This is a genomic window from Pseudoxanthomonas sacheonensis, assembly GCF_010093305.1.
In the GTDB taxonomy this organism is placed as follows: Bacteria; Pseudomonadota; Gammaproteobacteria; order Xanthomonadales; family Xanthomonadaceae; genus Pseudoxanthomonas_A; species Pseudoxanthomonas_A sacheonensis.
In genome coordinates this window covers 114,442-172,112 of record NZ_PDWS01000007.1, presented here as the reverse complement: position 1 = coordinate 172,112, position 57,671 = coordinate 114,442, and the positions used below count along the sequence as shown (strand labels likewise).

Here is a 57,671-nt window from a genome sequence, read left to right as displayed (position 1 = left end):
ACGCCGCGGCCACGGGTCAGGTAGCCGGCGATGGGTTCGCCCGGCACCGGCTGGCAGCAACGCGCAAGCTGCACCAGCAGATTGCCCACGCCCTGGACGGTGAACTTGGACTTGGAAGGCGCGGGCGCGCGCTTGGGCAGGCGTCGAAGCGCGGGCGCGGACGGCGCTTCGCTGGCGGCGCGTTGTTCCTCGTGCAGCGCGCGGCCGATCTGGCTGGGGCCGACGTCGCCCAAGGCGATCTGGATATACAGGTCATCGATGCTTTCGGCATGGAACTTCTTCGCCATCGGCGCAAGATCGGCGTGATGCAGTCCCAGCCGCTTGAGCTCGCGCTCCAGCACTTCGCGACCGGCCTGGATGTTCCGCGCGCGGTCCAATTTGTGGAACCAGGCGCGGACTTTGTCGCGCGCCCGGCCGCTGGCCAGGAATGCGTTGGCGGCCAGCAGCCAGTCGCGGCGCGGTTCGCCGGTTTTGGCGGTCATGATCTCCACGCGGTCGCCGCTGCGCAGCTGGTGGTTGAGCGGCACGATGCGGCCGTTGACCTTGGCCCCGCGCGTGCGGTGGCCGACCATGGTGTGCACGTGGTACGCGAAATCGAGCACAGTGCCGCCGCTAGGCAGATCGATGACCTCGCCCTTGGGGGTGAGCGTGTAGATGCGCTCCTCGGCGAGCTGGGCATCGAGTTCGCCGGCCAGGCCGTCGGCTTCGTCGCGGCCGCCTTCGCCGCTCTGCTCCAGCAGCTGCCGCATCCAGGCGATCTTGCGGTCGAAGGCCTTGTCGCCGCCCTTGCCTTCCTTGTAGCGCCAATGCGCGGCCACGCCCAGTTCGGCCTGCGCATGCATTTCGTGGGTGCGGATCTGCACTTCCAGCGTGCGCCCTTCCGGACCGATCACCGCGGTGTGCAGCGAGCGGTAGTCGTTGGGCTTGGGGCGGGCGATGTAGTCGTCGAACTCGCTGGGCACCGGCAGCCACAATGCATGCACCACGCCCAGGGCGGCGTAGCAGTCTGCGACATCCTCCACCGCCACCCTGACCGCACGCAGGTCGTAGAGTTCGTCCATCGACACCTGCTTCTTCTGCATCTTCCGCCAGATGCTGTAGATGTGTTTCGGCCGTCCGCTGATCTCGGCGGCGATGCCCTGTTCGGCCAGCGCCGCGCGCAGCGTGGTCTTCACGCCCTCTATGTAGCGTTCGCGGCCGGCGCGCTTTTCGTCCAACTGCTGGACGAGCTGGCGGTAGGTTTCCGGCTCCAGGTAGCGGAAGGCCAGATCTTCCAGCTCCCACTTCAACTGCCAGATGCCAAGGCGGTTGGCCAGGGGCGCATGGATGTCGCGGGTCAGCTGCGCCAGCAGTCGCTTGTCGGCGGCGGGCAGCTTTCCGGCGGCGCGCATCCGCGCCAGTTGCCGGGCCAGCAGGATCGGCACCACCCGCAGATCGTGGACGATGGAAAGCAGCAGCCGGCGCAAGCCTTCGCTGTTGCCGACGACCGTACGCTCGGCATGCAGCGCCCAGACCTGCGCCGCCGCATTCTGTCCGTCCAGCAGGCCGGCGATACCGGGCTGTTTGGCCAGCTGCGTTTTCAGGCCCGCCTGCAAGCCGGGGATGCCGAACAGCAAAGCCGCGGCCAGTACGTCGCCTTCCGCCGACAGGCCGGCCAATGCCTCGAGCGTGTCGGCCAGCACGGGCCAGGCATCGGGCATGCCCGCTTCCAGGCCGGGCAGCTGCGCGGCATCGGCGAGAGCGGCCCGCATTTCCGGGGCCAAGCCGTCGGCTGAACGGGACTGCAGCCAGGTTTGCAGCGGTGCGAAGGTCACGGCGGTCGGAGCGATGGTTTTGCGGAAGATACGACTACACTAGCCGCCTTGCGTCCGGAGGAGAACACCCGCGTGAAAGCCCACATGAAATCGCTTCGCATTCCTTTCGTACTGATGGCGCTCGCTTTTGCGGGCGTGGCGTGGGGCCAGCAGACGCCATTGCAGACCGCCGACGTCGAACAGCAGATGAGCGCCGATGAGTTCAAGGCCGCCGGCCTGGACAAGCTGAGCGCGCAGGAACTGGCCGCGTTGAATGCCTGGCTGCAACGCAAGGTAGTGCAGGAGACGGCGAAAGCGACCGAGTCCGCGAAGGAAGAAGGCCGCAAGGAAGTGGTGGAGAAGAACCGCGGCTTCTTCGATTTCGGGTCCAAGGAAGCCATCGAGAGTTCCATCGTCGGCAACTTCGACGGCTTCGCCAAGGGCCGCCAGTACACGCTCGAGAACGGCCAGGTCTGGGAACAGATCGAACCGGCCTCGCTGGCCGGCGTGCGTAAGACCAATCCCAAGGTCAAGATCAAGCCGGGCATCATGAACAACTGGTTCCTGCAGATCGAGGGCTACAACACCGCCGCAAAGGTCCGCCGAATCAAGTAACGTGCCCAGCCGTAGGTCGGGGCTACGCCCCCGACCCAAGCGGTATCCGGGCGCGCGGGCATCGCATGCGTCGGGGACGTAGCCCCGACCTACTCAGCTCAGCGCTGCCAATCGTTGGGCGAGCTTCTTCGGCGAAATGCCCGCGCGTGCGCCCAGTTCCTGCGCGAACAGCGAAACGCGCAGCTCTTCCAGATCCCAGCGCAGCGACTGCCAGGCCGGATCCGATTGGCGGCCGAGTGCGGCTGCTTGGTCGAGCGCTTCCAGGAACGGCCGCAGCTCCAGCATCCGCGCCTGGTCGCGGCTGGGATCGCGCAAAGCGCGCTCGGCGCGCAGCCGCATGGCCTTCAGATAGCGCGGAAATTGCGCCAGCGCGTCGGCGGGGGTGTCGCGCAGGAAACCGGGATGCACCAACGACGCCAGTTGGCTGCGCAGGTCGTCCAGATTGCCGCTGGCCCAGCCCATCAGTTTGGATTCGAGCTGCGGCTTGAGTTCGGCGACGGCCGAAAGGATGGCCTCGGCCAGCTTCAGGCGTTCCATGGCTTCGGCGAACAGCTTGCGCGCCGCTTCCTCGCTGCGGCGCTCGAAGGCCCCGCGGTCGCGGATGTCGCCTAGTCCGTCGGCCAGCACCGCGTTGAGCGCCGCTTCCACCAGATCGCCGCGCAGGCGTTCCTGCGATTCGATCGCCGCATACAGCAGCCCGGTCTTGGGCGACACCGGCAATTGCTTGCGGGCTTGCTTGGCCTTGTCGGCCAAGGCGATGTCCAGCAACCGGCGCACGCCTTGCGGGTGCGCGGTCGCCGCCTCGGACCGGTCGGCGAAGACGCGCAGCGCCACGCTCTCGCCCTCGTCCACCAGCGCCGGATAGGCGGGCACGCCCGCTTCGCCCGGCACCTGCAGCGGAATCGGCGCGGAGGGGAATTCGCGCAGGCCCTGCGCCGCCATCTGCCTGCCGGCGCGCGCGGCGAACGCATGCCCGGCACGTTCTCCGAAACGCGTGCGCAGATCGTCCAGGTCGCGCGACTCGGCCAGCACCTTGCCGTCTTCCGCGCGCAAGCGCAGGTTCATCCGCAAATGCGGTTCCAGCGCAGCGTCGTCGAAATCCAGCGCAGCCACGGCAGCGCCCGTGGCGCGCGTGAGGAAGCGCGCCAGTTCGCCACGGATGTCGTCGGCGCCTGGTTTCGGAAACGCCTCGGAGAAGGCCCGGCCGAAATCGGGCGCGGGCACGTAATTCCGCCGCATCGCCTTGGGCAGGCTGCGGATCAGTCCGGCGGCCTTGTCGGCGATGAAGCCCGGAGCCAACCACGACAGGCGCGAGGCATCCAGTGCGTTGAGCAGATGCACGGGCACTTCCAGGGTCACTCCATCGTCCACGGCGCCCGGCTCGAACTTGTAATGCAGCGGCAGACGCGCATCGCCGAGCGGGAAATATTTCGGGAAACGGTCTTCTTCGCTGCCTTCGCCCGGCAACAGGTCGGCCAACGACCAGTGCAACGCACGGCGCGCTTCCGGCGCCAGCGTCTTGTACCAGGCATCCAGTCCAGCGGCGGAATGCAGGTCGGCGGGAATCCGGTCCAGGTACCAGCGCGCTTGCCAGTCCTCGTCGGCGACGATGCCGGCGCGGCGCAATTTGGCTTCTTCCTCGCGCGCCTGTTCCAGCGTCTTCAGATTGTCGGCGACGAAACCGGCGCGGGTATTGATCTCGCCGGTGACCAGACCCTGGCGCACGAAGATGTCGTGCGCTTCGGCCGGCGCGATGCGGCCGTAGTGCACCGGCTTCTTCGGCGCCAGCACCAGCCCGAACAGACTGATCTGCTCGGATGCGAGCACGTGGCCCTGCGCGCGCGACCAGTGCGGGTCGAAATGCTTGCGCGCCAGCAGATGCGGCAGCTCGGCGATCACCCAGTCCGGTTCGATGGCGGCATTGGTCATGCCCCAGATGCGCGCGGTGTCCAGCAAGGTCGCGCTCAACACCCATGCCGGCGGTTTCTTCGCCAGCGTGGAGCCCGGGAACAAGTGATAGCGGCGCTGACGGGGAGCGAGGAAATCGCCTTTCTCGGTCTTGTGGCCGACCTGGGTGGGAAGGCCGGCGAGCAACGCGCGATGCAGCGACACGTAGGCGGCGGGGCTCATGCCTTCGGCCAGGGAATTTCGATCGCCTGACTGTGTGCCATCTTTGGAAAAGGGGGTGCCCGCTTGTCTTCCCCCTTTGAAAAAGGGGGATTGAGGGGGATTTGCTTTTCGCGCCAAGAGCAAATCCCCCCTGCCCCCCTTTTTCAAAGGGGGAGTTCCTTCGCTGGTCTTTTCCTGGGCGGTAGGCTCGTTGAGTTCCCATCCCAGTTCGGAACACAGCAACAGCAGCTGCCGATGCAGTTCGCGCCACTCGCGCATGCGCAGGAAGCCCAGGAAGTGGCGCTCGCACCAGTCGCGCAGCTTCGATTGGGTCAGCTCTTCGTGCGCATCGCGATAGGCCTGCCACAACTTGAGGATGCCGACGAATTCGGACTTGGGATCGGCGAATTTCGCGTGTGCGTTGTCGGCGGCCTCGCGCGCTTCGGGCGGACGCTCGCGCGGATCCTGGATGCCCAGGAACGAAGCGATGACCGTCATCTCCCGCAACGACGCATTGCCGTGCGCGGCCACCAGCATGCGCGCCAGCTTCACGTCGACCGGCAGGCGCGCCATCTGCTTGCCGATGGCGGTGAGTTTCCTGTCCCCGCCTTTGTCGGAGACGCTGACCGCGCCGAGTTCTGCGAGCTGCTGCCAGCCGTCGGCGATGGCGCGCTCATCCGGCGGTTCCAGGAACGGGAAATCCTCGATGCGCCCCAACCCCAGCGACAGCATGCGCAGGATCACCCCGGCCAGGCTGGAGCGGCGGATCTCGGGATCGGTGAATTCGGGTCGCGACTGGAAATCCGCTTCGGCGTACAAGCGATAGCAGATGCCGTCTGAAATGCGCCCGCAACGCCCTTTGCGCTGGTTGGCGCTGGCTTGCGACACCGGCTCGATATGCAGGCGATCGAGTTTCTGCCGCGGGCTGTAGCGCTTGACCCGCGCGTAACCCGGATCGACCACGTACTTGATGCGCGGCACGGTGAGCGAGGTTTCCGCGACGTTGGTCGCCAGTACCAGGCGGCGTTTGGTTCCAGGATTGAACACCTTGTCCTGGTCGCGCGCCGACAGCCGCGCGTACAGCGGCGTCACTTCGGTCTCGCGGTACTTGCGTCGCTCCAGCGCCTGGTGCGCGTCGCGGATCTCGCGTTCGCCGGGCAGGAACATCAGCACGTCGCCGCGTGGGTCCTGGCGGGTGATCTCGTCGATGGCGGCGACGATGGCGTCGTTGACGGTGGGGGTGGGATTGGGGATCCGGGATTCGGGATTCGCAACAGCAGCGGGTCGCGATACCGATGGTGTCCGACGATCCGCTTCTACGAATCCCGAATCCCGAATCCCCAATCCCATCTCTTCCAAAGGCCGGTAACGCACTTCCACCGGAAACGTACGGCCTTCCACGTCGATCACCGGCGCGCCGTCGAAGTGGCGCGCGAAGCGTTCGGTGTCGATGGTGGCCGAGGTCACGATGACCTTGAGGTCGCGGCGCTTGCGCAGCAGCTGCTTGAGGAAACCGAGCAGAAAATCGATGTTGAGGCTGCGCTCGTGCGCCTCGTCGACGATGATGGTGTCGTAGGCCGAGAGCCAGCGGTCCGAGGCGATTTCGGCCAGCAGGATGCCGTCGGTCATGAACTTGATGCGGGTGTCGTCGCCCACCTGGTCGTTGAAACGCACCTGGAAACCGACCGCGCCGCCGACCGGGGTCTTGAGCTCCTCGGCCACGCGCCGCGCTACCGCGCGCGCCGCGATCCGGCGCGGCTGGGTGCAGCCGATCATGCCGGCCACGCCGCGCCCGGCGGCCAGGCACAGCTTGGGCAGCTGGGTGGTCTTGCCGGAACCGGTTTCGCCCGCGATCACCACCACCGGATGGGCGCGGATCAGTTCGACGATCTTTTCGGCTTCGCGCGCGATCGGCAGCGCTTCGTCCAGCGTCACCGCAGGCGCGGACGCGGCACGGGCGGCGATCTTGGCGCTGGAAAGCGCCAATGCCTGTTCGAACGCGGCGCGGGCGGCCGGGTCGGCGGGTTTGGCCTGCCAGCGCGACCACAGGCCATGCAATCGCCCACGGTCGCGGGTCAGCGCTCCGTCTATGGCACGGCGCGCGGCAGGCAGGTCCTTGTTTTCGGCTTCGGAAGCACCCATCGATCAGTGGCAGTGAATCTTTTGATTACACAACATGCGTTACCTTGTTTATTGTCGCCTATCCCACCCTTAAGGAGCGCCCCGCATGGCCAAGACCAAGAGCAGCAAGCCCAAGAGCAGCAAATCGGACAAGAGCAAGGCGTCGGCGACCTCGCCCGCCGCGGCCCGATTGGCCGCCGCCGCGCCCACTGCGCCCAACATCGATATCGGGATCGGCAGCGGGGATCGCAAGAAGATCGCCGACGGCCTTTCCGGCTTCCTCGCCGACAGCTACACGCTGTACCTGAAGACCCACAACTTCCACTGGAACGTCACCGGTCCGATGTTCAACTCGCTGCACACGATGTTCGAGATCCAGTACACCGAGCAGTGGACGGCCTTGGACGAAGTGGCCGAACGCATCCGCGCGCTCGGCTACAACGCGCCGGGCTCGTACCGTGAATTCGTCGCCCTGTCCTCCATTCCCGAAGAACCCGGCCTGACCCACAGCGCCGACTGGCAGGAAATGGTGCGCCAGCTGGTGGTCGGCAACGAAGCCGTATGCCGCACCGCGCGCAAGGTGCTCAAGACCGCCGACAGCGCCGGCGACGACCCGTCCGTGGACCTGCTGACCCAGCGCCTGCAGACCCACGAGAAATACGCCTGGATGCTGCGCTCGCTGCTGCAGTAACTCCTTCCCGCGCCTTTTCTTGGCGGGCGTGGGATCCCCCTCTCCCTTGATGGGAGAGGGTGGCCGAAGGCCGGGAGAGGGTGCGCCGGAGCCGATTAAGGTGGCCACCGCATTTCATCGAGTGTCGGACGCCAAAAGCGCGCATCGCTGCGCTCGCGTACCCCTCTCCTGCCCTCCGGGCATCCTCTCCCGCAAGGGGAGAGGAGAAAAGCAGGCGCAGCCTTCTCTGCGAATGCGACCGCATTACTTCAAAATATTGCCCCGAATACGGAAAACCCTTACCCGAACAAGCGGCCAGTCCTTAACGACGTCTCCGGCATACCCGGAATGCAGGGCTTGACCCCGCTGTTAACCTAGACCCATGCAGGAATCCCCACAGCAACTGTTGCAGCGCATCTTCGGCCACGCCGATTTCCGTGGCCCGCAGCAAGCCATCATCGAGCACATCACCGCCGGCGGCGACGCCCTGGTGCTGATGCCCACCGGCGGCGGCAAGTCGCTGTGCTACCAGGTGCCGGCTCTGCTGCGTGCGGGCGTGGGCGTGGTGATCTCTCCGTTGATCGCGCTGATGCAGGATCAGGTGGAGGCGCTGCGCCAGGTCGGCGTGCGCGCCGAGTTCCTCAACTCCACTCTGGACGGCGAATCAGCCGCACGCGTCGAGCGTGCACTGCTGGCCGGCGAGCTGGATCTGCTGTACGTCGCCCCGGAACGCCTGCTGACGCCGCGTTTCCTGTCACTGCTGGACCGCTCCCCCATCGCCCTGTTCGCCATCGACGAAGCGCACTGCGTCTCGCAATGGGGTCACGATTTCCGCCGCGAATACCGCGAGCTCACCGTCCTGCACGAACGCTGGCCGCAAGTGCCGCGGATCGCGCTGACCGCCACCGCCGACCCGCCGACCCAGCGCGAGATCGCCGAGCGCCTGCAGCTGGATGAGGCGCAGTGGTTCGTCAGCTCCTTCGACCGCCCCAACATCCGCTACAACGTGGTGCAGAAGGAGAACGGCAAGCGCCAGCTGCTGGAGTTCCTGGATGCGCATCGCGGCGAGGCCGGCATCGTCTATTGCCTGTCGCGGCGCAAGGTCGACCAGACCGCGGAGGCCCTGGCCGAGCTGGGCTTCAAGGCCCTCCCCTATCACGCCGGCCTGGATGCGGAAATACGCGCCGCCAACCAGCGGCGCTTCCTGCGCGAGGAAGGCGTGGTGATGGTGGCCACCATCGCTTTCGGCATGGGCATCGACAAACCGGATGTGCGCTTCGTCGCGCACATGGACCTGCCCAAATCGCTGGAAGGCTATTACCAGGAAACCGGCCGCGCCGGCCGCGACGGCGAACCCGCCGAAGCCTGGCTCTGTTACGGGCTCGGCGACATGGTGCTGCTGAAGCAGATGATCGAGCAGTCCGAGGCCGGCGAGGAACGCAAGCAACTCGAACGCCGCAAGCTGGACCAGCTGCTGGGTTATTGCGAATCCATGCAGTGCCGGCGCCAGGTGCTGCTGGCTGGATTCGGCGAAACCTATCCGAACCCCTGCGGCAATTGCGACAACTGCCTGCAGCCTGCCGCCAGCTGGGATGCGACGCTGGCCGCGCAAAAGGCATTGAGCTGCGTCTACCGTACCGGCCAGCGCTTCGGCGTGGTGCATCTGATCGAAGTGCTGCGCGGCGGCGAGGGCGAACGCATCCAGCAGTTCGGCCACGACAAGCTCAGCACCTACGGCATCGGCAAGGACCTGGATGCGAAATCGTGGCGCGGCGTGTTCCGGCAACTGGTCGCTGCGGGACTGCTGGAAGTCGACACCGAAGCCTTCGGCGGCCTGCGCCTGACCGACTCGAGCCGTGCGGTCCTCACCGGCAAGCAGGCCGTGGTACTGCGCAAGGAACTTCCGGGAAAGAAGCCCCGCGAACGCGATCGCGGCCCGCGCACCGGCGTGTCCGTGCAGCCGCAGGACCTGCCCTTGTTCGGCGCCTTGCGCGAACTGCGCGCGCAACTGGCGCGCGAACAGAACGTGCCTGCCTACGTCATCTTCCACGACAGCACGCTGCGCAACATCGCCGAACAGCGCCCGGGCAGCCTGGGCGAACTGGCGCAAGTCGGCGGCATCGGTGGGACCAAACTCGAACGTTACGGCCCGCAAGTGCTGGAAACCATCCGCGCGCAGGGATGAGGAAGCAGCGCGTCAGCGCATGGTCGGAATGACGAAACTCTGGTCGGAAACCGGCCCGCCTTTCGGCCAGCGCTGGGTGATGGTCTTGGTGCGCGTGTAGAAGCGCACGCCGTCCATGCCGTACTGGTTGAGGTCGCCGAAACCCGAGCGCTTCCAACCGCCGAAGCTGTGGTAGGCCACCGGCACCGGAATGGGCACGTTGATGCCGACCATGCCCACTTCCACGCGGTCGGCGAACTCGCGCGCGGCATCTCCGTTGCGGGTGAAGATGGCCACGCCGTTGCCGTACTGATGCCTGGACGGCAGCTCCAGCGCCTCCTCGAAAGTATCGGCGCGCACGATCTGCAGTACGGGCCCGAAGATCTCTTCGCGATAGGTTCTCATGTCCGCTTTGACATGATCGAACAGACTCGGCCCCAGGAAAAATCCGTCCTCGTGGCCAGGCAACGAAAAACCCCGGCCATCGAGCACCAGCTCGGCGCCCTCCTCGACACCGATCTGCAGGTAGGACTCCACCTTGGCCCGGTGCGCGGCATTGATCAGCGGGCCGTAATGCGCCTGCGGGTCGGTGGAAACGCCGATGCGCAGGCCCTTCACCGCAGCGACGAGTTTCCCGCGTAGCGCTTCGGCGGTTTCCTCGCCCACCGGCACCACTACCGGCAGCGCCATGCAGCGCTCGCCCGCCGAACCGTAGGCCGCGCCGAGCAGATCGGCCACGGTCTGGTCCAGATCGGCGTCCGCCAGCACGATGCCGTGGTTCTTGGCGCCGCCCATCGCCTGCACGCGCTTGCCGTGCTGCGCGCCCAACGCATACACCGATTGCGCGATATCGGAGGAACCGACGAAGCTGACCGCCTTGATCGCCGGATGCTTCAGGATCGCTTCCACCGTGTCCTTGTCGCCGTGCACCACATTGAGCACGCCCGGCGGCAAGCCGGCTTCGATCATCAGCTCGGCCAAACGCACCGACACCGAAGGATCGCGCTCGGACGGCTTGAGGATGAAGGCATTGCCGCAGGCGATGGCCGGGCCGAACATCCACATGGGGATCATCGCCGGGAAATTGAAGGGAGTGATGCCGGCGACCACGCCCAGCGCCTGGCGTGCGGAATACACATCGATGCCGGGGCCGGCGCCCTGCGTGTATTCGCCTTTCAACAGGTGCGGTATGCCGCAGGCGAACTCGATGACTTCCAGGCCGCGCTGGATATCGCCCTTGGCATCGGCGATCACCTTGCCGTGCTCGCTGGAAAGCAGATGGGCCAGCTCGTCCATGTGCGCTTCCAGCAGGCGCTTGAACTCGAACATCACCCGTGCGCGGCGCTGCGGATTGGCCTGGGCCCAGCCTTTCTGCGCCTCGGCGGCATCGGCCACCGCGCGGTCGAGCTCGGCTACCGAAGCCAGCGGCACGCGCGCCTGCACCACCCCTTGGTTGGGATCGAAAACCTCGCCGTACTTGCCGGAGGTTCCCGCGACCGACCGGCCGCCGATGAAATGTTCGATGTCGCGCATGTGCTTGTTCCTGAAAGTATTCGGACTACCCGACCGATGCCTGCGCACGATCCGCTCGTCCACGAGGACCGCTGCGGGGAGCCGCCGTCGGCCAATCCGGCCGCTGCAGTTCCGATAGTAGAGATCGTAGCGGTGCCGTGCACCCTGCGCATCATTCGGACATATTGCAGTAACAGGCCTAATTCAGCATTAAGGGTTGGGTCGGCGATCTTGGGGGCCTAGCCGCTGCAGGATAGCGGCGTCGGCAAGACAGGCTTAACTACAATCATCAACGGGAAATCATCGCCCATGGGGAAGCAATGAAACCTTCGCTCTTTTCCGCTCTTGCGACCGCCACCGCACTGGTCCTCTGCTGCAGCGTAGCCCCGGCGCAGGAGGCGAGCAGCACGGACGTTCCGCTGGTCGCAGCGAAACTGCAGACCCAGGCAACCGCCAGCAAGGAAGCCAACGCAGCTATCCTGGTCCGCGATTCGCGTAATCCCGGCCGCAGCCATATCGTCGCCACCGCCGCACTCGGTGGACTCGAGGTTTACGACCTGGCCGGCAAACGCGTTGGCACCACGCCTTCTGGCGAAGTGGCGGCGGTGGATGTCGCCTACGACGTCCGCTTTGGAAATGGCAAGGCGACCGTACTGGCTGCAATCGATACCACGACCAACAGCCTGCGCCTGTTCTCGATGAAAGGCTCCCGGCTGCAGGAAATCGGCGCGCGTCCATTGCCGCTCGGATTCGCCGCTGAAGGCATCTGCCTGTTCCGCAATCCTCTGGACAATGCCCTGTACACCTTCGTCGTTGGCGATGGCGGCGAAATCGACCAGCAGATCCTGTTCCCCACTGCTGGCGGCAAGCTGGACGCGCGCCAGGTGCGGCGCATCAACGTGCCTTCCACGCTCAAGCAATGCGCTGCCGACAACAAGGGCCATGTGTTCGCCAGCGAAGAAGGCGTGGGCATCTGGCGCTTCAACGCCGACCCGGAAGCCGATGTCTCGGCCAGGATCGTCGACGCGCCGCGTTTGGGGCATATCGAAGAGGAAAGCGGCGGCGTCGCGGTCTACGAGGGAGGCGACAGGCGCTGGCTGATCGCTTCGGATATTTCGGCAGGCCAGGTGAACGTGTACGACCGCGACAAGAAGGGCGCGTTCCTGGGCGCGTTCAAGGTAGCGGCGCCCGGCAGCAGCGAAGCCATCGGCGAACCGGGTCCGCTGTTCGCGACCGGCGCCACCTACCCCTCGTTCCCGCATGGCCTGCTGCTGGTCACCGACGAAGACGGTTCCAACTACAAGGCACTGGCCATCGAGGACATCGCGCAGGCGCTGAAGCTACCGCTCAGTGCGCCCAAGACGGCAGGTGCGTCCACCAAGTCCAAGGTAGCGGCCGTCGTCGCAACGGTGGAAACCACGCCGGCCGGCAGTTACGGCGACGCAGCGGACGATCCGGCGATCTGGGCCGATCCGGCCGATCCGTCGAAAAGCCTGATCGTGGCCACCGACAAGAAGGCCGGACTGTATCTGTACGATATGCAGGGCAAGGTGTTGCAGTTCCTGCCGGACGGCAAGATGAACAACGTGGACTTGCGCGAAGGCTTCGAGCTGGGCGGCGAGAAGATTGTGCTGGTCGCGGCCAGCAACCGCACCGACAAGTCCATTGGGCTCTACCGGCTGGATACGCAGAAGCGTGAACTGGTCAATGTGGCCGATGGCGTGCAGCCTACCGGGCTGGACGACCCCTACGGCGTGTGCATGTACCGCAGCCCCAAGGACCAGCGCTTTTATGTGTTCGTCAACGGCGACGATACGCGCAAGCGGCAGTGGGAACTGGTGGCGACCCCGCGGGGCGTGACCACCAGACTGGTCCGCGACATGAATTTCGATACGCAGACCGAAGGCTGCGTCGCCGACGATCGCGACGGCACTCTTTACGTGGATGAGGAAGACGTCGCCTTGTGGCGCATGTCCGCCGAAGCCGACGGCGGCGACGCCAAGACCGCGGTGCAGAAGATCGCCGACAACCCGGCGGTCAAGAACGACTTCGAGGGACTTGGAATCTACGACCTGGGCGATGGCCGCGGCTATATCGTCGTGTCCAGCCAGGGCAACGATACCTACGCGGTGTATCGCCGCGAGGGCAAGCAGGAATACCTGGGATCGTTCGCGGTGGTCGCCGATCCGTTGCGCGGCATCGACGGCATTTCCGAAACCGATGGGCTGGAAGTCACCAGCCGTAACCTGGGCCCGGGCTTCGAGCACGGCGCCATGATCGCCCAGGACGGCCGCAACGTGATGCCGGTGGAAAACCAGAACTACAAGTACGTGCCGTGGGAATCGATCGCGCGCGCGCTGAAGCTGGAAATGCGCGGCGAGTAAAGTCGTAACCACGAAGAAACCCGTCACGGAAGGCCCGAACAACCCTATTCCTGTCATCCCGAGCGTAGCGAGGGATCTGCTGTTTGCAGGGAAAACAGATCCCTCGCTACGCTCGGGATGACATCCGGATTGTTCAGAGGTTCTTTCGTGCCACGGCAGATGCCGCCGTCACCGCAGGCTTAGCTCAATCGTGGCAAACTCCGGCCAGTCGCAACGGCGCTGACCGGCATTGAATTCCATGGCTGAACGCAAGGTTCCTGGCGTAGAAAATTTCGAAGGCCCCGCCGGGGGATGGGGCGCGCTGGGTGCGGTGGCGCGGGCGTTGAAGAGCCAGATGGCGGTAGGACGCGAAGCCGCCGCGCTGCGGCGCGTCAACCAGCCCGCCGGTTTCGATTGTCCCGGCTGCGCATGGCCCGATCCCAAGCACACTTCTTCCTTCGAGTTCTGCGAGAACGGCGCCAAAGCCGTTGCATGGGAAGCCACCGGCAAGCGCGCCACGCCCGAACTGTTCGCCGCCCACACCGTCGCGGAACTGTGGGAGTGGTCCGACCATGCGCTGGAAGACGCCGGCCGGCTGACCCGACCGCTGGTCTACGACGCGGCCAGCGACCGCTACCTGCCAATCGCCTGGGAGGAAGCCTTCGAACGCATCGGCGCCGCCTTGCGCGCGCTGCCGCATGCGGACATGGCCGAGTTCTACACCTCCGGCCGCACGTCCAACGAAGCGGCTTTTCTGTACCAGTTGATGGTGCGTGAATTCGGCACCAACAACTTTCCCGACTGTTCCAACATGTGCCACGAGGCCACCAGCGTCGGCCTGCCGGAATCCATCGGCGTCGGCAAGGGCACGGTGACGCTGGAAGACTTCGAGCATTGCGACGCGCTTTTCAGCTTCGGCCACAACCCGGGCACCAATCATCCGCGCATGCTTTCGACCTTGCGTGCGATTTCCAAACGCGGCGCGCCGATCATCGCGGTGAACCCGCTGCGCGAACGTGGGCTGGAACGCTTCGCTTCGCCGCAGGATCCCGGCGAGATGCTCACCAACAGCTCCACGCCCATCGCCCAGACCTACTACCAGGTGAAGATCGGCGGCGACGCCGCATTGCTGAAGGGAATGATGAAGTGGCTGTTCGAAGCCGACGCAGCCGATCTTGCCGCCGGCGGCAAAGGCGTGCTCGACCATGCCTTCATCGCCGAACACACGCAGGGCCTGGAAGCGTTGCGCGATGATATCGCCGGCACGCGTTGGGAAGGCATCGTGGAGGCCTCCGGCCTGTCGCGTGCCGATATCGAAGCCGCCGCGCAGGTCTACGCCAAGGCCGAACGCGTGATCCTCTGCTACGGCATGGGCATGACCCAGCACCGCTTCGGCACGCAGAACGTGCAGCAGATGGCCAACCTGATGCTGCTGCGCGGAAACATCGGCCGCACCGGTGCGGGCATCGCGCCGATCCGCGGCCATTCCAATGTGCAGGGCGACCGCACCGTCGGCATCACCGAGAAACCCACGCAAGCGTTGGTGGACGCGATCAAGCGCACCTACGGTTTCGAATTCCCGCTCACCCACGGCCACGATGCGGTGGAAGCGGTGCGCGCGATCCGCGACGGCCGCTCCAAGGCGCTGGTGTGCCTGGGCGGAAATCTTGCGGTGGCGATCTCCGATCCGGAAACCACCTTCCCGGCGATGCGCAAACTGGATCTGGTGGTGCATGTGGCGACCAAGCTCAACCGTTCGCACCTGATTCCCGCCAAACAGGCGTTCTTGCTGCCGTGCCTGGGCCGCACCGAATTGGATATACAAGCCGGCAGCGCGCAGTCGGTGACAGTGGAGGATTCCATGTCGATGGTGCATGCCTCGCAAGGCGGCTTGGAACCGGCATCGGAACACCTGCTTTCGGAACCGGCCATCGTCGCTGGCATCGCCAAAGCGACTCTGCCCGAGAGCAAAGTGGATTGGCAGTCGCTGGTGGACGACTACGACCGCATCCGCGACGGCATCGAGGCGGTGTTTCCCATCTTCAGCGACTACAACCGCAGGGTGCGCGAACCGGGCGGCTTCCGCCTGTACGTGGGCGCCTCGGTACGCGACTGGGGCGGCCCTGGCCGCAAAGCCAATTTCCTGGTCGCGCCCGGACTCAACGAAGATCCGCGCGACGGCCGCGCCGATACGCTGACCATGACCACCATCCGTTCGCACGACCAGTACAACACCAGCATCTACGGTTTCAACGACCGCTATCGCGGCATCAACGGGCGTCGCGACGTGGTGTTCATGAATGCGGCGGATCTGCAGGCGCGCGGCTTGAAGCACGGCGACCGTATCGATATCGAATCGCGGATGGGAGCTGCGGCTGGTGCGGAGGCGCGCGGCGTGCGCGGCTACACTGCGGTGGAGTACGACATCCCTCGCGGCTCGGCAGCCATGTACTACCCGGAAGGCAATTGCCTGGTGCCGCTGGACAGCCACGACCCCAAGTCCGGCACGCCCGCGTACAAATCCATTCCGGTGTCCATCCGCGCTTCGCAAGATACGCCGGACCGTGGTTGATCCTGACGAACCAGGCAACGGCTATGCGCGCCGGCCGGTTACGCAACTGCATGCCGGCATTGCGCGGACCGACTCGGATCTGCTCGCAGAGGAAGTGCCGGTAGCGGTGAGCTATGACGGCGCACCGTTCGCGGTGATGATGGCGTCGCCGGGAGACCTGCAGGATTTCGCCTACGGCTTCTCGTTGACCGAAGGGCATGCGGTTCCCGCCGATATCGCGGATATCGAGGTGCGTACGGTTCTGGAAGGAATTCTGCTGGACATCCGCACGCGCAACCCCGCATCCGGCGATGCGGTTGCCGAACGCCTGCTGCCGGGGCGCAGCGGCTGCGGTATCTGCGGCACGCGCTTGCTCGAGGAAGTGGTGAAACGTCCTGTTCCCGTGCCTGATGGCGTCGCCATCGATATTACCTCGCTGGAACTTGCCCTCGCCGCGTTGCAGGAGCATCAGCCCTTGAACAAGGCGACCGGCGCGACCCACGCCGCCGCGTGGGCTTCTGCGGACGGCACGCTGATGCTGCTGCGCGAAGACGTAGGCCGGCATAACGCGTTGGACAAACTGATCGGCGCGATGATGCGCGGCGGGATCGATCCGACGCAGGGTTTCGCGCTGGTGACCAGTCGCGCCAGTTACGAAATGGTGACCAAGGCGGCCATCGCCGGAATCGGATTGCTTGCCGCGATCTCCGCACCGACCGCATTGGCGGTGGATCTGGCGCGTGATTGCGGCCTCACCCTCGCCGGCTTCGCGCGGCCGGGACGCCAAGTGATCTACAGCCATCCGCACAGGTTGCGAGGACAAACCCCTCTCCCGCTAGCGGGAGAGGGTGCCGAAGGCGGGTGAGGGCCGCCGGAGCTGTTATGGGTTCAGCGCTCAGCATTGCGTCGAGCGGCGACACACTCGGCGAAGCAACTCGCGCCGGACATTTGCGACGCCTCCCCCTCATCCGGCCTGTCGGCCACCCCGGATCAAGTACGGGGCAGGCTCTTCTCCCGCAAGAGGCGCCCGCAGGGTGCACAAGGCTGAGAAGGACGCGTCAAGCGCTCAATCGAGAAACCAACCACCGCCCGCATCGCGCGGCAACGCATCGACCAGCGCTCCCGCCGGCCATTCGTCGGCATCCTCGGGCAACGCCACCCACGCATTGGCCTGCAGCAGCGAACCCATGCGGTAAGACTGCTGGCCTTCCAGCAACTCGGCGACCAGGCCCGAATCGCTGCTTTGGCGCAGCCGCGCCTTGAGGAAATGCCGCAATCCCTTGGCCACGCGGATCGGCGCCGCCAACGAAGCGCGCAAGGGAGTTTCCGCAGGCATGCCCAACATGGCGCGCAACAACGGCACCACGAAGTAGCGCAACCCGACCGCAGTGGCGATCGGATTGCCGGGCAATCCCACGAACAAGGCCCCTTCCTGCAAACGCGCGGCCAGGATCGGTTTGCCCGGCCGGATCGCCGCCTTGTGGAACAGCAAACGCGCGCCCGTCGCTTGCAGGCCGGCAGGTATGAAATCGCGGCTGCCCATCGACACCGCGCCGGTGCTCAAGACCAGATCCGCTTGATCGGCCAGCCGCCGTGTCTGCGTGGCGAAGGCTTGCGCATCATCGCCCAGCGCCACGTTCGCGATCACTTCCGCACCCAGCGCGTGCAGCGACGCTTCCAGGTAGGAGGCATTGGAGGCGTAGATCTGTCCCGGTCCCAGTGGCAGCAAAGCATCGGCGACCAGTTCGGCGCCGGTGCTCAGCAAAGCCACGCGCGGCTTGCGCCGGACGCTGATCCGCTCAATGCCCAGCGCGGCCAGGACCATTCGCAAGGCCGGATCGACGCGCTGCCCCGCTGCCGCCACCTCCCCGGCGATGGCGATATCGCTGCCGGCACGGCGTATGTTCTGTCCGGCGAACGCGGCTTCGCGCAATCGGATGCGTCCTGCATCCAACCGTTCGACGCGTTCGAGCGGCACGACGCAATCCAGTCCCGCCGGCAGGGCCGCGCCGGTGACGATTTCCCACACACCTGAGCCTGCGTCGGGCGGCGATGGTGCGCCAGCAGCGAGCTGGCCAGCGACCCGGTGCTCGCTGCCTGCGGCCAGCCCTTCGCCCGAAGTAGCGAAGGCGTATCCATCCATCGCCGCATTGTCGAAGGGCGGCAGCGTGCTCGATGCGCGCAATGGTTCGGCGAGGGTCCGTCCGCAAGCATCCGCCGATCGGCACCACTCGGCCGGCAGGACGGCGGCTTCGACCAACAACAGTTCAAGCGCTTGTGCGTAGGCGATCATTCAGACGTGCCCCGCTCCATTCGAAGGGCCAACCGCTGCCATTCTTGCGGCGTATTGATGTTGTCCAGTTCGCCTCCGCCGGGCGCGGGCAACAACAACGTGTCGGCCGATCGCAACACCTCGCGCAGCCCGTACCGTCCCGTCTGCGCCTGGCGCGACAAGCGCGCCAGCGCCGTCGGCTCCCACAGCGCGCACAGGGGCTCGGGCAAACCGTCGACGGGGCTGCGATAGGCGATGGCCATGTGCTGCCCATCTCGAACACGGATCAGTGTTTCCAAAGTAGAGGCCTGCAAGAGCGGAAGATCGCAGGCCAGCACCAGCCATGCTGCCTCCGGATAAGCCGCGTGCGCTGCGAGCAAGCCGGCGGCCGACCCTGCTCCTTCGATCTCATCGACGATACCCGGCAACGCCGCGCGGACCGGTTCGGCCCGCTGATCGCTGCGCAAGGACACGAAGCAGGATTGCACGTGCCTGCTCAACAGGCGGAATGTCGCCTGCAGTTGTGGTTCGCCGTGCCAGTCGAGCAGCGCCTTGTCCTTGCCCATCCGCGTGCTGGCGCCGCCGCTCAGCACCAGGCCATGCAGCGCGGGGAGCGTCTCGCGCGGAGGGGTGGATTCGGCAGCACGGGTGGCTTGGCTCATACCGCCAATCTACCACCCGTGCGTTTTCGCCATATCCGCACCCCGTACCGGGGCGCCCGTCGATCAGCTGCGCGCGAACTCCAGCAGATCGGCGTTGAGCTGGTCCTTGCTGGTGTCGCCCAGGCTGTGGGTACCGCCGGGATAGATTTTCAACACCGAATCCTTGACCAGCTTGGACGAAAGCATCGCCGAGGCGCCGATCGGCACGATCTGGTCGTCGTCGCCGTGGATGATCAGGGTGGGCACGTCGAACTTCTTCAGGTCCTCGGTGAAGTCGGTTTCCGAAAAAGCCTTGATGCAGTCGTAGGCGTTCTTGTGTCCGGACAACATGCCCTGCGCCCACCACGATTGGATCAGGCCCTGCGAAACCTTCGCGCCGGGCCGGTTGAAGCCGAAGAACGGGCCGCTGGCCACGTCCAGGAAGAATTGCGAGCGATCGGCCAGGTAGGCCTTGCGGAAGCCGTCGAAGACTTCCATCGGCAGGCCGCCGGGATTGGCTTCGGTCTTGAGCATGATCGGCGGCACCGCGCCCATCAGCACGGCTTTCTTCACGCGCTTGGTGCCATGGCGGCCGATGTAGCGCGCCACTTCGCCGCCGCCGGTGGAATGGCCGATCATGACCGCGTCCTTGACGTCCAGATGCGCGAACAGCTCGGCCACGTCGTCGGCATAGGTGTCCATGTCGTTGCCGTTCCAGGGCTGGCTGGAGCGTCCATGGCCGCGGCGGTCGTGGGCGATGCAACGGAAGCCGTTGGAAGCCAGATGGAACATCTGCGCTTCCCAGGCATCGGAGGTCAAAGGCCAGCCATGGCTGAAGGTGACGACGGGGCCGGCGCCCCAGTCCTTGTAGTAGAGCTGGGTGCCGTCTTTGGTGGTGAAGGTGGCCATGGTTTCTCCTTTGGGTTCGGGTGGGGGAAAGTTGCTCGAACGGTTTACGGCGGCGGCGGGCAGTGCCCGCCCTGCGTGCGCCCTTGCCAAGGTAGTGCAGCGATGGTTACAAGCATGCAAACGCCCGCGCATTTTTTGCACCGCACCTGCACTGTAGGGCGGGCACTGCCCGCCGAACACTCTAAACATGCGAGTGGCGGGCGGTGCCCGCCCTACGGATTCATGCGGTTTGTGCGGCAGCAGGCGGCAAAGCGCGGCGCAGCCGTCGCAAGCGGATGACCTGCGCGGTAGCGCCGACGAGGAAAACCAGGAACGCGATGCCGACGGCCTTCTGCAGATTGGGATCGTCCGGACCCGAGGCCCAGGGCGCGCCGACGGGCAGCCGCGTGGAGGTTTCGGTGAACGCCGGAATCATATGGAAGAACACGGTGAGCGAATAGAGAACCGTTTCCACATACGCACTTGCGCGCCCGAATACTTTCTTGTTGCCGGCCACCCAGGCAACGGCAAGCACCACCAAAGTGACGATGCCCAGGGCGTGCGGCTTGCCGAATCCGCCATGCTGGAAAATGAAAAACCCGGTCAGGCAGGTCAGCACTGTCGTAATCACGTAGGTCTTTCCCAGACCGTTGCGGGGATCGATTCCTTTGTCCCGGAAGAAAGCGATGAACGCCGCCACCACGGCGACAAGACTGATGGCGGTATGGATGATGCCCATTGTGGTCAGACCAAGCATGGTGGTTCTCCTGCAGGTAATGGGAGGGCTTCTCCTGCGATCGATCCGACGGCCGCGACCACTCCGCCGGCAGCATGACGCTGCCCGGCGCGACCCAGTCGGTGTCACCCCATCCCCCTGCCTGGGCTTATGACTGCTTCCCGGCGCGCAGACAAATCCAGAAGAACCCGATCATGTCCCACGTATAGCGCTTCAGCAAGCGCCTGGGCTCCAGGCATAGCCGGAACAGCCATTCCAGGTGCAGCGTCCGCATCCAGGACGGCGCGCGCCTGGTATTGCCGGAAAGGAAATCCAGCAGCGCGCCGACTCCGAACATTGCCGGCACGTTACAGGCGGCGCAATGGTCCAGGATCCAGGTTTCCTGCCCAGGATTGCCGAAGGCGACAAGCACGACCTCCGCGCCCGACGCATTGATTCTCGCTACCAACTCGTCTCCGGCTTCTGCGTACTCTGCATAACCGTCGCAGGTACCCACGACCTGCTGTCCCAACCTATCGACCAGATGCCGCGCCGCCTGCACCGCCACGCCCGGCCGCGAGCCAAGCAGGAAGAAGCGCAATGGACGCACGCTTTGGGTGCAAAGGTAGGGAATGAAATCGGTGCCGTTGAGGTTTTCGGCGAAGCGGCGTCGATGGATCAGCAAGGACGCAAGATCCATGCCGATTCCGTCGTTGACCACACATACCGATGGCGCTTGCAAGCGCTTGCGAAGCGGACGGCATTGCACCACGAAGTTCGTGTTCGCGAAAAAAACCTGGCGTTTGTGGCCAGAGCTCAAAGCGCCCAGCACTTCCTGCGCCAACCGTTGACGGGTGATCGATCGCATGCGGTAGCCGCCCAGCCAGACCGATGGCGGCGCTGCGGATGCCCGGTCCGCATACGGTTTTTCCTCATCGGCGGCGATCATGCTGCAACCTCCCGGTCGCTCCACTGTCCGCACCGCCTGCCGCCGATGGCATCACCACAAGTCATAGGGAAACGCCTTGCGCAACGCAACCTGGATGCCGTGCAGATCGAACGGCCCGTTCCCGCCGATATCCAGGCATTCTTCGACGGTACGCCCCGAACGCCAGCTCGCGCGGCCCGTGCCCGCGTAGTAGTCGTCGTATTTGAAGCGGTTTTCGCCGTTGCCGCTGTCCAGATACACAGCCGGAATGCCGTAGGCTTCGGCCAGGATCACCCCGTGCAACGAACTGGAGACCACCATTTCCGCTCCCAGCAGCGCACGCACGAAAGCCAGGGGCTTCATGTTCGGCAACAGCAACCGGTCGCGGTAGGCGGCGTACTTCTCCGGCGCCTCGTTGAAATGCGGAATCACCACGAAAGGCGTCTTCCCAGGGGCGCCGATCAATTCATCGGAATAGAACATGGGCATCAGCAGCGCCGGGTCGCCATATATCTCGGGGACCGGTATGCCGCGATCCATCAGCCAGCGCCGGGTCAGCGGCCCGCGCACCGCACGCACATCCAGCGCGCGGAAACGATGCTGCGCTTCGGGGATCTTGGCGTTGATGCCGCTTCCCCATACCGTCTCGCCATCGCGCGCGTTGTGCAGCACCGAACCGATCGCGAACAACCGCCGCGACCGGTCCTGCTTGTGCAAAAGATCCTCATCGCGCAAGGCGAGCATCGCTTCCACGATCACCTTGGACAGATGGTCGCCGACGTTGACCCCGCCGTTGTTCGGCTGCCACCAGTACAGCGCGCGGCGCTGCCGGCGCTCCAGCCACGCGTCAAACAGCGACATGCGAAGGCTCCTGCTCCGCAGCCGCCAGCGCATGCGGCGGGTTATCGGATGGCGTTATCCGCAGCTCCGGATATCGCTCCGGTTCTAGCAGCCTGTCCACCGTTTCGGGCCAATCCAGGCACTTGCGGGTGCGGACCCGCGGCGCCCGCAAGGCGGCGTCGATCGCGGTGACGATCGATTCGGCGTCTCCCGGCGTATAGCCGAAACGCGAGGCGTAACGCCCGACGATGGCGTGCGGACAGATGGCCGGCAGCGCGAAGAAATCGTACTGCAGCAGCTTGAGCGAGCTGTCGGCCAGGTAGGCGGGCAATTGCGCCGACGCGTACGGGGCGATGCCGAAGGTGGCGTGCTTGATGTAGCGCAAGGTCTGCGCATGCGGCATTTCGCCGTACACCACTACGTTCTCGCCATAGTCCGGCATGCGCCCTCGGCCCGAGCCGATCACATGGAAGGTCACCTGGGGGAAAGCGCGGCTGGCGGTCGCGATCGCCGCAGGATCGAACAGCATCGAACCCACCGCGACAGCGTGCAGGCCGGGGGCATAAGGCGATGGATCGGCCAGCCGTTCTATTTCCGGATCGATGCCATGGCCGACGTGGTAGACGTTGTCCCGGCTGGCGACTTCGGCGGCCATCGCAGGCGATACCAGCGCAATCGCATCCAGACCGGCCGCCACGCGCGCGAAGGCGCGCTCCACGTATTGCGCGCTGTCGATGGCGCTCAGGCTGTCGGAGGCGCGATAGACAAGACGGGCCGAGGGGTTCAGCTTCCTGGCCAATTCCGCGAACACCACCGCCGTGCCGCTTTCGAAGATCACCACTTCGGCCTCCCGAAGCCAGGCCACCAGCACCGGCGGCGGATGGCTCGCATACCAGCGGAACATCATGTTCTCGAGCGGGCGCAGCCAAGGCCGGCGCGTATTGAACGGATGCAACGCGGTCTTCCACAGGAAACACTCGACGCCGTTGTGCTCTTCGATGAGATTGGCCTTGGCGTCCAGCGGCAGCCGTATGTCGTCCTTCCATCGCGACAGCGCGCTGTAGCGGAGCGAGAAGAAGCGCGTATGCCCGCGCTTGGCCAGCTCGTCGCCGATGAAATGGATATTGGCCCTGCGCGGCGTGCGGTAGTCGTGCGCCGACAGCACCAGGAATCTTCCGGGGGCGGCTGGATCGCGCTCACCTGCCGTCTCGGAAGGCTCCACAGTCGGCTGCTCGGTCGTTGCTTCTACTCGGAACATGGCCGGATTCTCCAATGCGGGGGCGATATCGCGCTGCGTCATACGCTTCTCAACAGGGTGCGGGTGTGCAGGATGCCGGCCACATCGCGCCGGAACGCGGACCAGACCAGGCATAGCAATGCGAATGCGACGCAGAAGGCCGCGATTCCGACCGCCAACTGCAGCGGCAATGGCAACGATGCGCCTGCGAAGCGTACGGATGCCGCGTGCGAGACGAACCCGCACAGGCCGTAACCGGCTATCGCTCGCAAACCGCTCCGCAGCATGCCGCGCACCGGCGCATCTGAGGTGCGGTGCAGCCACCACAGGACCAGCGGCCACGACAGCGCCAGACCGCAGGCATAACCGGTAGCGACGCCCAGCACACCCCATTGCGCGCCGATCACGATGCAGCCGATCACCAGCGTGCGGCTGACGATCGAGTACCGCAGCTGCGGGCCGGTCAGACCTTTGGAAAGGAATACCCAGTAAGCCGCATACCCCGCCGCCTGGAACATTCCCCCCACCACCAGTATCTGGAAGATCGGCACCGTCATCGCCCAGCGATCGCCCAGCACCAGATGGATCAACGGACTGGCCTGCGCGCAGGCGAAGGCGAAGATCGCGATGATGAAATGCATCAGCGTGGCCTGTCCGCGCAGCAGGAACGCCGAATAGCGCACGGGATCACCCTGCAGCCGGGACAACACCGGCAGGGCGACAGTAGTCGCCGGAGCGTTGAGCTGGGTCAGCGGCATCATCAACAGCGCGAAGGCGCGGTTGTAATGCCCCAGCGGCGCAGGGCCCAGGCGATTGCCGATGAGTATCTGGCCGAGGTTGGTGCTGAAGTAGATGAGAAGTTGCGACGCCACCAGATTGCCGCCGAAGCGCAACAGCCCGCGCATCTCCGCGTTCCGCTTCGGCAGACCGGGCAGCCAGCGCGCCGCCAGCGCCATCAGCGCCAGCAACGTCGAGGCCTGCACCAGCGATTGCACCACCAGCGCCCAGTAGCCCCAGCCCAGCAGTGCGGCCGCTACCGCCGCGGCCAGGCCGAGCAACTGGCCGGTGACGTCGGCGAAAGCCAACTGCCCGAAACGCATGTCGCGATTGAGATGCGCGCGGAACTGCGTGGTCAGGCCATTGAGAAGCAAGGTCGCGGAAATGGCCTGCGCAACCGGACGCAGCAACGGTTCCCGATAGAAGAGCGCAATCGCATCGGCGGACAGGAACACTGCCGCCGCCAGCAGAAACCCGATGCCGGAGTTGATCCAGAACAGATTGTCGCGCTGTCCGCGGCTGAGGTGCTTGGCCTGGATGGCCGCCGAAGACAGGCCGAAATCGCGCAGCACTTCGCCGACGCCGATAATGGCGACCACCATCGCCACTAGTCCGTAGTCGCGCGGCGTCAGCAGACGCGCCAGCAATATGATGCCGCCGAACTGCACGGCGATCTTCAACACCTGGCTGCCCATCGTGACCAATGCGCCGCTGGCGGCAAGACGGCCCAGGGAAGGAATGTGCGGCAATGCGTCCAGCGCCGATTTGTCCGTACTCATCGGTCGCGCCCCGCCGCGCCCAGTGCGGCGACATAAGTGGCGTGATGCTGCATGCCGAGCCGTGGCCAATCGCGCCGGGACAGGTCCGGCGCGGACCGGCGGCGCGGTTCGTCCAGCGCGCGCAATGCCGCCGCGAGGATGTCCGCGTCCAGCGTGCCGTCGTACAGCCTCACCCATTCCTCGCCGACCTCCGCGGCCAGCGCGGCATTGGCTTGGCTGCGCGGAACCAGCACCGGGCGTCCCAGCGACAGCGCCAGCAACAGCGCGCCCGAGTTCTGCATGTCCCGGTAGGGAAGCACCACGCATTGCGCTTCGCCGATCTCCTTCGCCAGCACTTCGTCGCCCACGTATTCGAGGAGGGCGCTGGCGCGCGCATCGGCCGCGCACGCATCCTCCACGACCTGGCGCATGGCCGGGCTTACCGGCCTGCCGACGATGCGCAGCGTGGTGCTGGCACCGGGCAGTTCGCGGAAGGCCCCGATCAGAGTCTCCACGCCTTTGTAGGGCCGGATCAGCCCGAAACAGAGCAGGCGTCCGTTCACGCTGGGCGGCACTTGCCTCGCTGCGAACCAGTCGCGGTAATGCCCATGCAGGATGGTGTCGGTGTCGGGATCGGAATCGCGTTCGACCGCGTTGATCCTGATTCGCCGCGTGGTCAGGTTGTCCAGCCAACGCAGCAGCAGGCGTTCGGTGATTCCACCCTGTTCGTGCGGCCGCAGGTTGTGCAGCGTGCGCACCACCGGCACGCGCGTCAGCCAAAGCCGCAGCAACAGCAGGAACATGCAGGCCCGCTTGGCCAGCGTGGTGAGCGGAGTGCGGTGCCGCAGCAAGTACTCCGGCCAGTGCACGTGGAACAGGTCGTAGCGCGAGAACAGCGCTTCGCGTACCGAAAAATACCGGATTTCCACGTTCTCCGGCAGCGCATCCAGCAGCTGCACCAGATACGGATTGGTGGTGTCGTCCGGCTTGCCGGTGGATTGCAGCACGACGAAACGGCGGGCAGACGCCGACGATACCCAGGGCGTATGCGCGACGTTCATTGCGTCCGCCCTCCGGTCCCGGCGAGCGCCTGGCGGTACTCGTCCCGATAGCGATCGACGACCGCATCCCAGTCGTAGCGCGCGACATACGCCATGGCTTTCCGCCGACGCGCTTCGAAGGTCTCCTGGTCCGCGTCGGCCAGTTGGCGCACCGCCCGCGCGGCGGCCTCGGGCGCTTTCGCATCGACCAGCGCGCCCAGCTCCGATTCCGCATGCAGCTTGGCGTAAGGCGGGATGTCGCCGAGCACGGGAATCAGGCCGGCGCTCATCGCCTCGATCGCGGCGATACCGAAGCCCTCGTGCCGCGACAGGGAAACGAAATACTGCGCGTTCGACAGCAAGCGGCCCAACTGTTCCTGCGACGGCGCTTCCACCACCTCCACATGCGCCTGCAATCCGCGCGAGGCGATGTCGCGCTCCACATCCGCGCGCTTGAGGTCGAACGCACGGCCTGCGAGGATCAGGCGCCAAGCGCCGTCTTCCGCCACCAGACGCCCAAGCAGGTCCAGCGTTTCCGGAATCCCCTTGTTCACCGACCAGCGGCCGAAGCTGATCAGAGTCTTGCCGGGAACCGGCGAACCCATACCCGAGAACTTTCCGATATCCACGCCGTTCTCGATCACGCGCAGGCGACCGGCCGCCGTCACCGGGGCGAACATCTCTCCGTCATTGCGGCTGGTGGCGACGATGCGACGATAAGCGCGCGCCGAGGCGCGGGTGATGCTGTTGAACCACAACCGCTTTAGCCGCGAGGCGTAGGCGGTGTGGAAGAAACCGCCGTGGGTGGAGACGATCATCGGCTTGCGGTGCACCGCGCCCGTCAACGCCAGGTAGTCGTAGAAAAAATCGATGCCGTGTACGTGAACGACATCGGCGCCATGCAACGCGCCCAGCACTTGCGGGCAAAGCGGATAGCGCGTGGAGCCGGCGTAGGACAAACGCCGCACCGGCACGCCCTGATGCTGCTCGTGCGCCTGCAGGCGCTGCGCACCGTCATGGAAGATGCGGTCCAGCGTCACCACTTCCGCCTGGCCGCCAGCGGCCAGATGGCGGCGCGCGATGTTCAGAACCACCTCCTCCATGCCGCCGACCGAAGGATGGAATTGCCGGACTACATGCACGACTTTCATGATTTCCGCCCGAACAGCGAGGCGCCCTTCCCGTCCGGCGACGCGGCGCTCATCGCAGTGCCGCCTGCGCGCCGGCCGCGCGCTGTCCCAGCACCCAGGGCGCGTAGCGCAGGAACAGGTGCCGCAACGGTACGCACGAAGCGATGGAAATTCCTGAAACGCACAGCGCCCATGCGGGCCCCGGTTTGCTTCCTGCCGGAAACAGGCCGAGCACCGCGGCCATCCCCGACAGCACGAAGAAAACCAGCATGTGCACGCACAGGATCAACAGCGTATTGCGGCCCATCCAGCGCAGCGCCGCCGACTTGGCCGCCAATGGACTGGCAAGCAGCACGATGGACGTTCCCAGCAAAGCGGCCAGGACGAACTTCCACGCCGATGCCCCGAAGCGCAGCTGGTTGATGTCCACCCGGCCATTGCTCCACGCCAGCCACAGCCACGGCACCAGCAACACCATCGCCGCCGCGCCGCCCGTCAGCGCAGAGCGCGGCAACGAAACCGTACGGCCCGCCAGCGCGCCGCATGCGTAGAAGAACAATGCGACCGGCAGAATGTCCAGAGCGAACGGCAAGCGCAGTCCGGCCGCGGGAAACGCCATGGTCCACAGCATCGCCAGAGGCAGCGACAGCAGTGCGATGGCCGACGGCCGCAGTCGCTTGCCCAGGAAAAAATAGACCAATGCGGTAACTAACAACGCCGGCAGGAACCAGAGCGCCGGATGCACGTACAAACGCGGCCCGATTCCGGTAACCAGCCCGCCGAGCGGCTCCCACCAGGGCGTCTGTCCCCAGCGCAGCGCTTTCTCGCCCACTTGGCGCGTGAGCAGCCAGTATCCATAGGCGACGAAGAAAAAGAAGACGTAAGGCACCAGCAGCGTGCGGGCCAACGTCGCCAGTCTCTGCACGGCCGTATCCGCATTCCGGCGCAGCGACAGCCAACCCGACAGCAGGAAGAACAGCGGCACATGGAAACTGTAGGCCAGCACCGTGAATTCCGCCGGTATGCCTTTGGCGTGGCCCAATACCACCAGCGCGATCGCCACGCCCTTTGCCGCGTCGATCCGCGTATCGCGCGCCGTCGCCTCGATTGCGCCAGCGCGCTTTTGCGCGGCCATGCCGGTAACTGCTGCCATGTGGCGCTCCGTTCTTGTTCATGACGATGCCGTGGCCTGCGGACCGCCGAAAGCCCGTATTCCGCGCGCATCCGGCCGGCTTTCCAGGGAAGGCGCCAGCCGCGGAACCGGCAAGCGCCAGAAGTAGCCGCATGCGAACCACCACAGTCCCGCGGTCTTGATGGAGAAGTAGGCGTTGGAAACCAGCAGGCTCAGCGCGAAGGCGACCACGAACAGATTCTTGAACAGCTGTCCGTTGCTGGTGGGCATCCTGAGCAGGAACGAATAAGCGATCAGGAACACGAGCACGACCAGGATGGACTGTCCGGCGATGAAGTAGGCGATACCGCTGTCGGAATAGCGGTAAGGCGCCGCCAAGTCCATGCCGAACCACTCCCGAGGACTCATCGAATTGATCGCATCGACCGACACGAACACACGCCCCATCATCGTGTCCTCGTAAGCGTTCACCCCCAGCGCCCAGACCGCCAGCCAGCCGGCCAACAGCACGCCGACGAAGAGGAAGGCGGCCAGCGTCTGATCCACCCGCCGCAGCAAGGGCGCCAACAGCAGCATCAGCAGGCAGGTCGCACTGGCCAGGCGGCCGTCGGATGCGATCAGCAGGAACAGGATCAGCGCCAGCGAGAAAACCACCCCGGCCACACGCAGCGACCGCCAGAAGGTGATGGCCACCGCGCAGAAGAAAATGATGAAGTTGCCCATCGTCACCGGTTCCACGAAGATCGAGGACACCCGCGGCAACTCGAATCCGCCCAGCCAGTTGCGCTCGCCCGGGCGGGTGGCGCTGACATAGAGCTTGCTGGCCTCGTTCCAGAAATCGTCTTCGCTGTTGCCGCGCGTGTTGACGAAATAGCTGCGCGGATCGACCAGATCGCCGTACAGATTGGGAAACGCCATTTCGAATATCGCCACCAGCACCACGATCGCCGCCAGCCACAACACGAGTTTGTGCAGGCGGCCGCGGTAGGCGGTACCGAGGGTCAGGAACGCGAACGGGATGATCGCATCGCGCACCAGCTTCAGGTCGAAGCTCCAGGTTTCCAGGAAACGCAGCAGATTGAAGGCCAGCACCAAACCCAGGCCGGTGAACACCAGCAGCTGGCCGTCGCGGCCCAGCGAGCGCAAGCCGAAGAGGAAGCAGCCCGCATAGATGGCCAGTTCGACCGCATAGGCCGACGACGCGCCGACCGGGTGCACCGAGGCATTGAACAGCGCCAGCAGGAAGTTGTAGCCGATCGCAAGCAGCAACAGCGCCGCCACGGCCGGACTGCTGCCGCGCTCCCTGGCGATCGTCGCGGTCATCGCGTTCGGCTTCCGCAAAGCGGCCGGTCGAAACAAAGCCTTGCCATTTCAGTACGCCTGTTTCTGGCCCAGTACCTTGAACACCGTCATCGCCATGATCTTCAGATCCAGCCACGGCGACCACCGGCGTATGTAGTCCATGTCGTACTGCACGCGCTTCTTCATGTCGCGCAGCAGCGGAGTTTCACCGCGGAACCCGTTGACCTGCGCCCAGCCGGTGATGCCCGGCTTGACGTAGTGCCGTTGCATGTAGCGGTCGATCAACGTTCCGTAGTAGCTGTTGTGCTGGATCGCATGCGGGCGCGGCCCGACCAGGGACATGCTGCCGTCCAGCACGTTGAACAGCTGCGGCAATTCGTCCAGGCTGCTGCGCCGCAGGAACGCGCCCAGCGGCGTCACCCGCGGATCGCCGCGGGTCGCCTGCTTGACTTCGGCGCCCGCTTCCTGATCGATGCGCATCGAGCGGAATTTGAGCATGGAGAACTCCTTGCCGCCGAGGCCATGGCGTTTCTGCCGGAACAGCACCGGGCCGGGGGAACTGAGTTTCACCGCGACCGCGATGCCCAGCATCAGCGGCGACAGCGCCACGATCGCGACCAGCGCCAGCGCGCGGTCCATCATCGCCTTGGTCAGCAAGAACGAATTGTCCGGCGCGCCGCTACCCTGCCGCAGGTTGATTACCGGCACGCTGCCGACCTGTTCGCTGGACTGGTTGAGCGCGTCCAGATCGGAAATGTCCGGGATCAGCTTCACCTTGACCGGGGTCTTGTCCAGCATGGCCAGCACCGACTTGATCCGTCCAAGCTTGCCCATGGGCAGCGAAATCCATACTTCTTCGACGCTGTCCTCCTCCAGGAACGCAGGCAACTGCTCGACCGCTCCCAGGCATTTGAGATCGGTGCTTTCTGCGATGCTGATGTCGTCGCGGGTACTGAAGTAACCGACGACCTGCATGCCGACCCATGCGTTCTGGTGCAGATAACGATGGATCTTGAGCACCGGCGGACGCAGGCCGACCACCACCACCCGCCGCACGTCTATGCCTACGCTGCGTATCCAGTTGAGCGCGCCGCGGACGGCAACGCGCGAGAAGCCGAACAGCACGAAACCGGTCGCGTACCACAGGCCCAGCCATAGCAGGGAGGTGTGCTGGCCCAGATACAGCACCCAGATATGCGCCGAGACCAGCGCCAGTACGCCTGTCCATGCCAGGCCCAGCATCCAGACTTCGCGGAACACCGCACGGCCGCGCCAGCTGCGGTACAGCGGGAATGCGTTGAAGCACAACGCTGCGATCAGGATCGAAGTACTGATCGGAATGCGATACCCGAAGGCGGGCATCCAGGTATCGAACCGCAGGCGGTAGGCGATCAGCGCTGAGATCAGAACGACGGCCAGATCCGCGACCCGCAAGCATAGATCGGCGGCGGTGGAGTACTTCGACAACAAACGAGGGGACGATGCCGACTTGGCGGCGCTCAGGTTCGCGAGAAGCATCTTGAGTATTCCCTAACATGCGCGGAGCGGGCCGACGCGGGGGGACGTCGTACGCGAACCGTGCTGTTAACCACTTTGCCGATGCCTTTACCGGTGCCCTCCAGCGCCGACCCCAGGCGAACGACAAACCTACTTGCTGATTGAAAGAAGAGCGTCCTTGTCGGTTGGAAAAAAGATCAGGGCACCTCTTGGCGGAAAGACATGACTTCGACAGCGGAATGCGGCGTTTATTGCGGGAAAAACCAGGTTTCGCTGCACTGCAACATATCACCTATTTGTGAAGAGCGCGTGCATTTGCGCTTGGTTCTTGAGGGTCTGCACGCTAGCGAAATTTTTCTGAATCACTTGTGAGGTCGAACGATTCGGTACAGGTAAGTCAGCTACGTAAACGCGACTTGCTTCGCAAAAAATGTCGATTTCCGCGCCAGTCCGTGATTAGGATCACGCACGAAATACCAAATCGCTTGATCGGCGAGTGGAGCTTAGAACGCACTTCGTCCCCGCCCGGAGGAAGGCGGCGGCGAATGTTTCCGATGAACGGTCGCAGACGCTACGGCGCTACCGGCGCGCCTCTCGCGGCGAACGCATCGCATGCCGCAGCAAGGCGGCGACGACGCCGGCGAAGAGCCCGAAAATGGCCGCCAGCGCCAGGTTGAAGGCCAGCCGCGGCGAGGACGGACTGCCGGGCGCGTCGGCCTGGTCCACTACCGAAATATTGTTGGCGCCTACGTTCCCTGCCACGCCTATTTCCTTGAAGCGCTGCAGCAATCCGTCGTAGAGCTGGCGGTTGGTGTCCACTTCGCGCTTGAGCATGTTGTAGCGGATGCTGCGGTCCTGCAGGTCCAGTTCGTCGCCTTTGAGCTGTTCGATGCGCGCCGCCAGCATCTGCTCCTGCGCGTTGGCCGCTTCGTATTGCGCCTTGATGGATTCGCGGATGTTGGCGATCTGGGTGTTGATCTGCCGGCCGACTTCGCTCATCTGGCTGTTCAGGCGCAGCATTTCCGGGTAATCCGGCTTGAAGGTCGAAAGCTTCTGCTGGTAGTCGGCGGAAAGCTGGGCGCGGGTCTGCATCAGATTCTGGATCAGCGGGTTGGAGACGACCTGCGGCAAAGCCAGGCCGCTGCCGTACCTGGCCTGGCGCCAGGCCGCTTCGCTCTTGATGCGCGCGTCCTGGGCCGACGCGAGAAGGGCATTGAGCTCGGCGAGATTCTGCGCCGGCAGCGAAGGCTTGTCTTCGCCCACCGAGACGATCTTTTCCTGGCCCGCGAAGTCGACGAAATTCTTCTCCGAGTCCTGCAGACGCTGCTTGATCTGGGCGAGGCGTTCCGAAAGGTACTTGGTAGCGAAGGACGATGCCTGCAACCGGTGTTCCAGCCCGCTGGCGATGAACTCGCTGGCGTAGGTGTTGGCCACGCGTGCGGACAGGTCCGGATCGGGCGAGCTGAAATTCACCTTGACCAGGCGCGAGTTGCGAACCGGCTCGACTTCCAGGGAAGCCAGCACCTGATCGGTGAGCGCGCGTTCGATCAGCTCGCGGCGCGATGCGGCGGCAGACTGGCCAGCGGCGGCGGGGCCGAGTTTCTCCGATGCCGCCTCCACCGTTTCCCGATAGACCGGATGGTTGGCCAGGCCGGCCTTGGCGATCACCCGCCGCGCCAGCGAGCGGCTCATCAGCAATTCGTACTGGGTCTGGTAGAAATCGCGGTCCATCGGCGATTCGCTGGGGATCAGGTCCTCCATCTGCACCACCTTCATCGCCTCGCGCTCGATCTGCAAGGTGGTGGTGGCGCGATACTGCGGCGTCATCATCAGGCTCGCCGCCAGCGCCGCCAGCACCACCACGGCGGCGATGATCAGGATCAGCCACCAGCCGCTCAGCAGGGCACGCGCATATTCGGCCAGATTGTCGCCGGCCGGCGCATCGTGGGGATCCGCATAGCGGAGTTCGTCGCGGGCGTCTGTTCTGGTCATCGGTAGGCCCGCCACACCGCCACGAAAGGAGTGAGTTCGATCAAAGTACGCAGCAGCATCTGCGCACCGGACCGATCGACGATGATGATGTCGCCGCCATAGATATCCGGATCCTTGAGTTTGCCCTGTTGGATCTGGACCAGATCGAACCTGGCGAAAATCCGTTCGCCGCCGACGGTACGGAACACGATCACGTTGCGCCGGTCGGCGATGTTGCTGACGCCTTTGGCCAGCGCGACCGCCTGTTGCAAGGTCAGAGACGGCGCGCCCATCGGGTATATCCCGGTCTGCTCGACCGCGCCGCCCACCGTGACCTGCTGGTTGGGCGATTCCAGCAGGGAAAGGGTGATCTGCGGATTCTGCAGATAGCGGTCCCGGTACTTCGAGGCTACTTGGTCTTCGACCTGGCTGATGCTGGAACCGGCCGCCTGCACGGCGCCGATCAACGGCAGCGTGATGCGGCCGGCATTATCGACCCGGACCTCGCGCTCCAGATCGGGCAGCTGGAACACCTGCACCTTGACCAGGTCGCCCGGGCCCAACCGGTACTCGGGACGGCCGAGCGCCTGGCCCACCGGATCCGCCGGCGGCAAATCGCGCACCGGCGCGCCCGAGCTGCATGCACAGAGCGCCATCGCGCAAGCCAACACCATTCCAATCGTTCGATCGATCCTGCTCAAATGCCACCTCTGGATTCGGGGCCACCATACTCAATGCCGGCATCGACTATCGCCGGCAACCTGCCCAACCCTGGCGGTATTTCAATGATCACTCATGTTCCGCAGCCGCTCTGGCATGCGCCAGTCGATCTTGTCCTTTGCAGCCAAGCCTAATACGAATTCCATGGCGGAATTCCAACCTGCCATGAATTCCTTGACCTGCAGCAGTATGCGCGCCGCAAAAACGGTTTACACCCTAAATGATGCCGTTGCGAAGGCGCCGTGAAAGAGCCACACGGCGCACCGCTGCAGTTCATTTTCGGCGTCTATTTTTGTGAACTCCGTTTACCTTGAAGCACGGTTTCGGTGTTGGTTCACACCAAATCGGTGCGCTGAATCCCGCGGTTCGGAAGCCGCCGGTTCTTGCCAAGCCAGCGGCCCATGGCATGCCATGCCCACGCCACGCACACGCATGCGAATCATCCCGCGGTCCGCTGAGATCTGTTCGGTAAATTTCCTGTCCCGCGAACGGAAAGGCGGAACATCCGCTTCGGAGGGACGCCGCCCTATCCATTTCCCCGCTCGTTCAAACCTTGAAGTCATCGAATGCGACCCTGCTCTCCGGCACCTCCATCCGTTGCAAAAGTTGCCGTGTCGCGACCAGCATCGGCGGAGGTCCGCAGAGATAGAAATCGCAGGCATGAAGATTGGGGTGGTCGCGTAGCAGGACGTCGTGCGCCACCTCGTGAACCATGCCCCTGAGCAGGCCAGCGCCGCATTCGGCCTCTTCCGACAAGACCAGGTGCCAGCTGAAATTGGCGTACTTCGCGGCCAAGGCCGACATCTCATCGACATACGGCGCTTCCCGAAGGTTGCGGGCGCCATACCAGTAGTGGACGCGCTCCTTGGCCCCGCCTTCCAGGCAGGCATGAATCATCGAACGCAACGGCGCCATCCCGGCGCCGCCGCCGATGAAGACCTTCTCGTTGCCGCCCGGCTTGATGGCGAAATCACCTAACGGACCGCTGAAACGCACGCGGTCCCCTGGCTTGAGGCTATACAAATAGGTGGACCCTTTGCCTGGCGGGTGACGTTTGCGGTTCTGACGACCGGGGCTGAACCGGGCCAGCAAACTCAACCGCCCTCCTGTTTTTCCGACCGGCAGGGAAAGCGAATACGAACGGCGCACGGCCTCCTTGTTGGATAGCGTGTCCGGCAAATCGAGTTCGGCCCAATCGCTCTTATGGTGTTCGGGATGCACGATGTTCTGCCGCGCCATGGAATAATCCGGTATGTGGATCTGAAGGTAAGCCCCTGGCTGATAGTCGGGACCGGGGGCCGTGTCCGGCTTGAGCACGATCTCGCGCAAGAAGGGAGTTACCGCCACTGCGCTCTCGACGGTCGCTTCCCGTTCCGTCCACAAGCCGGCGCCTCCGACGACCTCCACCTCCAGATCCTGGTCCACGACCAGATTACAAGCCAGCCGGTAACCCATCTTCACTTTGCTTTCCGACAGATGCTCGCGGTCCGCGCTGGTCGCAGCCGGCGCCTTGCCTCTGAAACGGACCTCGCACAGCCCGCAGCTCTGCCCTCCTCCGCAATTGGACGGCAACTGCAGTCCATTGCGGGCGAGCGCGACGAATACCGTGTCGCCTGTCGCGGCATCCATCGTGCGTAGCGCGGACCCATCCGGGGAGAACACCGCCAATTCCCGGGTACTCCTCCATCGCTTGGGTATGAATTCGTTGACGCGAAAGCTGGCGACGAGAAGCCAGATTCCCGTCAACGCCAGCCACAGCCCGCCGATGCCCGCGGTTATCACCAGTGGATTGTTGAAGTTCTTCCGACCGGTGTAGTCCATGATGTGGAGCATCCAGAACACATCGAACAACCGCCAGGTGCGATTGCGGTGCTCAAGCACTTCCCCCGTCTCCGCGGACAGATAGACGGTAGTGTCTTCCGCGTCCTGGAAATCCACCCGCCACAGGCGGCCTTCGTGGTCGCGGACTTCCATCGTCCGCTCGAGCAATCGAGGCGCCTGCTCTTTCCCAGGGCCGGCATAGGAAGCCTTGGCCAACTGCGAAGCCAATGCGGCGTCGATGTCGATAGTCGCCCCGGTCATCGCGTCGGATAGCCGGGTCTTCTGGCCATCGTAGGCCTGGTACACGGGCCGCTCCAGCAGCCAGGCGGAAGAGACGCGCTGCACCTGGCCCCGACCATCCATGACAACGGCACCCATTGGCAGCGCCTCTTCCGGCCAAGGCCGCGGTTCGTCCGAATGGGCGCGGTATTGGTGGCCTTGCACTCGATCATGGTCGAGCAAACTCATCACCAGACCGCTGGCCAACCACAGCACGAACTGCAGGCCGATCAAGAGTCCTACCCACTTATGGATCTTCCGCATCCAGGGCGTCATTGCCGGACCCTCCGCTGGAAGCTGTAGAACAGCAGCCACATGCCGCATAGCGCGAAGACCAGGCCGGTTGCCGCCGCTACGCGCAGCAAGGTGTTGTTGACGTCGCTGCGGGCCTCGTAATCCATGATATGGAACATCCAGAGGAAATCGAACCAGCGCCAGAGGCTGTGCCGGCGTGCCAGCAGCTCTCCGGTATCGGGAGAAAAGTAGAGCGTGGTGCGCCCGCGGTCGGCGAAGTGCACCGCCCACATGGGAACAGGCCGGGTCGCTACTTCTTGCGGAGCACGGGTCACCCACTCGGCTCTGTCCACCTTGGCATCGCCTTGATAGGTGGCTTTCGCCAACTCGAGAACCGTAGCCTCTTTCAGCGGAGAAACCTGTTTCCCGCTTGCTGCATCTATGAGCAAGGTCTTCCCACCCTGTCGCACTTCGTAGACTTCCCTCGCCAGCAATCGCTTGATTCGCAGGGAGGTGATGCCCGGATACCTGGTCGCCAGTTCGGCCTGCCCCAGACGCGATGCGCCCGGATACAGCGGCTCACTGTGCGTGTGCGCCAAATGATCGCCGTGAATGATGTCCAGCGATATGACCGTCATATAAACACCACTGATCATCCACAGCAGCGCTTGCACGCCGATGATCAGGCCGATCCATTTGTGGGCGCGGCGCGCCCAGAATGCGGGTTTCATTGGATTGTTCCTGGCCGTATTTGCTTTCACCGCCCCCTTCCCAACCCCGCCGGACTCTGCCGGCGGGGTGGACCTTGTTTACCAGTGATAGCCGACGCGCACATACCAGCGACGGCCCAGCAGGTCGTAGGTCATCGTGTCCGTGTTGGCGTCGGTATAGCTTTGGATGAACGGGGCTTTCTTGTCGTAGAGGTTATCGATGCCCAAAGCGACATCGAACGACTTGGCCGGCGAGTACTTGAGCTGCACGTTGTGGTAAGTCACGCTTGGCGCATGGTCGCCGATATCGCCTGGCGTCGCGTTGATGTCGTCGGCAGAACCGATGTACTGCATGCTGTAGGAGCCCGACCAGGCTTCGCGCTTCATCGTCAACGACGTATAGGCGCGCCACTTCGCGTAACTTCCCCGCCCACCCGTGATCTTGCCCGCGTACTCTATAACGTCGGCGCCGGGGAACGGCCGTACGTCGTAGCGATCCAGATAGGAGACATCCAGCGATACGGCCGAATCGAAGTCGGCGACGTCGAATTCGTACAGTCCGCCGAGATCGATGCCGGTGACGCGTTCATTGGCGGCGTTGACCGGCTGGGACGAAAGAAAATCGACTTCGCCGGTGACCGGATTCCTGGTGAAGTTGGAGGCGTCGCAGAACGGATGGGCCAAGCCCGGCGTGTTGTAGCAGATGGCCAGCTTGGTCGAACCGTCGATGCGCTGGATGGCGTTTTCGATCTTGATGTCGAAATAGTCCACCGTCAACGTGAGCCCCGGCAGGAATCCGGGCGTCCATACCGCGCCCACCGTAAAGGAATCGGCGTCCTCCGGCTCCAGTTCCGGATTTCCACCCGCAGTGGTGAGGATGGTGTTGCCTGGTTGCACGTAGCCGGCCGGCACGCCATAAGCCTGGCAATTCTGCCGCACTACCGAGTCGGTCGGCAGAGCGCTCCAACCGCTGCAGGGATCGGTGGTGGTCAGGTTTCCTTCGGCGATGCCTCCGAACAGTTCCGGTATGTTGGGGATACGGAAAGCGGTGGCGTAGTTGGCGCGTATTTTCAGCGACGGAACGACCTGCCAGTCGAGGCCGACTTTGTAGTTGATGTCCTCGCCGAACAAATCGTAGTCGGAATAGCGCACCGCCGCATTCAAGATCAACGATTCGGCGATAACGCTGTCCTGGAGCAACGGCACCGCGAACTCCGCGAACACTTCTTTGGCCGTGTACTCGCCGGCGATGGGATCCTGTTGATTGGTGTTGGCGCTTCCCAACACCGTCAACGGATCGGGATCGCGCCAGCCGCGTTCCTTGCGGACCTCCACGCCCGAAGCGAAACCGACCCATCCGGCGGGCAACTCGAACAGCTGGCCACTGACGTTGGCGGTGAAGCTCTTCTGGTCGTTACCGCCGTTGTCACGCGTGGTGTACAGAATGTAGTCCAGCACATCCTGGGTGATGTCTCCGTAGCCTAAGTAATCGGCGCAGGGTATCGCCGCTCCCGGAGCGTTGCTGCAGACAGCGGTGTCGAGGGTCTGGTCCACTCTATCGAGATTGGCGACCTTGGTGGAACCATCCACACCGGTGTTGCGTCCCCAGTTGATGGCGGCCGACCAATCCCAGCCCACGCCGAATTGGCCTTCCAGGCCGATCACCGCACGGAAGGTATCGGTCTCCTGGTAGAACTCGCGGGGGCCGGCTTCTTCCAGACGGCGTCGCTGCAGCAGCAGATCCTGTCCGGTCGGATTGGTTGGATGGTCCGCTGCGATATTGATGGGGCGATACACGCCCAAACTGCCGGGGGTCGCCAACTGATCGGATTGGCGGTTGGTGAACATCAGCTCGGTGAACAACTTGACGTCTTCGCTGAGTGACGTGTCGCCGAACAGGCTGAAGCTCAAGCGTTTGATCGGGTTGACCGCATTGAGAGAAGGATTGCCGTTGTAGTTATGCCTGGCGGCCGAGTACGGCTCGTAAGAATCGCCGTCCCCGTTCGGATCCTGGTTGAAGTTCACACGGCTTCCATCTGCCAGCAAAGCCCGTCCGCCGATCGTAGCTGAGCTGCCGACGCATTGCAGACTCCCATCGACCTCGCCCAGACCGCAGGGAGCGCGCGAGGCCATGTTGACGGTGCCGCCTTCGGAGTAACTGAGACCGGCCATCAACGAGCCACGATCGCTGGTCGTTCCCCAGGCCAGATCGAAGGAACTCTCTTCGCCATCGCCTTCGAAAGTCTGTCCGTAGCGCACGCTGGCTTCGGCCCCGTCGAAACCTTTCTTGGTAATGATATTGACCACGCCGGCGACCGCGTCGGCTCCATAGATCGCAGAAGCGCCGTCCTTCAACACCTCTATGCGCTCGATCAACGCCACTGGAATGACGTTCAAGTCGACCGAGCTGTTGGCGCCCGTACCGCCATTCACCATGCGGCGACCGTTGAGCAGCACCAAGGTCCGGTTGATGCCAAGACCGCGCAGATTGACCTGGGTCGTGCCGTAGCCGTTTTCCGCCCAATAGGCATTGGTCTGGCTGCCCGCGAAACCTGCCGATGCCGGCAGGCGCTGCAACAGAGTCTCCACCGAAGTGGCGCCGGAACGTTCGATGGCCTCCGCATCGACCACCGTCACCGGTCCGACGCCGGAAATTTGCAGCCGTTTGATGTGGCTGCCAGTGACTTGGACCGTATCCAGGGTCTTGGCTTCATCTTCCGTGGAAGTGGTTTCCTGGGCCTGTACCGAGCTGGCGAAACCGGCGCACAGCAGCATGCCGACGGCCGCTGCCAGCGGATTGCGTTTGAAAGACATGGGTTCTCTCCCCGATTGGGTTTGACTTGTTCAGGTTGAGTCCTGACGCCGAAGGCTCGCAGAGCTGGAGACGAATGCAGGACAGCAAAGCGCATCGCCCTTGAGGCGATGGAACAAGCTCAGTAGATCGGAGGTCGGAAAAGCCGGGATACTTGAGTAGGCACGACTGGCAAAAGCGGTTGCGCTGGATGAACCGACATCAGCGCATGCTGGGCCGCGAACAGCGGCGCTGTGCGGCCAGGGTGGAAGGTGAGCATGCATCCGCACGCACAAGAAGCATCGCTGCCGCAATCGCAGCCGTCGTGTTGATCCTGACCCGCTGCGGGCGCGGAAGCCGACTTCTTGCCGTGGCTGGCGCTTGTGTCGCAGTCCGATTTCGATTTCGTGCCGGCACTTGCGTGGCCCGCCTGCGAAGCCTGGTTCGTCGCCATGCGCGTGGCTGCCCACGCACCCGTGGTTCCATCGGCGCAAAGCACGATGATCAGGAAAATTCGCAGTAGATGGCGAATCGAAGGCACTGGCGGAAGGCGGGCCACAGGTTGTCTATACCACAGCAATAACACGCGATTAAAAGTGTTGTCAATATTTTTTGTGCGACACAGCATCGAAGCTGCTGGCGGCGGTTGTATAGACATGCCATGCTAAGAAAATGGACCAGCCCAAGCCGCATTACCTCAAGCTCAAGCAGTACATCCTCCGCCACGTCACCAATGGCGATTGGCCGCCGCTTAGCCGTGTGCCCAGCGAGAACGACTTCGTCCAGAAGTTCGGCGTCTCGCGCATGACGGTCAATCGCGCACTGCGCGAGCTCAGCGACTCCGGTGTGTTGTCCAGAGTCCAGGGTGTGGGCACCTTCGTCGCCGGACCGAAGGCGGAATCCGCGTTGTTCGAGGTACGGAGCATCCGCGACGAGATCTCGGCGCGCGGACAAGTCCACAGCATGAAAGTGCTCATCAGCGAAGCGGTGCTCGCCCGTCCAGCGGTGACCAGCCAGTTCGGGCTGGAACCGGGAGCCGAGTTGTTCCACACCAGATTGCTGCACAAGGCCAACGGCAAGCCCCTGCAACTGGAAGATCGCTTCGTCAACCCGATCTCCGCGCCGGACTACCTGGAAATCGACTTCCAGAACGAAACTCCGCACCAGTACCTGATGCGGGTTGCGCCGCTTGAAAGGACCGAACACATCATCGAGGCGGAAGTCGCGAGCAAACGCCTGGCCGCCCAACTCGAAATCGCGGAGAACGATCCTGTTCTCGTACTGACCCGCCGCACCTGGTCGCGCGGACACGTGGCCAGTTACGTCCGTCTTACCTACCCCGCCTCGCGCTACCGTTTTGTCGGTTCGTTCCAGGTGGGCGGTTCGCCTGCCCCATAGGAAACTCCATGGATACCCGAGCATCGACCGCTGCGCCCGCAGCGCGCACCGTACGCGCCCCGCGCGGCACCCATCTGCACTGCAAAAGCTGGCTGACCGAAGCGGCCTACCGGATGCTGCAGAACAATCTGGATCCCGACGTCGCCGAGCGTCCGGAAGATCTGGTGGTCTATGGCGGCATCGGGCGCGCGGCGCGCAACTGGGCGTGCTTCGACCGCATCCTGGAAGCGCTGCGCGATCTGGAAGACGATCAGTCGCTGCTTATCCAGTCGGGCAAGCCGGTGGGCGTATTCCGCACCCATACCGACGCGCCGCGCGTACTGATCGCAAACTCGAACCTGGTGCCCCACTGGGCCACTTGGGACCACTTCAACGAACTCGATAAGAAGGGTTTGATGATGTACGGCCAGATGACCGCCGGCTCATGGATCTACATCGGTTCGCAAGGCATCGTGCAGGGCACCTACGAAACCTTCGTCGAGTTGGGGCGCCAGCACTACCAGGGCGATTGGACGGGGAAATGGATACTCACCGCCGGCCTGGGCGGCATGGGCGGCGCCCAGGCGCTTGCCGCCACCTTGACGGGTGCGAGCAGCATCGTGGTCGAGTGCCAGGAATCGCGGATAGATTTCCGTATCCGCACCCGCTACGTGGACCACAAGGCGCACACGATCGAGCAGGCGCTGGAGATCGTCCGCAACTCCAGCAAGCCTGTGTCGGTCGGGCTGCTGGGCAACGCGGCCGAGCTATTGCCGCGTTTCGTCGAACTCGCGCGTCAGGGCATTGCGCGTCCGCACGCCGTCACCGACCAGACCTCGGCGCACGACCTGATCAACGGATACCTGCCCATGGGCTGGACCATCGCCGATTGGGAAGCCGCGCGCGAGGGCACCGACGACCAGCGCAAGGCCCTGACCGATGCCGCGGGAGAATCCTGCGCGGTCCATGTGCGCGCAATGTTGGATTTCCATCGGATGGGCGTTCCCACCATCGACTACGGCAACAACATCCGGCAGGTGGCGTTGGATCGCGGCGTGGCCGACGCTTTCGATTTTCCCGGGTTCGTACCCGCATGCATCAGGCCGCTGTTCTGTCGTGGCATGGGTCCGTTCCGCTGGGTGGCGCTGAGCGGCGATCCGGAGGACATCTACAGGACCGATGAGAAGGTCAAAGAACTTTTCCCGGAGAACACGCATTTGCATCGCTGGTTGGACCAGGCGCGCGAACGGATCGCTTTTCAGGGATTGCCTGCGCGCATTTGCTGGTTGGGCCTGGGAGAGCGCCATCGTGCCGCATTGGCCTTCAATGAAATGGTGCGCAATGGTGAACTCAAGGCTCCCGTCGTGATCGGCCGCGATCATCTGGATTGCGGATCGGTGGCCAGTCCGAACCGGGAGACGGAGGCCATGCTGGATGGTTCCGATGCCGTCTCGGATTGGCCATTGTTGAATGCATTGCTCGCCGCCTCAGGAGGCGCCACGTGGGTCAGCCTGCACCATGGCGGCGGTGTCGGCATGGGCTTCTCCCAACATTCCGGCGTAGTCATTGTCTGCGACGGCAGCGAAGCGGCCGACCGGCGACTGACCCGCGTTCTCTGGAACGATCCCGCCACCGGAGTCATGCGCCATGCCGATGCCGGCTACGGCCTCGCGCAGGATTGCGCGCGCATCCACGGACTCGATCTACCCGCCATAATCGGATAAGACTCCCATGCTCACCTTGGTACCCGGACAGATCAGTTTTTCCCAGCTGCGCTCGATCGCGGTGCGATTCGAACCGATCCGGCTGGATGAAAGCTGTCAGGCGGGCATTCGCGCCTGCGCCGAAGCGGTGCAGAAAATCGTCGCGGCCGGCCAGCCGGCGTATGGAATAAACACCGGCTTCGGCAAGCTGGCGAAGATCCATATTCCGGTCGAGCAACTCGAACAACTGCAGGCCAACCTGGTGCGATCGCATGCGGCGGGCATGGGACCGCTGTTGGACGACGCATCGGTACGGCTGATCCTGGCCCTGAAGATCGGCTCGCTGGCGCGCGGATATTCCGGCGTACGTCCGGAAACGCTGGATAGCCTGGTCAAAATGTACAACGCGCAGATCTGGCCCTGTATTCCCGCGCAAGGCTCGGTGGGCGCCTCGGGAGATCTGGCGCCCCTCGCCCATCTCGCCCTGGCGGCGATGGGCGAAGGCCAGGCGCGCCTGCATGGCGAAGAACTGCCTGCCGGCGAAGCATTGCGCCGTGCCGGTCTGACGCCGATCCGCCTTGCGGCCAAGGAGGGCCTCGCCCTCCTCAACGGCACGCAGGTTTCCGCCGGGATCGCGCTCATGGCCTTGTTCGCCGCCGAACAGGTATTCGCGGCGGCGGTGCTGACCGGCGCATTGAGCGTGGATGCGGCCTGCGGTTCGGACGCGCCTTTCGATCCGCGTATCCACGAAGTGCGCGGACAGAAAGGACAGATCGAAGTGGCCCGCGTCTATCTTGAACTGCTGGCCGGAAGCGCCATCCGCGAGTCGCACCGCGAGAACGACAACCGCGTGCAGGACCCCTACAGCCTGCGTTGCCAGCCGCAGGTGATGGGAGCGTGCCGGGATCAACTGGTCCATGCCGCACGAACGCTGTGGGTCGAGGCCAACGCTGTGTCCGACAATCCCTTGATCTTCGCCGATACCGGCGAGGTGATCTCCGGCGGCAACTTCCATGCCGAGCCCGTTGCTTTCTGCAGCGACCAGATCGCCATCGCTACCGCTGAAATAGGCGCCCTGTCGGAACGCCGGATAGCGTTGCTGATCGATTCCAGCATCTCAGGGCTACCGCCCTTCCTGGTCGCCGAACCGGGACTCAACTCGGGCTTCATGATCGCCCACGTCACCGCCGCATCGCTGGCCAGCGAAAACAAGACGCTGGCGCATCCCGCCAGCGTGGATTCGCTGCCGACCTCGGCGAACCAGGAGGACCACGTGAGCATGGCGACCTTCGCCGCGCGCAAGGCGCTCGACGTCGCGACCAACGTGCGGCGTATCGTGGCGATCGAACTGCTGGCGGCTTGCCAGGGTCTCGACTTCCGCCGCCCACTCCGCTCTTCGGCTACGCTGGAGGCGGTGAGGACGTGCGTACGTGAAGTAGCGGCGCATTACGGCGAGGACCGTTATATCGCGCCTGAAATGCAGGACATAGACAGCCTGATAGCGCATGGCCGACTCGATGAATTCCTCGTCTTGCCTCTGGAACACGCATTCTGACCGCATAGCGGAGGGATGCGACGACGCACCACAGTCTTACGCCGTCGCATCACGCGTCTTCCGCCGATTACATGCCTTTGGCTTTTGCGTACTCAGCGGCGCTAAGACTGCCGTCCTTGTTGGCGTCGAGCATGCCGAAATGCGCGGCCTTCGGGTCTTTGGCCATCTCCGCGCGCGACAACTTTCCATCCTTGTTCGCATCGAGCTTGACGAAGGCGTCGCTGCCCTTTGCTCCAGCCGCCTGGCCGTGATCCATCTGACCATGCGAAGGATCACTCTTGCCGTGATCCATCGTATGAGGACTTGCGGGCTTGGCCGTAGTCTTCGCCGGATCGGCCGCGACGGCGGCATCCATGGAAATCAACAGCGAAATCGCAAGAATCGGAAACGCATACTTCATGAACGAACTCCTTGGGATGAGCCTAATGACAAGAGGCGCCCTTCGTCGGCTCAGGACTTTAGGCGTTGTTTAGCGATCTGGACGACGTTCTTCCAAGGCGCAGTGCGTTGGTAACGACGGATACCGAGCTCAGGCTCATCGCCAATGCGGCGATCATCGGGCTAAGCAGAAGACCGAATACCGGATACAGCACGCCAGCGGCGATCGGTACGCCCAGGGCGTTATAAAGAAAAGCAAAGCCTAGGTTCTGCTTCATATTGGCGACCGTTTCTTCGGAGATGGCGCGGGCCCGCACGATCCGGGTCAAGTCGCCCTTGACCAGAGTTACCTGCGCACTGGACATGGCCACATCGGTGCCCGTCCCCATCGCGATTCCGACGTCCGCTGCGGCCAAGGCGGGAGCATCGTTGATTCCATCGCCGGCCATGGCCACGCGCCGGCCTTCGGCCTTCAGGCGCTGTACGAGCGCCACCTTGTCCTGCGGCCGGACCTGGCCGTATACCTCCTCGATTCCCAACGTGCCGGCCACCGCCTGCGCCGTAGCCTGGGCGTCGCCGGAAGCCATGACGATGCGCAGCCCCTCCGCACGCAAGGCATTGAGAGCGGGCAAAGTCGTTTCCTTGATCCGGTCGGCGACGGCCACCGCACCGGCCAAGCGTCCGTCGACCGCAAGGAACATGACGCTTGCGCCCTGCTTGCGGAGGCGTTCGGCGTCGTCCGCGACAGAAGCGATATCCGCATTCACCGCAGCCATCAATGCCTGATTGCCCAGGGCGAGCGCATGGCCCTCGACCGTGCCCCGCACGCCCTGCCCCGTTACCGAATCGAAATCTTCGGCGGCTACCAGCGGAAGTCCATGCTGTCGGGCTTCGGCCAGGATCGCTTCGGCCAAAGGATGTTCGCTGCCCTGCTCCAGGCTGGCGGCCCACCGCAGGACCTGATCGGCGGTGAAGCCGTTGGCCAGGATCGTTTCGCGGAAAGTCGGGCGGCCTTCCGTGAGCGTACCGGTCTTATCGACGATCAACGTATCTATCTTGCGTAGCTGTTCCAGGGCTTCGGCATCGCGGAACAACACGCCCGCGTGGGCGGCGCGCCCGGTAGCCACCATGATGGACATGGGCGTCGCCAGACCCAGCGCGCAAGGACAGGCGATGATGAGCACCGAAACGGCGTTGAGTACCGCGTAGGTCCAGGAAGGCTCCGGACCGAACAATCCCCAGCCAAGCAAGGTCAGCAGGGCGGCGGCCAGCACCGCGAGCACGAACCAGAAGGCCACCTTGTCTGCCATGCGCTGCAGGGGAGCGCGCGACCGCTGCGCCTGGGCCACGAGCTGCACGATTTGCGAGAGCATCGTCGCCGCACCCACCTGATCGGCACGCACGATCAGGCTACCGGTGCCGTTGAGGGTCGCGCCGATGACCTTGGCCCCCTTCTCTTTTTCGACGGGAATGGGTTCTCCGGTCAGCATCGATTCGTCGATGCTGCTGCGTCCTTCCAGTACGGTGCCGTCCACCGGTATTTTTTCGCCGGGACGCACACGCAGGCGATCGCCGGTATGAACGTGATCCAGCGGAATGTCTTCTTCCACGCCGTCGTCTTTGATACGCCTTGCCGTCTTCGGCGCCAGCCCCAACAGCGCTTTGATGGCCGCCGAGGTCTTCGAACGCGCCTTGAGTTCCAACAACTGGCCCAACAGGGTCAGCGAGACGATCACCGCCGCCGCCTCGTAATAAACGCCCACCCGGCCATGTTCGCGGAACGAATCGGGAAACAGCCCGGGTGCGAGCGTGGCGACCACGCTGTAGCCGAAAGCGGCGGCCACGCCGACGCCGATCAACGTCCACATGTTCGGGCTGCGGTTGCGAATGGACTGGATGCAGCGTTCGAAGAACGGCCAGCCCGCCCACAGAACGACGGGAGCGCTCAATACCAGTTCGACCCACGTACGGGCCTCCGTCGATAGGAAGGAGATGCGGTGGCCCAGCATGGCCAGCGCGAGCACGATCGCCGTCAACGGCAGCGTCCACCAGAAGCGCCGGGTGAAATCACGCAGCTCAGGGTTATCTTCGTCCTCCAGGCTCGGCATTTCCGGTTCCAGCGCCATGCCGCAGATCGGACAGGTGCCGGGGCCTTGCTGGCGGATCTGGGGATGCATCGGACAGGTGTAGATCGTGCCGGCAGGCGCGATCATTTCAGCGGCCGTCGACGCCGGAGAAAGATACTTCTTCGGGTCGGTAACGAAGCGCTCGCGGCAATGCGCCGAGCAGAAGTGATACTCCGTGCCTTCATGGACAGTATGGTGCGCCGTGGCAGCCGGATCGACACTCATCCCGCAGACCGGATCGATCGCAGCGCCGGCTGGCGCGTGGCTGGTTGCAGACGAGCAGCAGGAACCGCCACCGGCACCTGGCGTGGGTTTGTCGTGGCCGCTATGGCTATGCGTGTTCATGCCGGATCCTCCGACAGCGCATTGAGAATGGGGCACTGCTCCAATATTCCATGACCCGGGCAGGAAGCGACCAAGGTCCTGAGACCGTCGCGAATGCGGGTGAGCTCGGCAAGCTTGGCTTCGACGTCATCGAGCTTCTGCATGGCGGCGGTCTTCATGCCGGCCATGTCTTCGTCGCGATGGTTCGACAGTTCCAGCAGGTCGCGGATTTCCAGCAAGGTGAAGCCAAGCGCCTTCGCCCGGCGCACGAAGCGCAAGCGGGACACGTCGCCCGGCGCGTACTGGCGATAACCCGAGCGCAGGCGCTGCGGTGCGGGCAACAGACCCTGCCGTTCGTAGTAGCGCACCGTGTCGATATTGACTTGGGCCTTCTGGGCCAATTCACCGATTTTCATAGCTCATACCTGCTGGCGCGAAGCGCGTCACGGACAGTCTGCAGCTTGGACCATGGTCCAGAGTCAAGACCTGATCCGTCAGTGCGAGCTGTAAGGAACCGTAGTTCCATCGGCCTGCACCAATTCGACCGTAAAGGGCTGGGAGGTTCCATCCGGGCTTTCCATACCAGGAGAGCCTGCGGGCATTCCAGGCAATGCCAGTCCTTTCGCATCGGGTTTTTCAGCCAACAGGCGCTTGATGTCCCCGGCCGGGACATGCCCTTCGATGAAATACCCGGCGATCTCGGCGGTATGGCAGGAACCTTTTCCGGACGGCACGCCCAGGCGGTGCTTCACGGGTACGACGTCCTCGCTGTCTTGGACTTCCACCGGAAAACCCGCGCTCTTCAGATGGTCCACCCAAAGGCCGCAGCATCCGCAGCTGGGGCTCTTGTGAACCACCGCCAGCGGCAACCCGTGCGACGGAACGGGTGCAGCGGCTTCCGCCGCGACCGCGATCGGAACGACCGCGTCCCCGGGGCTGCGTACGCAGGCGGTCAAAGTGCTCGTCAGGATCAGGAGCGGTACAGCAATAGTGCGCAGGGGAAAAAGTTTCATTCAATGCATCTCTGGAGGATCAGTGCTGGTGGCCATCGTCTTTATGCGTCTCGGGCGCAGGCGCCGGCATGGCCATGTCTACGTGCCCATCGACAGGAGGCTTCGCTGTCTTTGGAGCACGTTCATGCGGTGGCGCGCCGGCCGCATGTGCGTGCGGCGGCGGAGCGTTCGTCGTCCTGTCTTGCATGTCGTGACCATCCGAAGCCTCTTCATCGTGGTCGTCCGCGACATTTGCAGGGCGCTGATGCGATTCGGTTTCTCCGCCACCATGCGCATGCCCGCCGCTGCTTTCCACCATCTCCTGGTACTGCGCCGGCGTCAGCTTGGGGAGTTCCTGGAGGAAAGCGGCCATATTCCAGATATAGGCATCGTCCATGCTCTTTCCCCAGGCGGGCATACCCGATGCCTTGATGCCGTGCTTGACCACCCAGAATGCTTCTGCGGCATCCACTTCCGTCTTGGTCAGGTTCGGCGGCGCGGGATACAGGCCTTTGCTGAGCTCGGTGTCCGTCATGCCCGGCGCCAAATGACAGCCCGTGCACATGGCGTTGTAGTTGCCTGCCCCTTGCGCGATGCGCGCCGGGGTTTTCAGATCCGCAGGCACCTGCAATTTGTCCGCGCGTACCGCAATGGAGCGTTGCCGCATGGTTTCCAGCAGGCGATAGGTGGACTTCATGTGGGGATCGTCGGCAGCCACGTTGTAGAGACCGGACCACACCATGAGGCCGGAAAACAGGACCGCTGAAAGAGCCAGCACGATGACGGTGATCGCCGAACGGCGTGTGACGATAGGCATGGTCTTGCTCCCTTATCAGAACCAGATGCGAAAGCCCGCGACCACGCGGGTATCGCTGGCGTCTTCGCCCTCTTCCCGACGGAAATCGGCAGTGCGGCCGAAAGCCCGTTCGTGGACAATGCCGACATACGGCGCGAACCGACGGGTTATCTCGTAACGCAGGCGCAGACCGGCTTCCGCGGTACTCAATCCTGAGCCGATGCCGCGTCGTTCGTCGTTGCGTCCGTAGAAGTCGACCTCGACCATAGGCTGCAGAATCAACCGGTTGGTCAACAGCATTTCGTACTCGACTTCCACCCGCGCCGCGGTCTGTCCCGATTGTCCGATGTAGCCGGTGGCTTGCACTTCGAACATATAAGGAGCGAGCCCCATCACGCCGATCGCTGCAAAATCCTGCGACCCGCCTGGATTGAAGTCGTGACGCACGCCCGCCACTACATCCCACCAACGGGCGATGCTGCGGCCGTACAGAACTTCCAAGTCGGCGCTCTCGGTACGATTGTCGACACGCTCGCCTTCGCTGCGCAGCCAGAGGCGGTTGAGATCGGTTCCCAGCCATCCCTGCACCGCCCAGGCGGTGCCTGCACCAGTATCGGCGTCCCAGCCTTCCAGGCGATCCAGCAACACATACTGCTGAATGCTGTTGTCGTGCGCGGGATGGCCGCCCGATGGCGGTGCCGCGGCGGCCCGATCGGCATCGGTAAGCGCAGGTATCGGCGTGCGCGGCTGCAACGGAGCGGCAGACTCGACGTCATGATTCATTGCCGCATGATTCATTTCTGCATGATCCATCGGCATGGACTCGTCGGACATGGCTCCCATGTCGTGTCCCATCTTCGAATGATCCATAGGCTCTGCAGGCGCCGTCGACGTCGGCATGGCGTGACCCATGGCGACATGGTCCACCTGCTCCGCAGGAGCTTGCTCTACCCGCGCTGCAGGCAGCGTCGCATCGCCGTGGCCCGCATGGGGATTGGCCGAGACGGGCGGGGAAGCTGGCTTCTCTTCCGGCGCTTCGACCTTTGGAGTGGAGGATATCGAAGGCTCCGGACGTGCCGGCATTTGCATGCTGGAATGATCCATCTCTTGCGCAAGCAGCCGATCCGGCGCCAGCGACGATCCGATAAGCAGACACAGTGGAATAACCCGCATCAAACGATTCATCGTATTCATGGCGATCATTCCTCCACCCGCACTGTCCGCATCATTCCCGCTTCCATGTGGTAGAGCAGATGGCAGTGGTACGCCCAACTGCCCAACGCGTCGGCGCGCACCCGATAGCTGCGCTTGCTGCCAGGCGGCATGTCGATGGTGTGCTTGCGGACCAGGAAATTCCCTTGCTCGTCCTCCAGGTCGCTCCACATGCCATGCAGGTGGATGGGGTGCGTCATCATGGTGTCGTTGACCAGGACGATGCGCAGACGCTCGCCGTAGTTCAGACGCAACGGCTCGACCTCCGAAAATTTCTGTCCATTGAAGCCCCAGGCGAATTTCTCCATGTGCCCGGTCAGGTGCAGCTCGACGTCGCGCCCCGGGTCTCTTCCATCCGGATCTTCGAACGTGCTCTTGAGCATCGAGTAACTGAGCACCTTGCGGCCGTTGTCGCGCAATCCGATGCCTGGATCGTCCAGCTTGGGAACCGGGGCCATGGTCTGCATGTCGACCAGCGGATTGCCGGTTTCGCTCTGCGGATGGGTCTGCATCGCTGCGCCGCCGTTATCCATGCCGGCCATGTCGTGCCCGTTGTGTTCGGCGCTTGAAGGTGCCGCCATCGAAGACATGTCGTGGCCCATGCTCGCGCCGCACCCGCCTTCCATTCCTTTGGAAGCTCCCATGCCACCATGCCCCATGTCGGCCATCGTGAGTAGCGGTCGCGGATCGATCGCCGGTATCGGCGCCCGCAAGCCATCGCGCACGGCCAGCGTGCCGCTGACGTAACCGGTACGCCCCATGTCCTGGGCGAAGACCGTGAAAGCGTCCTGCCCGGAAGGTTCGACGATCACATCGAAAGTTTCGGCCACCGCAATTCGGAACTCGTCCACGGTAACCGGATGGACGTACTGGCCATCGGCGGCCACCACGGTCATCTTCAAACCAGGGATGCGCACATCGAAATAGGTCATCGCCGAACCATTGATGAAGCGCAGCCGCACTTTTTCGCCGGAACGGAACAACCCGGTCCAGTTGCCGAGCGCCGTGGTGCCGTTCATGAGATAGGTATAGGTGTGCGCATCGACGTCCGACAGATCGGTCGGGGTCATCCGCATCTCGCCCCACATCTTTCTATCGTTCACGGTCGCCGCCAGGCCGAGCCGCTGGACATCGCTTATGAAGTCCCCTGCCGTGCGCTTGTTGTAGTTGTCGTAGCTGGACATCTTCTTCAAGCGCGAGAACAGCGCGGCCGGATCCAGATCGGTCCAGTCGGTCAGCATCACCACGTAGTCGCGGTCGAACGCGAAGGGTTCGGGTTCGATGGGGTCGATGATCAGCGGACCGTACAGGCCGGCCTGTTCCTGGAAGGAAGAATGGCTGTGGTACCAGTAGGTGCCTGCCTGCTGCACGGTGAAACGGTACGGATAGGTTTCGCCGCGGTGGATGCCGGAGAAGCTGAGCCCCGGCACGCCGTCCATGTTGGCCGGCAACAGGATGCCGTGCCAATGGATCGAAGTCTCGTGGCCGTGGATGGAACCGGCCGGCAAGGCGTTGGACACGCGCAGGTTGACGGTGGTGCCTTCGCGCCAACGCAGCAAAGGCGCGGGAATCGAACCGTTGACCGTGATCGCCGGGCGGGTGCGCCCGGTGAAGTTCATCGGTGTTTCCCCGATGGTCAGATCGAACTCGGTGCCGGAAAGGGCATTGTTGTTGCCAGCGCCTTTGAGCGCCCAGCTGTTCTTCGGCCACAGACCCAGCGCCGCGGCCGCGCCGCCGGCGGCCAGTCCTTGCACGAACCGGCGACGGGACAGCGTGCGAAGCCCGCCAGGACCAATAAGGTCGGACGACATAAAAAACTCCATTCGAAAATCGAAAAGGTCCGCGCATGCGGAACATTCAAGAGCCGGCCACGGATATCCGTCGCAAGCCGCAAATCAGGACAGGCGCCGTTGGCGCCCAAAGAATGCTTAGCCGATGGGAGGTCGGTTCAGATGCGGAAGCGCAGGCGCTGGGTGGCCCAACAACAGCGGGCGGACGTTCTGGCTGCGGTCGACAAGCGGGGCATGGATGAACGTGGACGCAAGCGGCGCCTGCGTCGCATGCGCGCAGACGCAATTGCAGCTGGAGGATTTGCAGCAGTCCGGAGTGGAGTGCTTGGACCCAGCGGGTGCGGAATCGTCTGCGGCCAAGGGGCGCTCGCCGCCAGCTTCGGTTGCGTGCTGATGGCAAGGCGGCATGTCGTCCGATGAAAGCTCGGGCGACTCCGCCGCCAAGGCCGCAAGGGCCTGGCCATCGCCGTGGGTCATCTGCATGCGCACTGCCGCGGCCGCTCCCGTGGCGCCATTCAGCACCAGGGCGACGCTCAGTAGTACCCGCAGAAGTAGTGCCCAGACCGACATGGCCGTACTTTAACCCCACTTGTCGGTCTTTGGGATAAAGGATCGTGAACTCTGAAGGACGTCCAAGGTTGGATGTCTTCGACGCTCGCATCGGCCAGAACCCGGGGTGCAATCCACTGGCGATATGGTGGTGTATCCAGTCCAGGGCTAACTTCTCTCTGGCCCAATTCCCGTTAACAAGGAAATTAGCAGGCAATTTCGGCGTATCCGGCCTGCCACAGTTGAATTCTCTGGCACAAGGGCCCGGATCACGGACCTTTTCAGGGCATCTTGGCTTTGAGTTATCAGGGAAGCCCAACAGGGAAAAGGGCTTTAGGAACAGGGGGCTCCCCACCCTGCGTGGCTATTGGCCCGCCTTGGGCCACCAGTCCTCCGGCACCTTGTTCGCGACGACGCCAACGCGACTCAATGCCTATCAACCGATCGCCAACGGCGTGCGGTCAGTCCCCAGGGCGGGGATCTACCAGCATCACCCGTGACGGGTGGGCGATCGGGATCGATGCACCAACTCTCCCAATCTACAAAGGTAGTCCACCAATGAACAACGCACTGAACCCCCGCCTCCCGCTCTTCAACGCGTCGCAGATGATCGAGCACGCCTCCGCGTTCGACGCCATCCATGTGCGCACCGTGAGGGCCATCGCCCGCCTGCAGAAGGACATGGACGTCGCCAAGGCAGCAGCCGCGAGCCGATGGGGCGGCGCCAACGTCTCGCACGCCATCCGCTCCCAGGCGGAGGCCGAGGACTCCCGCGTCGCCGTCATGGCCATCCGGGAGAACGCGGAGAAGGAGATAGACGGCCTCATGAAGGAGGCGGGCGCCGCGCACAACGCCATCATCAAGCAGCGACAGTTCTACCAGTCGCCCGTGCTGAGGCACGCCGTGGCGCGGCGCAGCCGTAAATATTTCACATGCCGGTAGGCGAACAACTCCGAGCACGGGCTAACAAATTTCTTAGACGCTACTATGCACTCCAAGACGGGTCCGAGGGGGAGCCGGCCAAACATGGCAGCAGATTCATGTCAGTCATTCGCGACGGCAACAGAATTAAGTTCTCCGGCCCTTACCGAGATGCTGATTTGCATCACCCGCTAGCATGCATTCACCACGCCGTTCATGAGAATGGCTATCAAGATTTGATTATAGATTTTTCGGAGTGCACCGAGACCTATCCCGGACCAATGCTCGCGCTCTGCGCGGAGCTACTACGATTGCGTAGCGTGAAGGTCGACGCTCAGCTGGTACTGCCAAAAAAACCAGAGCTGGCGCGCCTTTTTTCTAACGCCAATTGGGCGAACCTGATCGAACCACGAAAATTCGAGCCTTCCAAGTTCCGAGGCCATACTCAAATTCCGGCTACCCAATTCTCAGATCCCACAGAGCAAAATGATGCGGTAAATCGCATCGTAAATGCCATTCTGGGTGGTATTCCGGACATACGGCGCGAAAACTTCGCCGCTTTGGAGTGGGCCGTTAATGAGTTAACTGACAACGTAATCGTGCATTCTGAGTCTCCCATCGGAGGACTCGTGCAAGTCTCCAGTTTTCAGAGAAGTACTAAGGTAGTCGAGTTTACGATTGCAGATGCCGGCTTGGGGATTCCCACCACACTGCGATCGGGAGCTTCGTTTAAAGGGTCCGACACGGATGCCCTGGATAGTGCGATTCGGGAAGGGGTAACTCGGGACAAATCCGTGGGTCAAGGAAATGGTCTCTATGGCAGCTACCAAATTTGCTGCCACAGCGGGGGGGCTTTCCAAATTGAGTCAGGTCATGCGCGATTGTTATTCAGGCCCGGGGACTATGGGCTCGAAATTCGCGATCAGAAGGTGCCTGTTCATGGAACGCTTGTTATCGCCAAGATCAACTTCAGCGACCCGGACCTACTGAAGGAAGCATTGAATTTTTCCGGAAAGTCCTATACGCCGGTTGACTATATCGAAACCAAGTACGAGGGCATCGGCACTGACGTACTGCATGTAAGGTTGAAGGACGAGGCAAAGTCCTTCGGCAGCCGCGTAGCGGGAACACCGGTTCACCACAAACTTCACAATCTTGTAAAAATGTGCCCGGGACAACCCATAGAGATTGATTTCGATATGGTACCTCTAGTCTCAAGTAGCTTTGCAGACGAAGTGTTTGGAAAGTTGTTTGTGAAACTCGGACCTTTGGAGTTCATGCAAAGAATACGGTTCAAGAATGTTGAGCACACAGTCAGAATGCTCATCGACAAGGCCATCTCGCAACGTGTAACTACTGGGTTAGGTATCTGACAATATTTTGCAACCCAGGCAGGATAAAAAGTCATTCCTTCCCCGAATGGCACTTACCGTGATGGATACGAATCGAAATTCAACTTCTGAATCACTAAGCGGCATGGAGAGTGAGCTGCTGAATCTAGTTTCCAGCGACAGCGGCTTGTTGAAAGAGTTAGCCGCGAAGATTCTGGAGGCCGCGAATGGCCGCCAGTCAGAATTGAGTGATCAAGGTCTCGCACAAACGAATCGCCTCTTACCCCCGCCTACCACTCTGGCTTCGCGTGAAAACGTCGGTCGCGGCAATTCTCTGAATTCAAAATTCAGCAAGCGGATGGCCCAAGCGACTGGATTAGATAACAAGATTATGGCTATGTATGCCAGAGGCCTAAATCCTCGAGAGATCCAAGACCAATTGCAGGAAGCATATAACGTCCAAGCCTCCGCCGCCTTAATCTCTAGCATCACAGACGCGGCTTTTGACGAAATAAAGGCGTGGCAGGCGCGCCCTCTCGATCCTGTTTACCCAATCGTATATATGGATTGTATCCACGTTCGCGTTAGAGATGGCGCATCGCGAGTGAAGGCGGTATACGTCGCGATCGGTATCACGTTGACAGGGCAGAAAGAGGCTCTCGGATTGTGGATTTCGCAGAATGAAGGTGCAAAATTCTGGCTGCAAATACTTACCGAGCTGAAGAATCGTGGCGTGCACGAAATTTACATCGCTTGCATAGACGGATTGAGAGGCTTCCCAGAAGCAATTGCTACTGCTTTCCCCAAGACATCCATCCAGCTATGTATCGTGCATATGGTCCGGAACAGTCTAGATTTTGTGTCGTGGAAAAGGCGGCGCGAGGTCGCGACAGATCTTAAGAAGATCTACACGGCGACGACGGCTGAGGCCGCTGAGCAGCGCTTGGCTGATTTCGAAAGAAAGTGGGAACCGCACTATCCCAGTATCGGACAGGCATGGCGGCGGAACTGGCCACAAGTGGTGACGTTCTTCGATTTTCCAAAAGAGATCCGAAAAATCATCTATACAACCAACACTATCGAATCAATCAACATGAGTCTACGGAGAGTGATGAAGTACCGCGGATCATTCCAAAGCGACGAAGCCTTGCTGAAGTTGCTTTATTTAGCACTTCGCAACATCAGCAAGCGATGGTCTCTACCAGTGCACGACTGGAAAGCTGCCCTTAATCGTTTCACCATACAGTTTGACGAAGGCGCGGGGCGTTCGATTTAGATCGGGAGCGACATTGGATACCCCAGGCTTAAAACCGTGTTTACTCTGTGTTTGAGTCAACGCGCGAGGCATTTGGGCTGATCCCGAGATCGGCCTAAGTACATGATCCGTAAGTGGTAGTGTATCCAGTCCAGGGCTAACTTCTCTCTGGCACAAGAGCCCGGATCACGGACCTTTTCAGGGCATCTTGGCTTTGAGTTATCAGGGAAGCCCAACAGGGAAAAGGGCTTTAGGAACAGGGGGGCTCCCCACCCTGCGTGGCTATTGGCCCGCCTTGGGCCACCAGCCCTCCGGCACCTTGTTCCAAGCCGAGTATCCGGAAAAGTACGGCTCAAGCTCGACGTTTAAATCTAGGGGCTGAGTTAGCCCGGATTCGGTCGGGTCCAGCCGGTTGATCTGGACTTTGGCCGAAGTCGACATATCGCCGATGCCGTGGTCACGGTTCAATCAAAGGGCCGGCCTGTGTATTCTTCGGTCAGGCATGGGCCGGAGGTGCATATGAGTTCTGAGGTCTCGGATGCCTCTTCACCCACCCGCGCCCGCCTTGGCCGACGCATTGGTTGGGCTATGGTGTGGCTCGTCCTCGGGATAATCAGCATCCATTTCCTGCTGACTGTCTACGGCAAGTACCACTACCCGGACCCCGGTTCCTACACCATGTTCTGGTCGCGACGAGGTTGGCTGTGGACCCACCTTGCCGGCGGGGCGCTAACCGTTGTCTTGGGGCCGCTCCAGTTCCTGACCCGGTGGCCGCGGGCCTATCCGCGCCTGCATCGCTGGATGGGCCGGATTTACATGGTCGGCATGCTCATCGCTTGCACAGGCGCCACAGGGCTAATCGCCACTTCGCCAGCTCCATTCGAAATCCGCATAGCATTTACCGCTACCGCGCTGGCATGGTTGACGACAGCCTTGGTCGCGCTGATCGCGATTCACCGTGGCCGGGTATGGCCGCATCGGCGCTGGATGATCCGCAACTATCTCGTGACGCTCTCGCCGATCACCTTCCGGATACTTCTTCAAGCTCAGATTGCGATGGAACTGGCACCGTCGCCGGCAATGATCGCGACGTTGCTCTGGTTAAGCTGGCTGCTTCCATTGGTCATCTACGAGGGGGGCTATCGCATCGTCGACCTGATGCGTGCGACACTCCTGCGGAGAGCACGAATCGATGTACCCAGCTCGCCGCGCATCGACATAGGGTCCGCTTAGGGTCGTTAGCGGCTCTCGACATCGCCTCTTCGGCTTCGTTTTATGGACAAGTATGCTCCCGGGGCTCGGATACGTGGTCGTCGTACCCACCATCCTCCTGGTCGGTTATGGAACAGATCGCATTTGGCCCCTAGCGAGCTAGCCGCTCCGTCTGGATCACCAGTTCTCAGGTCCCTTGTTCCAAGCCGAGTATCCGGTACGGCTGGGTCCCTTCTGGGTAAACCGTCGCGGCGAAGCAGACCACCTCTGGGCTGGTTCAGTCGCTATAGCGATCAGCGTCAGAAAAGTCCTACGTAACGAAGGGTGACTCGCTGATATCGCAGGCCCTGTCACTAAGCGAAGCTAATCCTGCCCCCGGAAGCATGCCCCTGCGCTGACAAGAATTGTCGCTCTGCAGAAGGAAAAGGGTCTCGCCTTGAGCAAGCGGTTAGCTGGACCGGGGGCAACTTTTCAGCCAGGGCCGAGACTATGGATGCTGAGTTCTTCGTGATCATGCCAGCCATGACTGGCTGGGACCTCTACCACGGCATGGAAGGTCGCGGTTGGTT

At 63.3% G+C, this 57,671-nt stretch carries 44 protein-coding genes (2 of these 44 only partly in view); 14 read left to right on the top strand and 30 right to left on the bottom strand.

Annotated elements, in window-relative coordinates:
- Positions 1–1,844, bottom strand: partial view of a RelA/SpoT family protein gene (locus tag CSC73_RS08540; RefSeq protein WP_425502293.1) — the 5' portion only. The gene continues 334 nt to the left of window position 1, outside the view; 1,844 of the gene's 2,178 nt are visible here — the first part of the coding sequence; its start codon is at positions 1,842–1,844; its stop codon lies off the left edge, out of view.
- A gap of 54 nt (positions 1,845–1,898) precedes the next feature.
- Between CSC73_RS08540 and CSC73_RS08535 the strand changes: the two genes are divergently transcribed.
- Positions 1,899–2,408 (top strand): hypothetical protein, encoded by a 510-nt coding sequence (locus CSC73_RS08535; protein ID WP_163840014.1) that lies wholly within the window; start codon positions 1,899–1,901, stop codon positions 2,406–2,408.
- Positions 2,409–2,501: 93 nt separating this feature from the next.
- Here CSC73_RS08535 and hrpA read toward each other — a convergent pair whose 3' ends face one another.
- Entirely contained in the window at positions 2,502–6,659 is a 4,158-nt protein-coding gene (gene hrpA, locus CSC73_RS08530) for an ATP-dependent RNA helicase HrpA (RefSeq protein WP_163840013.1), read from the bottom strand.
- Between the two features lie 85 nt (positions 6,660–6,744).
- On the opposite strand from hrpA, the gene CSC73_RS08525 reads away from it, so the two are divergent.
- The gene (locus CSC73_RS08525) at positions 6,745–7,329 is read left to right on the top strand and encodes a Dps family protein (RefSeq protein ID WP_163840012.1); all 585 of its coding nucleotides are present in this window, start codon (positions 6,745–6,747) and stop codon (positions 7,327–7,329) included.
- A gap of 361 nt (positions 7,330–7,690) precedes the next feature.
- On the top strand, positions 7,691–9,493 hold the full coding sequence (gene recQ / locus CSC73_RS08520; RefSeq protein ID WP_163840011.1) for a DNA helicase RecQ: 1,803 nt from the start codon (positions 7,691–7,693) through the stop codon (positions 9,491–9,493).
- A 12-nt stretch (positions 9,494–9,505) separates the two neighbouring features.
- On the opposite strand, the gene CSC73_RS08515 is transcribed toward recQ, so the two are convergent.
- Positions 9,506–11,005, bottom strand: a complete 1,500-nt coding sequence (locus tag CSC73_RS08515; RefSeq protein WP_163840010.1) for a CoA-acylating methylmalonate-semialdehyde dehydrogenase — start codon at positions 11,003–11,005, stop codon at positions 9,506–9,508.
- A gap of 299 nt (positions 11,006–11,304) precedes the next feature.
- Here CSC73_RS08515 and CSC73_RS08510 point away from each other — a divergent pair, with 299 nt between their 5' ends.
- The 3 genes from CSC73_RS08510 (at position 11,305) to fdhD (ending at position 16,763) form a co-directional block, all read left to right on the top strand.
- On the top strand, positions 11,305–13,368 hold the full coding sequence (locus tag CSC73_RS08510) for a phytase (protein ID WP_163840009.1): 2,064 nt from the start codon (positions 11,305–11,307) through the stop codon (positions 13,366–13,368).
- A gap of 238 nt (positions 13,369–13,606) precedes the next feature.
- Positions 13,607–15,919 (top strand): FdhF/YdeP family oxidoreductase, encoded by a 2,313-nt coding sequence (locus CSC73_RS08505; RefSeq protein WP_163840008.1) that lies wholly within the window; start codon positions 13,607–13,609, stop codon positions 15,917–15,919.
- A complete protein-coding gene (gene fdhD / locus CSC73_RS08500) occupies positions 15,912–16,763 on the top strand; it encodes a formate dehydrogenase accessory sulfurtransferase FdhD (protein WP_163840007.1) in 852 nt (283 codons plus the stop codon). The genes CSC73_RS08505 and fdhD overlap by 8 nt, the downstream gene beginning before the upstream one ends.
- 201 nt (positions 16,764–16,964) lie before the next feature.
- Here the strand turns inward: fdhD and CSC73_RS08495 are convergent, their stop codons facing one another.
- The 19 genes from CSC73_RS08495 to CSC73_RS18665 all read right to left on the bottom strand — a co-directional run bounded on the left by CSC73_RS08495 (position 16,965) and on the right by CSC73_RS18665 (position 40,209).
- Positions 16,965–18,191: a molybdopterin molybdotransferase MoeA gene (locus tag CSC73_RS08495; protein WP_163840006.1), complete on the bottom strand. Its 1,227-nt coding sequence runs from the start codon at positions 18,189–18,191 to the stop codon at positions 16,965–16,967.
- Positions 18,188–18,832 (bottom strand): NTP transferase domain-containing protein, encoded by a 645-nt coding sequence (locus CSC73_RS08490; protein WP_163840005.1) that lies wholly within the window; start codon positions 18,830–18,832, stop codon positions 18,188–18,190. The genes CSC73_RS08495 and CSC73_RS08490 overlap by 4 nt, the downstream gene beginning before the upstream one ends.
- 63 nt (positions 18,833–18,895) lie before the next feature.
- On the bottom strand, positions 18,896–19,852 hold the full coding sequence (locus tag CSC73_RS08485; protein ID WP_425502290.1) for an alpha/beta fold hydrolase: 957 nt from the start codon (positions 19,850–19,852) through the stop codon (positions 18,896–18,898).
- Between the two features lie 88 nt (positions 19,853–19,940).
- Positions 19,941–20,456, bottom strand: a complete 516-nt coding sequence (locus tag CSC73_RS08480; RefSeq protein ID WP_163840003.1) for a DUF2306 domain-containing protein — start codon at positions 20,454–20,456, stop codon at positions 19,941–19,943.
- 127 nt (positions 20,457–20,583) lie between these two features.
- Positions 20,584–21,282 (bottom strand): WecB/TagA/CpsF family glycosyltransferase, encoded by a 699-nt coding sequence (locus CSC73_RS08475; RefSeq protein ID WP_246197442.1) that lies wholly within the window; start codon positions 21,280–21,282, stop codon positions 20,584–20,586.
- 132 nt (positions 21,283–21,414) lie between these two features.
- Complete coding sequence (locus CSC73_RS08470; RefSeq protein WP_163840001.1) at positions 21,415–22,203, bottom strand: polysaccharide pyruvyl transferase family protein; 789 nt, start codon at positions 22,201–22,203, stop codon at positions 21,415–21,417.
- Positions 22,190–23,440: a GumK N-terminal domain-containing glycosyltransferase gene (locus CSC73_RS08465; RefSeq protein WP_246197433.1), complete on the bottom strand. Its 1,251-nt coding sequence runs from the start codon at positions 23,438–23,440 to the stop codon at positions 22,190–22,192. Before CSC73_RS08465 ends, CSC73_RS08470 begins: the two co-directional genes overlap by 14 nt.
- A gap of 38 nt (positions 23,441–23,478) precedes the next feature.
- Entirely contained in the window at positions 23,479–24,975 is a 1,497-nt protein-coding gene (locus CSC73_RS08460; protein ID WP_163840000.1) for a lipopolysaccharide biosynthesis protein, read from the bottom strand.
- Positions 24,972–26,015, bottom strand: a complete 1,044-nt coding sequence (locus tag CSC73_RS08455) for a glycosyltransferase (RefSeq protein WP_163839999.1) — start codon at positions 26,013–26,015, stop codon at positions 24,972–24,974. The genes CSC73_RS08460 and CSC73_RS08455 overlap by 4 nt, the downstream gene beginning before the upstream one ends.
- Entirely contained in the window at positions 26,012–27,145 is a 1,134-nt protein-coding gene (locus CSC73_RS08450) for a glycosyltransferase family 4 protein (protein ID WP_163839998.1), read from the bottom strand. The genes CSC73_RS08455 and CSC73_RS08450 overlap by 4 nt, the downstream gene beginning before the upstream one ends.
- Positions 27,146–27,194: 49 nt before the next feature.
- Positions 27,195–28,277, bottom strand: a complete 1,083-nt coding sequence (locus CSC73_RS08445; RefSeq protein WP_163839997.1) for an acyltransferase family protein — start codon at positions 28,275–28,277, stop codon at positions 27,195–27,197.
- An 18-nt stretch (positions 28,278–28,295) separates the two neighbouring features.
- A complete protein-coding gene (locus CSC73_RS08440; RefSeq protein WP_211840849.1) occupies positions 28,296–29,579 on the bottom strand; it encodes a polysaccharide biosynthesis protein GumE in 1,284 nt (427 codons plus the stop codon).
- Positions 29,580–29,627: 48 nt separating this feature from the next.
- Positions 29,628–31,076, bottom strand: a complete 1,449-nt coding sequence (locus tag CSC73_RS08435) for an undecaprenyl-phosphate glucose phosphotransferase (protein ID WP_163839996.1) — start codon at positions 31,074–31,076, stop codon at positions 29,628–29,630.
- A 558-nt stretch (positions 31,077–31,634) separates the two neighbouring features.
- The gene (locus tag CSC73_RS08430) at positions 31,635–33,062 is read right to left on the bottom strand and encodes a GumC family protein (RefSeq protein WP_425502289.1); all 1,428 of its coding nucleotides are present in this window, start codon (positions 33,060–33,062) and stop codon (positions 31,635–31,637) included.
- Entirely contained in the window at positions 33,044–33,700 is a 657-nt protein-coding gene (locus CSC73_RS08425) for a polysaccharide biosynthesis/export family protein (RefSeq protein WP_246197431.1), read from the bottom strand. The genes CSC73_RS08430 and CSC73_RS08425 overlap by 19 nt, the downstream gene beginning before the upstream one ends.
- Before the next feature lie 592 nt (positions 33,701–34,292).
- Entirely contained in the window at positions 34,293–36,110 is a 1,818-nt protein-coding gene (locus CSC73_RS08420; RefSeq protein WP_281352888.1) for a PepSY domain-containing protein, read from the bottom strand.
- Positions 36,111–36,118: 8 nt separating this feature from the next.
- Positions 36,119–36,841 carry a PepSY domain-containing protein gene (locus CSC73_RS08415; protein WP_211840848.1) on the bottom strand — a complete coding sequence of 241 codons (723 nt, stop codon included), beginning with the start codon at positions 36,839–36,841 and terminating at the stop codon, positions 36,119–36,121.
- A gap of 48 nt (positions 36,842–36,889) precedes the next feature.
- Positions 36,890–39,604: a TonB-dependent receptor gene (locus CSC73_RS08410; protein ID WP_163839993.1), complete on the bottom strand. Its 2,715-nt coding sequence runs from the start codon at positions 39,602–39,604 to the stop codon at positions 36,890–36,892.
- Positions 39,605–39,723: 119 nt separating this feature from the next.
- Positions 39,724–40,209 carry a CopL family metal-binding regulatory protein gene (locus tag CSC73_RS18665; protein WP_163839992.1) on the bottom strand — a complete coding sequence of 162 codons (486 nt, stop codon included), beginning with the start codon at positions 40,207–40,209 and terminating at the stop codon, positions 39,724–39,726.
- Between the two features lie 44 nt (positions 40,210–40,253).
- Between CSC73_RS18665 and hutC the strand changes: the two genes are divergently transcribed.
- The 3 genes from hutC to hutH are packed head-to-tail and all read left to right on the top strand — an operon-like array spanning position 40,254 to position 44,216.
- Positions 40,254–40,979, top strand: coding sequence for a histidine utilization transcriptional repressor HutC (gene hutC / locus CSC73_RS08400; protein ID WP_163839991.1), 726 nt, complete (start codon positions 40,254–40,256; stop codon positions 40,977–40,979).
- An 8-nt stretch (positions 40,980–40,987) separates the two neighbouring features.
- Positions 40,988–42,682 (top strand): urocanate hydratase, encoded by a 1,695-nt coding sequence (hutU, locus tag CSC73_RS08395; RefSeq protein ID WP_163839990.1) that lies wholly within the window; start codon positions 40,988–40,990, stop codon positions 42,680–42,682.
- Between the two features lie 7 nt (positions 42,683–42,689).
- Positions 42,690–44,216, top strand: a complete 1,527-nt coding sequence (gene hutH, locus CSC73_RS08390; RefSeq protein ID WP_163839989.1) for a histidine ammonia-lyase — start codon at positions 42,690–42,692, stop codon at positions 44,214–44,216.
- A gap of 67 nt (positions 44,217–44,283) precedes the next feature.
- Here hutH and CSC73_RS08385 read toward each other — a convergent pair whose 3' ends face one another.
- The 8 genes from CSC73_RS08385 to CSC73_RS18660 form a co-directional block, all read right to left on the bottom strand.
- Complete coding sequence (locus CSC73_RS08385; protein WP_246197430.1) at positions 44,284–44,616, bottom strand: EF-hand domain-containing protein; 333 nt, start codon at positions 44,614–44,616, stop codon at positions 44,284–44,286.
- A 58-nt stretch (positions 44,617–44,674) separates the two neighbouring features.
- Entirely contained in the window at positions 44,675–47,065 is a 2,391-nt protein-coding gene (locus CSC73_RS08380) for a heavy metal translocating P-type ATPase (RefSeq protein ID WP_163839988.1), read from the bottom strand.
- Positions 47,062–47,460, bottom strand: coding sequence for a heavy metal-responsive transcriptional regulator (locus CSC73_RS08375; protein ID WP_093287122.1), 399 nt, complete (start codon positions 47,458–47,460; stop codon positions 47,062–47,064). Before CSC73_RS08375 ends, CSC73_RS08380 begins: the two co-directional genes overlap by 4 nt.
- Before the next feature lie 78 nt (positions 47,461–47,538).
- Positions 47,539–48,057 carry a DUF411 domain-containing protein gene (locus tag CSC73_RS08370; protein WP_163839987.1) on the bottom strand — a complete coding sequence of 173 codons (519 nt, stop codon included), beginning with the start codon at positions 48,055–48,057 and terminating at the stop codon, positions 47,539–47,541.
- A 19-nt stretch (positions 48,058–48,076) separates the two neighbouring features.
- Complete coding sequence (locus tag CSC73_RS08365) at positions 48,077–48,853, bottom strand: c-type cytochrome (RefSeq protein WP_211840847.1); 777 nt, start codon at positions 48,851–48,853, stop codon at positions 48,077–48,079.
- A 15-nt stretch (positions 48,854–48,868) separates the two neighbouring features.
- Positions 48,869–50,026, bottom strand: a complete 1,158-nt coding sequence (locus CSC73_RS08360; protein ID WP_211840846.1) for a copper resistance protein B — start codon at positions 50,024–50,026, stop codon at positions 48,869–48,871.
- A gap of 5 nt (positions 50,027–50,031) precedes the next feature.
- Positions 50,032–51,855: a copper resistance system multicopper oxidase gene (locus tag CSC73_RS08355; protein WP_163839985.1), complete on the bottom strand. Its 1,824-nt coding sequence runs from the start codon at positions 51,853–51,855 to the stop codon at positions 50,032–50,034.
- A 117-nt stretch (positions 51,856–51,972) separates the two neighbouring features.
- Positions 51,973–52,404 carry a CopL family metal-binding regulatory protein gene (locus tag CSC73_RS18660; protein ID WP_163839984.1) on the bottom strand — a complete coding sequence of 144 codons (432 nt, stop codon included), beginning with the start codon at positions 52,402–52,404 and terminating at the stop codon, positions 51,973–51,975.
- A gap of 537 nt (positions 52,405–52,941) precedes the next feature.
- Between CSC73_RS18660 and CSC73_RS08345 the strand changes: the two genes are divergently transcribed.
- The 5 genes from CSC73_RS08345 to CSC73_RS08325 all read left to right on the top strand — a co-directional run.
- A complete protein-coding gene (locus CSC73_RS08345) occupies positions 52,942–53,325 on the top strand; it encodes a hypothetical protein (protein ID WP_163839983.1) in 384 nt (127 codons plus the stop codon).
- A 98-nt stretch (positions 53,326–53,423) separates the two neighbouring features.
- The gene (locus CSC73_RS08340; protein WP_163839982.1) at positions 53,424–54,677 is read left to right on the top strand and encodes an STAS-like domain-containing protein; all 1,254 of its coding nucleotides are present in this window, start codon (positions 53,424–53,426) and stop codon (positions 54,675–54,677) included.
- Positions 54,678–54,723: 46 nt separating this feature from the next.
- A complete protein-coding gene (locus CSC73_RS08335; protein WP_343042710.1) occupies positions 54,724–55,911 on the top strand; it encodes an IS256 family transposase in 1,188 nt (395 codons plus the stop codon).
- Positions 55,912–56,409: 498 nt separating this feature from the next.
- Complete coding sequence (locus tag CSC73_RS08330) at positions 56,410–57,123, top strand: DUF2306 domain-containing protein (RefSeq protein ID WP_163839980.1); 714 nt, start codon at positions 56,410–56,412, stop codon at positions 57,121–57,123.
- 468 nt (positions 57,124–57,591) lie between these two features.
- Positions 57,592–57,671, top strand: the beginning of a protein-coding gene (locus CSC73_RS08325; RefSeq protein WP_163839979.1) for a hypothetical protein. It continues 133 nt past the right edge of the window; only the first 80 of its 213 coding nucleotides appear in the window; the start codon lies at positions 57,592–57,594; its stop codon lies beyond the right edge, outside the window.

Bases quoted from the DNA above. Each gene is read 5' to 3' on its own strand.
- CSC73_RS08435 (WP_163839996.1), bottom strand. From the start codon at position 31,076: ATGCTTCTCGCGAACCTGAGCGCCGCCAAGTCGGCATCGTCCCCTCGT.
- CSC73_RS08360 (WP_211840846.1), bottom strand. From the start codon at position 50,026: ATGAATACGATGAATCGTTTGATGCGGGTTATTCCACTGTGTCTGCTT.
- CSC73_RS08455 (WP_163839999.1), bottom strand. From the start codon at position 26,015: ATGAACGTCGCGCATACGCCCTGGGTATCGTCGGCGTCTGCCCGCCGT.
- CSC73_RS08370 (WP_163839987.1), bottom strand. From the start codon at position 48,057: ATGAAACTTTTTCCCCTGCGCACTATTGCTGTACCGCTCCTGATCCTG.
- CSC73_RS18660 (WP_163839984.1), bottom strand. From the start codon at position 52,404: ATGTCGGTCTGGGCACTACTTCTGCGGGTACTACTGAGCGTCGCCCTG.
- CSC73_RS08465 (WP_246197433.1), bottom strand. From the start codon at position 23,440: ATGTTCCGAGTAGAAGCAACGACCGAGCAGCCGACTGTGGAGCCTTCC.
- CSC73_RS08345 (WP_163839983.1), top strand. From the start codon at position 52,942: ATGAACAACGCACTGAACCCCCGCCTCCCGCTCTTCAACGCGTCGCAG.
- CSC73_RS08505 (WP_163840008.1), top strand. From the start codon at position 13,607: ATGGCTGAACGCAAGGTTCCTGGCGTAGAAAATTTCGAAGGCCCCGCC.
- hutU (WP_163839990.1), top strand. From the start codon at position 40,988: ATGGATACCCGAGCATCGACCGCTGCGCCCGCAGCGCGCACCGTACGC.
- CSC73_RS08495 (WP_163840006.1), bottom strand. From the start codon at position 18,191: ATGATCGCCTACGCACAAGCGCTTGAACTGTTGTTGGTCGAAGCCGCC.
- CSC73_RS08515 (WP_163840010.1), bottom strand. From the start codon at position 11,005: ATGCGCGACATCGAACATTTCATCGGCGGCCGGTCGGTCGCGGGAACC.
- CSC73_RS08460 (WP_163840000.1), bottom strand. From the start codon at position 24,975: ATGAGTACGGACAAATCGGCGCTGGACGCATTGCCGCACATTCCTTCC.
- CSC73_RS08355 (WP_163839985.1), bottom strand. From the start codon at position 51,855: ATGTCGTCCGACCTTATTGGTCCTGGCGGGCTTCGCACGCTGTCCCGT.
- CSC73_RS08340 (WP_163839982.1), top strand. From the start codon at position 53,424: ATGTCAGTCATTCGCGACGGCAACAGAATTAAGTTCTCCGGCCCTTAC.
- hutH (WP_163839989.1), top strand. From the start codon at position 42,690: ATGCTCACCTTGGTACCCGGACAGATCAGTTTTTCCCAGCTGCGCTCG.
- CSC73_RS08475 (WP_246197442.1), bottom strand. From the start codon at position 21,282: ATGCGATCGATCACCCGTCAACGGTTGGCGCAGGAAGTGCTGGGCGCT.
- CSC73_RS08365 (WP_211840847.1), bottom strand. From the start codon at position 48,853: ATGCCTATCGTCACACGCCGTTCGGCGATCACCGTCATCGTGCTGGCT.
- CSC73_RS08470 (WP_163840001.1), bottom strand. From the start codon at position 22,203: ATGTCGCTGTTTGACGCGTGGCTGGAGCGCCGGCAGCGCCGCGCGCTG.
- CSC73_RS08490 (WP_163840005.1), bottom strand. From the start codon at position 18,832: ATGAGCCAAGCCACCCGTGCTGCCGAATCCACCCCTCCGCGCGAGACG.
- CSC73_RS08445 (WP_163839997.1), bottom strand. From the start codon at position 28,277: ATGGCAGCAGTTACCGGCATGGCCGCGCAAAAGCGCGCTGGCGCAATC.
- CSC73_RS08440 (WP_211840849.1), bottom strand. From the start codon at position 29,579: ATGACCGCGACGATCGCCAGGGAGCGCGGCAGCAGTCCGGCCGTGGCG.
- CSC73_RS08335 (WP_343042710.1), top strand. From the start codon at position 54,724: ATGGCACTTACCGTGATGGATACGAATCGAAATTCAACTTCTGAATCA.
- CSC73_RS08420 (WP_281352888.1), bottom strand. From the start codon at position 36,110: ATGCGGAAGATCCATAAGTGGGTAGGACTCTTGATCGGCCTGCAGTTC.
- CSC73_RS08380 (WP_163839988.1), bottom strand. From the start codon at position 47,065: ATGAACACGCATAGCCATAGCGGCCACGACAAACCCACGCCAGGTGCC.
- CSC73_RS08425 (WP_246197431.1), bottom strand. From the start codon at position 33,700: ATGGTGTTGGCTTGCGCGATGGCGCTCTGTGCATGCAGCTCGGGCGCG.
- CSC73_RS08410 (WP_163839993.1), bottom strand. From the start codon at position 39,604: ATGTCTTTCAAACGCAATCCGCTGGCAGCGGCCGTCGGCATGCTGCTG.
- hutC (WP_163839991.1), top strand. From the start codon at position 40,254: ATGGACCAGCCCAAGCCGCATTACCTCAAGCTCAAGCAGTACATCCTC.
- CSC73_RS08525 (WP_163840012.1), top strand. From the start codon at position 6,745: ATGGCCAAGACCAAGAGCAGCAAGCCCAAGAGCAGCAAATCGGACAAG.
- CSC73_RS08510 (WP_163840009.1), top strand. From the start codon at position 11,305: ATGAAACCTTCGCTCTTTTCCGCTCTTGCGACCGCCACCGCACTGGTC.
- CSC73_RS08375 (WP_093287122.1), bottom strand. From the start codon at position 47,460: ATGAAAATCGGTGAATTGGCCCAGAAGGCCCAAGTCAATATCGACACG.
- hrpA (WP_163840013.1), bottom strand. From the start codon at position 6,659: ATGGGTGCTTCCGAAGCCGAAAACAAGGACCTGCCTGCCGCGCGCCGT.
- recQ (WP_163840011.1), top strand. From the start codon at position 7,691: ATGCAGGAATCCCCACAGCAACTGTTGCAGCGCATCTTCGGCCACGCC.
- CSC73_RS08485 (WP_425502290.1), bottom strand. From the start codon at position 19,852: ATGCGCGGGCGTTTGCATGCTTGTAACCATCGCTGCACTACCTTGGCA.
- CSC73_RS08385 (WP_246197430.1), bottom strand. From the start codon at position 44,616: ATGAAGTATGCGTTTCCGATTCTTGCGATTTCGCTGTTGATTTCCATG.
- CSC73_RS08535 (WP_163840014.1), top strand. From the start codon at position 1,899: ATGAAATCGCTTCGCATTCCTTTCGTACTGATGGCGCTCGCTTTTGCG.
- CSC73_RS08480 (WP_163840003.1), bottom strand. From the start codon at position 20,456: ATGCTTGGTCTGACCACAATGGGCATCATCCATACCGCCATCAGTCTT.
- CSC73_RS08330 (WP_163839980.1), top strand. From the start codon at position 56,410: ATGAGTTCTGAGGTCTCGGATGCCTCTTCACCCACCCGCGCCCGCCTT.
- CSC73_RS08450 (WP_163839998.1), bottom strand. From the start codon at position 27,145: ATGAAAGTCGTGCATGTAGTCCGGCAATTCCATCCTTCGGTCGGCGGC.
- CSC73_RS18665 (WP_163839992.1), bottom strand. From the start codon at position 40,209: ATGCTGTGTCGCACAAAAAATATTGACAACACTTTTAATCGCGTGTTA.